A 55,700-nucleotide genomic window follows, 5' to 3' on the forward strand; every position below is an offset into this window, starting at 1 on the left:
TCCTTTTCTACTTTATTTTTCCAAATTCAAGTATAAAGGTTTCAGGTGTTTTTTTCTTGCTTCAGGTGGCTAACTTAATTTTACAATTTGCCAAATTTTAAAAGTTAAGAAAAATCCTTTTTGGAATGCAAATATTATGCTGAATATTTCAATGGGATTTAAAGGCGTATTGAATAGCTTGGTATTTATACTTTTTGCCTACTTGCTCTTTAATAATGAAAGTGTTATTGGAAATCTAACTTCTTTACAAGCCACTTTGAGTGTGATTAGTTCCTTTGTTTTTGCTAAATTATTTTTAACTAAATATACTCGAAAGCTATACTTTCTGACAAGTTTCTTTAGCTTTATAGTTTATTTGTTTTTGGCTATTTTTGCCAGTCCTATAATGTTGATTATTGCTTTTGTCATTTTTGGTATCACTCAGAGTTGGGGGAGTGCTATTGCAAATTCTATGAATTATCAATTTTCAGAATTTGGTGCTAGGGGATTCACTCGAGACGAATATATTGTTGCTTCAGAGTTTCCTATGGCATTTGGACGTATAGGAGGGCTACTGATCGTATTCTTATTGGAACAAGTTCTGTCATCAATTGAGTTGACATATAGAGTAGTTTTCATTCTTATTGGTAGTATGTGGTTAGTAGAATTCTTTATGATTGATCATGGGGTGGGCTGGAAGAGTGAAGAATTTGTTCGGACAAAAATAGAAATCAAGAGTTAGATAATATTTAAATTAATTTATTAAGGTATCATAAAGATTAAGAGGTAAAGCCTGAGGGTTATAACTTTTTGCCTTGTTTTTGTTATAATAGGGCTAATGATTAGTCAAAATATTGCAATATTAGGCCCGGGTAGTTGGGGAACAGCACTTTCTCAAGTTTTAACTGACAACGGGCACCATGTCATTCTGTATGGTGACAGTCCGGCCCAGATTGCTGAAATTAATGAACAACACACAAATAAAAGATTCTTTAAGGATATTGTCCTTGATGAACGTATACATGCTTCTACAGACTTGAAAGAAGTTCTAAAGAATGCGGATACGATTCTTTTTGTTGTTCCAACTAAAGCTACTCGTTTGGTTGCAAAGCAAGTTGCAAGAGTTCTAGATCATAAAGTTCATATTTTACACGCCTCTAAGGGTCTTGAACAAGGAAGTCATGAAAGAATATCGACAATTCTTGAAGAAGAGATTCCTGCAGAGTTGCGAGGTGAAATCACTGTGGTATCTGGACCTTCACATGCAGAGGAAACCATAGTTCGTGATATTACTCTGATCTCTGCTGCATCCAAAAACCAAAAAGATGCAAAATATGCTCAAGAACTTTTGAGCAATGATTACATGCGTCTTTATACGAATACAGATGTTGTGGGAGTTGAGACCGCTGGTGCATTAAAGAATATTATTGCTGTTGGTGCGGGTGCACTTCATGGCCTAGGTTTCGGGGATAATGCAAAAGCAGCTATTATAACACGTGGTCTTGCAGAAATTACTCGACTTGGAGTAGCAATGGGAGCACAGCCTTTAACTTATATTGGTTTGTCAGGAGTGGGGGACCTTATTGTTACGGGTACTTCAAAACATTCTCGAAACTGGCGGGCTGGTGATGCACTTGGACGTGGTGAAAAATTAGCTGATATTGAAGCTAATATGGGAATGGTTATTGAGGGAGTATCAACTTGCAAAGCCGCCTATGAATTATCTCAGGCATTGGATATTGAAATGCCAATTACTGAAACAATTTACAAAGTTCTCTATGAAGGCCTAGAGCCAAGAAAAGGAATTCTTGGGATGATGCGTCGGGAAGCTAAGCAAGAAAATGAATTTGATTAAGCTGGTTAATTAGTCTAGAAAGAAGAAGACAATGCCTAAAAAAGAAGAACATAAAAAAGTAAGAAAAGCAATTATCCCCGCTGCAGGACTTGGAACACGTTTTCTCCCCGCTACGAAGGCAATTGCTAAGGAGATGCTTCCAATAGTTGATAAACCAACAATTCAGTTTATTGTTGAAGAAGCTCTGAATTCAGGTATTGAGGATATCTTGATTGTGACTGGCAAGGCCAAACGTCCAATTGAAGATCATTTCGATTCAAACATTGAATTGGAACAGAACCTTAAAGAAAAAGGGAAAACTGAACTTTTAAAATTGGTTGAAGAAACAACGGATATAAATCTCCATTTTATTCGTCAATCTCATCCGCTTGGACTGGGACACGCTGTTCTTCAAGCAAAAGCTTTTATCGGTGATGAACCTTTTATAGTGATGCTTGGTGATGATTTGATGAACATCAATGGTGAGGGATTACCTCTGACGAAACAACTTATTGATGATTATGAGATGACGCATGCTTCAACAATTGCCGTTATGGAAGTGCCTCATAATGAAGTCAATAAATACGGAGTAATTGCTCCTGAAGGAGAAGTCTCAAAAGGTCTTTACAATGTGGCTAAATTTGTTGAAAAACCAGCGATTGAAGATGCTCCGTCTGATCTTGCTATTATTGGGCGTTACCTTTTAACACCAGAAATTTTTGAAATCCTTGAAACTCAAAAGCCTGGTGCAGGTGGTGAAATTCAATTGACGGATGCGATTGAGACCCTTAATAAAACTCAACGTGTTTTTGCCCGCCAGTTTACTGGCACACGATATGATGTTGGTGATAAATTTGGTTTCATGGAAACATCAATTGAATATGGTTTACATCATCCGCAAATCAAAGATCAGTTGAAGGACTACATTATTAAAAAGGCGAAAGAATTATCGAAGCAAAATAAGGAATAACTAATAAGATGTCACAAAGAAATTTGGGGCATTTTTGTGTCAGGTGTGAATGATTTCACGCAGAATATGATATGATTAAATAATGAAAATTCTGAAGGATGTTAAGTTAAAACCACTGGACATTATAATTCTTGCAGTCCTTGTTATGGTTTCATTTTTTCCCCTAACACTTTTCGCGAATTCAAATACTGTTCCTAATCAAGTCATTGTCCGTGCCCACGGTAAAGTTGTAAAAACCCTTGAATTGTCTGTTAACCAAGTATGGACTTATAAAGACAATGGTGATTATAATAGAATTCAAGTTAAAGACAATAAAGTGCGTGTTCAAGAGGCAAATTGTCGTGATTTGATAGACGTTAAGGCAGGTTGGATTTCTAAGAATGGTCAAACTCTTGTTTGCCTTCCTCACAGCCTTGTTGTCGCATTAACTGGAAACGGACCAGTTAAACAAGACGGAAAGGTTGTAGATTATCAATGATGAATTTAAGAGAAATGCTCTATGTGTCGTTGTTGACTGCTACTGCCACAATTATTGGGCTTTTTGAAAGTTCGCTTCCGCCTTTCTTTGCTTTTGCACCAGGCGCTAAAATTGGTCTTCCAAATCTTGTTATGATAATTGCAATGTTTACTTTGAGTGGGAAAAAAGTCTGGTCTATGCTAATGTTGCGCTTGATCATTACAGCGCTGTTCACAGGTTTTTCTGTTTTTCTATATTCAGCCGCTGGTGGAGTCCTAAGCCTGGCAGCAATGTACTTGATTAAAGCCTTTGGCCCAAAATTAGTTTCGATTATCGGTATTTCCATAGCCGGGGGTTTTTTCCATAATGCAGGGCAGCTCTTAGTCGCCTCAATTATTGCCCAAACTCCATCAGTAATGCTCTATTTGCCTTGGTTAGCATTTTTTGGCCTCTTGGCAGGTTTTGCAATTGGAATCGGTGGAAACTTACTTATCAGGCGGGTTCAGCCCATTAACCAATTATTTTTACAGAGAAATCAAATATGGTCGTAAATTATTTTAGTAAAGAGTATCCGAAACTCGCTTCAGATTTGAACAAGGTTAAGCGATTGATGAAAAAATCGGTGATAATAAAAAATCAAGATGTTAAAGATGCTATCTTGAATATTTTCAATGCTGGTGGCAAGTTGCTTCGTCCAGCTTATCTTTTACTCTTCTCTGAATTTAGTCTATTGGAGGATAAGCAAAAAGTTGCTCTTGCAGCGGCTATAGAGATGCTGCATAATGCGACACTGATTCATGATGACATCGTGGATGATGCAGACACAAGACGTGGTGCCACAACAATATCAAAACTTTATGGGGCGGATGTAGCTGTTTATGCAGGCGACTATCTTTTTGTTTCTGCTTTCAAAACTTTGAGTCAACAAGATTTCGAACTCTCGAATTTAACTGATCAAACAAACTCTGTCGAACGCTTATTAGGTGGGGAATTGGGACAAATGAGTAAACGTTTTGATTTGACTCAGTCTATTGATGACTATGTTAAAAATATTTCTGGGAAGACGGCAGAGCTTTTTGCTTTAGCTTGTTCAATTCCGTTAATGATTGATGGGCATAAGAAGCTAGCCCAACGTGCATTTAAAATTGGACGAGAAATCGGTTTGGCTTTTCAAATAATGGATGACTATCTAGATTATTCCAGTGATAGTGTAACTTTAGGAAAACCGGTCCTAGAGGATGTTAAGCAAGGGGTTTATTCTGCTCCAGTCTTATTTGCATTCCAGGCTGATCCTGAAAAAGTGACTGCTGATCTGAAAGATAAAAATTTTGAAACCTTTTATGATTTTATTTTGAGTTCAGGATCTCTTGAGAAGACAAAGAAATTAGCTAAACTCCATACAGACGCTGCACTTACAATGATAGCTAAATTGCCTAGGGGTGAGACTAGAGAAAAAATTGCCGATATCACCTCGGAATTGTTAGAAAGAAAGATCTGATGAAGCCTGAAGAATTTGCGAATAAATTTGAATTAAGCGAAAAGCAAATACAACAATTTGAGACTTATTTTGCTCTATTAATTGATTGGAATGAAAAAATTAACTTAACAACGATTACGGATAAAGAAGAAGTTTATCTCAAACACTTTGATGATTCAGTTGCACCAATCAAGTTTGGTCTAATCAAAAACGAAAAAGTTAAGTTGCTAGATATCGGTGCAGGAGCTGGTTTTCCGAGCTTGCCGATGAAGATTCTTTACCCAGAGATTGAAGTTACAATTATTGATTCTTTGAATAAGCGAATTAATTTTCTTAAGCTACTGACTGAAAAATTGAATTTAGAGAATATAACGCTACTTCATGGCAGAGCTGAAGACTTTGGGAAAGATAAAGACTATCGGGGGCATTATGATTTCGTGACCGCCCGTGCTGTTGCTCGACTCAATATTTTGACTGAATTGACACTCCCATTTTTAAAAAAACAAGGCCAATTACTTTCATTTAAAGCCACCAAATTTGATGAAGAATTAGCGGATGCTAGAACAGCCATTACTACATTGGGGGGAAAATTTGAAAAGTCAATTGATTATGAACTCATTGATGGGTCAAAACGTCACATCGCAATAATAAAAAAATGTCTTGATACCCCAAATAAATACCCTAGAAAGTCTGGGACGCCGAACAAAAATCCGTTATAAAATATAAAAATCAGACGAAAGTCGGATTTTTTTTATTTGAGAGAGATGCTATAATTTGATCATAGAGATGGAGGTCTACTACCTTGAATAATAATATGATGAATAATAATAATTTTAATTACATGATGGGTGGTCATTCTAGTTTTTTTGGCCTTATTATCACAATTGTCGTGTTTGTAATTATCATAAAACTAATTGTGAGTTTTTCAGTTATGCATCAACAAAAAAAAGATGAAAATCCTGAAATTAAACTTAAAAAAAGAATAAGGAATTATAAGGACTCGGGCCTTTCAGACAATGATGTCAAGCTTTTTCGTGAAACGATGGGTGAAGCAAAGAAACATATCTTGGGCTGGGATAAAGCCGTCCAAAAATTGACAGATCTTTCAGTCATTGAAGATGTGACAGGTGGTGTTCAAGCAGCCAAGAAGACTTTTCAATTTATCGCGAAAAATCCGACTGAATTGACCAAACAGAATGATTTTCTTTACAAAGATCTGCCAAACATGACAAAGCTTATTGCAAGTTATGAAATGTTAATGGCAGAATCAGTCAAGAATGATACAGATTTGAGTGAAACTCTTTTCTTAATCAAGACCTTATCAGCCAAAGTGGCTGATAATTATCATAAAATCTTGATGAGAGATGTTAAAATAATCAGTGAGGAGGTGACGAATGACCACGCCTAATAATATTGAAAATTTAAATATCCAGGACATTCCTGAAGAAGCTAAAATAGTTTCTGAAAATTCAGCCTTAGCAACTTTAAATGAAGATGAAAAAAATCAAGCCTTGGGCTTTGCTGCATCATTGAACGAAAATGAACCTCAGAGTGTGGTTGATTACGGCGCATCAGCCCAAAAGAATATTGCTGATTTTTCACAAACGGTTTTAAATAAAGTTCAAGCTAAAGATTTAGGTGAAGTCGGTGGTAGTCTGACTGATTTAATGTTCAATCTTCAGCAAGCTAATCCTAACGATCTAGTCGGTGGAGATAATGGCTTTTTTGCAAAGATGTTTGGTAAGGTAAAAAAATCGATTTTTGAAGTAACACAGAAGTATCAAAAGATTTCAGCAGGAATTGATAAAATTTCTGCAAAACTTAATGTTGAACAAAACGGTCTCCTCGAAGACAATAAAACTTTGAATGGTCTTTATGATGAAAACCTCAACTATTTCAAATCATTAAACGTTTATATCGCAGGTGCGGAATTGAAGCTTCAACAATTAGACAATGAAGTACTACCAGCCGCGCGGTTAGAGATATCATCAGATACAGAGAATTCTTTAGCGGTTCAAAAGGTTGCTGATCTTGAAGCTTTTAAAAATCGTTTGGATAAACGTGCTCACGACCTTCGTCTGGCACGTCAAATGACAATTCAACAAGCGCCACAGATTCGTCTGATTCAAAACACCAATCAAGAATTAGTTGATAAGATTCAAACTTCAATTAACACAGCCATTCCTTTGTGGAAGAACCAAGTGGCAATAGCTTTGACCTTGCTCAAACAAAAAGATGCACTTGCGAGTCAACGTATTGTTTCACAAACAACCAACGATCTTTTAAGAAAGAACTCTGAGATGCTGAAGACCTCTGCTATTGAGACCGCTAAAGAAAATGAGCGAGGGATTATTGATATTGAGACCTTGAAAACAACCCAGCAAAATTTGATTGATACCATTCAGGAGACTCTGGAAATTCAGGCTGATGGCCGACAAAAACGTCAACAATCTGAACATGAACTACTTCGTATGGAAGGAGAAATCAAAGCTAGATTACTTGAATTCTCAGTGTCAGATAGTCCATCGAATCAATAATTGAAAATTGATATATTTTGATGTGTAGCCTGATATTATTCCCAATATTAGACTTATTATGAAACGTCTCATAAAACTGGACAACTGCTCAAGTATCACTACTGCTTGGGTTTTTTTCTAGTACGCCATTTTTAATCAATATTCTTTTAGAGGTAGGCAATTTCATTTTTTTAGTTGGTTTCTAAGTAAAAAGATTATCAAATAGCTCTGAAAGCGCCTAATTGCAAACGTTTCCGAAAAATACTTTGAATGTTCTGTGCTATAATTAATACATAAAATATTAAATATTGAGAGGACGATTTCATAATGAAACGTATCGCTGTGTTAACTTCTGGTGGAGACTCTCCGGGTATGAATGCTGCTATTCGCGCAGTAGTTCGCCAGGGAATTGCTGAAGGCATGGAAGTTTATGGTATTAAATACGGTTACAAGGGACTGGTTGAAGGTGACATTGAATTACTTGATACTGCTTCAGTTCGTGACCAAGTAGCTCGTGGAGGTACTTTTCTTTACTCAGCACGTTATCCTGAATTTGTTCAATTAGAGTATCAACTTAAAGGAATTGAGCAATTAAAAGCGCGCGGGATTGAAGGGGTTGTCGTAATTGGTGGGGATGGTTCATATCATGGAGCAATGCGCTTGACTGAGCATGGTTTCCCAGCAATTGGCCTTCCAGGTACTATTGATAACGATATTGTCGGTACTGAATACACAATTGGGTTTGATACTGCAGTAACAACTGCAGTAGATGCGCTTGATAAAATTCGTGATACTTCAAGTTCGCATAACCGTACGTTTATCGTTGAAGTAATGGGACGCGATGCAGGTGATATTGCACTTTGGGCTGGTATTGCTGCAGGGGCAGATGATATCTGTATTCCTGAGCGAGAGTTCAAGGTTGAAAATATCGTAAAACGTATGAATGAAGCACATAAACAAGGGAAAAATCATTACTTAATAGTCCTTGCAGAAGGTGTAATGCATGGTGAAGAGCTTGCAGAAGCTTTGAAGCGCCAAGGTGATTTATCTGACCTCCGTGTCTCAGTTCTCGGCCACATCCAACGTGGTGGTTCACCAACAGTTCGTGATCGCGTTCTTGCTTCAAGAATGGGTGCTCACGCTGTTAAACTTCTTAAAGAAGGTAAAGGCGGACTCGCAGTAGGTATTCGTCATGAGAAATTGGTTGAAAACCCAATTCTTGGTTCAGTTGAAGAGGGTGCTCTGATGTCTATCAACCCTGATGGATCAATTAAAGTCAATTTCCCACATGAGGCTCCAATTGAACTCTATCGTCTGAATAAAGCATTAAATAATTATTCTAAGTAATATGACGCTCAGCGCCATAGGTGCTGAAGACTAATATAATGTTAAAGAGATGACGAAAAGTCAAGAGTGAAAATTGATTTCAGCTATCTCCAATCCAATAAATAAGGAGAAAAATCATAATGAATAAACGTGTAAAAATCGTTGCAACCCTAGGTCCTGCTGTTGAAACTCGTGGTGGCAAGAAATTTGGTGAATCTGGCTACTGGTCAGGTCCACTTGATGTTGAAGTTTCAGCTAACAAAATAGCAGAATTGATCAACAATGGTGCCAATGCTTTTCGTTTCAACTTCTCACACGGTGACTATGAGGAACATGCAGCACGCATGGTAACGGTTCACCGCGCTGAAGAAATTGCTGGTAAAAAGGTTGGTTTGTTGCTTGATACTAAGGGTCCAGAAATTCGTACTGAAGTATTTGAAGGTGGTGAAGACTACATCGAATACAAGACAGGACAACAATTTCGTGTTGCAACTAAGCAAGGTTTGACATCAACCAAAGATGTTATTGCTTTAAATGTTGCTGGTGGCCTTGACATTTTTGATGATGTTGCAGTTGGTAAAACGATCCTTATTGATGATGGTAAGCTTGGCTTATCAGTTATTGATAAAGATACTGATACACGTGAATTCGTCGTTGTAGCTCAAAATGATGAAAAGATTGGTAAACAAAAGGGTGTAAATATCCCTAACACTACGATTCCTTTCAAAGCGTTGGCTGCACGTGATGCTGAAGATATTCGTTTCGGGTTATCACAACCAAATGGCGGTATTAACTTTATCGCGGTTTCATTCGTTCGTACTGCTAAAGATGTTAACGAAGTTCGCGCCATTTGTGAAGAGACTGGCAACAGTCACGTTAAACTTTTTGCCAAAATTGAAAATCAAGAGGGGATTGACAATCTTGATGAAATTATTGAAGCATCTGATGGTATCATGGTTGCCCGCGGTGATATGGGTATTGAAGTACCATTTGAAATGGTACCAGTTTACCAAAAATTGATTATCTCTAAGGTTAACCGTGCTGGCAAGATGGTTATTACTGCAACAAACATGCTTGAGACAATGACTGACAAACCTCGTGCCACTCGTTCAGAAATATCAGATGTTTTCAATGCTGTTATTGATGGTACAGATGCAACTATGCTCTCCGGTGAATCAGCTAATGGTAAGTATCCTGCTGAATCAGTTAAGACAATGTCAACTGTTGACATGAACGCTCAACAATTGCTCAAAGAATATGGTCGTTTCCAATTCCACGAATATGATAAGTCTAACGTGACTGAGGTTGTAGCTTCAGCTGTTCGTGATGCAACTAAGTCATTGGAGGTTAAACTGATCGTTGCTTTGACTGAGTCTGGGTCAACTGCTCGTTTGATCTCTAAATACCGTCCTGATGCTGATATCCTAGCTGTTACATTTGACGAGAAGATTGAACGTAGTTTGATGATCAACTGGGGGGTTATCCCAATGTTGACTGAGAAGCCAAGATCAACTGATGATATGTTCGAAATTGCTGAAAAAGCAGCACTTGAATCCGGGCTTGTTGAGGCAGGTGATAACATTATTATCGTTGCTGGTGTACCTGTAGGTAGTGGTCGTACTAATACAATGCGTATTCGTACAATTAAATAAGACACATTTAAAAAACTCTGCTTGGCAGGGTTCTTTTTTATATCTGGACACTCTCATTAATCAAAATTAGAAACCATTTCCGGTGGCTTGTACATCACGTATTGATCCTTTAAAAAATTAATTTTTCATGTGGTAACTTATCAGAGGAATTTAAATTTACAATATTTCCTTCTTTTATAGTTGTTTATTATTGAATTTGTAAACATTATATGCTATCTTTATGAGTATATATGTTTGATGGTTTGTTATTGTGTTTTATAAATATAAAATAGGTGATGGAGTTCACCATAACTGCTATATGCTAATGACTCCTACAAAAAACCTATAAAAGGTTTCTTGTAGGAGTCTTTTATTTTTAATGAATTAAGTTATTATTTAATTGAAAAATAGGCATTATACATTGAGAAAGTGATAGATCATGAGAAAATATACTTTTATAGCTATAGGCGGAATGCTCGGGGCAATATTGAGATATACAATAAAGAATATACATATTTTTTCTTATAAAGAGGTGATACCAATAAATACATTAATTATTAATGTTTCTGGTACTTTGCTTTTAGCTCTTGTATTAACCATCTCTTTTGAGATTTTTGAGCTTGATGCTGATATAAGATTAGGTATAGCTACTGGATTTTTAGGCGCATACACAACTTTTTCGACCTTGTGTAAGGAAACTGTAAATCTTATGAATCAAGGTGACTACTATTCTGCTATATCTTATATTGGATTTACAGTAATGCTTGGCCTTGCTGCTGCTTATTTTGGAGTGGTGCTTGCAAGAGATGTAGTTGCAAAGTTTATAGATAAAGATAATGGTGCTGATGATATGGACACGGAAGATACTTAGGAGGTTAATTAAATGACATATATGTTACTTGCGATTGGTGGAGCATTCGGTAGTTTGGTGCGGTATAGCCTTGGTAAATTTATAAGTGAAAAATCAAAACATGCTTTTCCAATAGGAACTTTTATAATTAATATTACAGGTGCTACCTTGTTAGGGATTGTTAGTACAATTGGCCTTAGTAGTAATATGATGTTGCTACTGGGAGATGGTTTTCTAGGCGCATACACAACATTTTCAACATTTATGTATGAGGGGTTTAATTTATTTCAGGAAAAAGAAAAAATCAATGCTTTTATATATATTTTATGTTCAGTAGTATTAGGTTTAATAGGATATGCTTTAGGATCTAAAATAGGTAAATTATAAAGAGGAGGGTGATAATAATGAAACTAGGCGATAATTGCAAAATTTTAAAAATTTATATTAGTGAAGATTCCCGATTTGAGGGACATAACTTATACCATGCATTGGTTATAAGGCTAAAAGAAATTGGCATGGCAGGAGTAACAGTTACTAGAGGGCTTGAAAGTTATGGTAAGTCAAAAGCAATCCATGATATGAAAATACTTGATTTAAGTTCGAGTCTCCCTATAATAATTGAGGTAATTGATGAAGTTGAAATGATTGAGAAAGCACTTCCAATAGTGGATGAAATGGTAAAAGAAGGATTAGTCATAACTACTGATGTTAATGTTATAAAATATGGTAGGGATTAATAAAATATTTGCTTAATCTGCGGAATTGGGAAAATCGTTATACGATTCAGTTATATTCAAAAGATAAATTACAAATAATAAGATATTGAGTTATATCAAAGAGGTTTAATATATTTTATAGGTGGCAAATTGCAAATTTAATTTAGCCACCCCTAAAAACCTGAAGTGGTACCTGATACTAAAGCATTTTTCTTGGATAACAATTTGTCCGAGTCTCAATTTTGGCAACAGCTGAAGCTGTTGTTTTCTTTTTTCCTTTCGATAAGAAATGTCGGATCATATGCTTATGATTCTCATTGCTTCCACCTTCAAAGCTCGCATAATTAGGAATAGAAATAGACAAATATATTAAACTAATATTGGATGAAAAGTATTCAGAGTAGAAAAGGTGAAAATAAGTCTATTAGTAGAGTCCAGGCATATCGAATACTTGATAGTGCAGCAGAGCATGTTGAACTTTAATCGGGCGGAACTCACACGCTCAAAAGACATTTGGAACTTGGGAAAATATTCCTTGTTGTGATGTAGTTTAGTTTTGACGGTTGTGCATTTACTGTTTTATTGAGTACCATAAAGGCTAAGATTTCAGGCCTGATCACAAATCCTTGATTGTTATGTGGGTTTGGTTGGTTACTAACCTTACAACAGATAGATTTAGTGGTGCTCCTATTAGTAGTTATGTTTGGCTTTTGAAGTTACTCTTTACTATGCTGAGTTTTACAACGGCTATGAACCCATATTTTGCTCCTATACTTATTATGATTGAAGTGTTTGGATTTAACTTCAATCCCATATATATTGCCAATTATAACCATTCCTATCTTTTAAATGGAAATATTTCAATCTACGCTCAAGAAAAGCTTGACGAAAATCTTTGACTTTTTAAAATTTAACTTTAGAACAAGGAAGAGAAAAATTAAGAATCTTACATTTAATTCTTGACAAGGAAATAATCATTTAGTATAATCTAATAGTTGCGTTAATGAAGTAACAAGAGTGTATGCGCCCATGGCTCAACTGGATAGAGTACTTGACTACGAATCAAGCGGTTGCAGGTTCGAATCCTGCTGGGCGCATTCTATTCTATGAACATAGAATGATAACTTCCTTGAAGAATAATAGGGAAGTATTTAGAACAAAGATTTACAGAGTAAATCTTCCAACTAATATCTATGGTCCATCCAAGAAGTATTAGTAAGGTTCCATAGTATATCGGTTAGTACGCCGCCCTGTCACGGCGGAGAGACGGGTTCGATTCCCGTTGGAACCGTTTATTTTCATTGATATAATCAGTGAATTTAAATTATCTAAAATAACTAGACTCCTTAGCTCAGCCGGTAGAGCATTTGACTTTTAATCAAAGGGTCGCGCGTTCGAGCCGCGCAGGGGTCATCAATTTATTATTTAATTCCAACTAGCCGACTTAGCTCAGTTGGTAGAGCATCTGATTTGTAATCAGAGGGTCGCGTGTTCGAATCATGTAGTCGGCAGAAATTTCTATTAAGTAATAGAAATTGGATATTCATTGCGAACGTAGCTCAGTGGTAGAGCTCTACCTTGCCATGGTAGAGGTCGCGGGTTCGAATCCCGTCGTTCGCTTAAGATTCGTCTTTAATGCCCGGATGGCGAAATCGGCAGACGCACAGGACTTAAAATCCTGGGGAGGAAACTCCGTGCGGGTTCAAGTCCCGCTCTGGGCATAAACTTTATTTTGAAGTTTAAGTGTTTTAATTACGGGAAGTAGCTCAGCTTGGTAGAGTACTTGGTTTGGGACCAAGGTGTCGCAGGTTCGAATCCTGTCTTCCCGATAAAGTCGGTTAGTGGCTTTAAACAAGGTTGATTAGACTTTGTCTTATAATGGCGGTGTAGCTCAGCTGGCTAGAGCGTTCGGTTCATACCCGAGAGGTCGGGGGTTCGATCCCCTTCGCCGCTATATTACGGATAAACCGTTTTCAACTGGATCCTTAGCTCAGTTGGTTAGAGCTATCGGCTCATAACCGATCGGTCGCTGGTTCGAGTCCAGCAGGATCCAAATAAATCAAGTCGTTTCACGATTTGATTTTTGTTAGGGAGTTTAGCTCAGTTGGTTAGAGCACTGTGTTGATAACGCAGGGGTCCCAGGTTCGAGTCCTGGAATTCCCATTGAAAATTTATCTTTTCAATGCTATAATTTAATACAATGGAGACGTACTCAAGTGGCTGAAGAGGACGGTTTGCTAAATCGTTAGATCGCGAAAGCGGTGCGTGGGTTCGAATCCCATCGTCTCCTTGTTACAGCAGTATATAAAAGTGCCTAGTAGTTCCTAGAAGTGCTTTAATACTGCTTTTTTGGTACCTATAATTCATTTGTAAGCATCTAAAAGTTCCTAGAAGTTAATGACTTCTCGCCCCTTTTTTTCCCCTTGAGAATTATAAAACAATTTTTTCAAGGTCTTTAATTACATTTTCTTTTGGCAAATTGCAATTATAAGTTAGCCAGTTTTAACATAGATGTAAACTTTTATAATTGAACATTTTTCTTGGATAAGAATTAATTTATTTTTCAATAAAGGTCACAAAAAGTTACAATTTTTTTGTCGTTATTCATGTTCCCTTAGGCAAAATCGTCAAATTATCCGGTTATGATTCTTATTGCTTCCACGCTCAAAACTTGCGTGAGCATGACAATAGTAAATAGGGCAGTTCACCACTTCATGAAGGCTTGCAAATTAACGGTCATTATCCGAAGTAAGGGATTTGAACGGAAGTGTTTGCTGAATGACTTGGAGTGTCGTGTTGCCGGATTGAGCTGACTTATCTGGAATTAATCGGATCAACTCTAAACGTGTCTTTCTTTCTGTATGTGTCAGGAGATACCCCCGTCGCTTTTGTCAGAGGGGGTTATCAATCTCGTAATGTCCAAATTTTTCACGCTGGTTAATCATCTCACGACATTGTTTGATGGACAAACCATAAGGTCGCTTAGGCTGAGTGGAAGGAAGTTTCTTCATCATTTTATGGTGGGAGTAAGTAAATCAAGATAATTCATATCCAGACTACCCGCTTGAGTTCATGATGAATCGTTTGTGGGGCTTTCCCTAAAAGTTGTGCAATCTGATTTCCACTTCGGTGTTCTCTATTGTACCAATGTTCACAATTTTCCGTTATTCAATCAGCGTTAAATATTTGCCTTTTATGTTAGGACGATCTTGCATCTGAATTCCCCCTCTACTTACTTCTCCAAATTCAAGTATAAAGGTTTCAGGTGTTTTTCTTTCTTCAGTTGGCTAACTTAATTTTACATTATTTCCAATAATAACTTGTTAATAAGTAAAGATTAACTTTCCATTTTGTATATTTTGCACTTACTTCTTAAAGATAAATAATAGATTTACCTTAAGATAGGACCATATAAAAACAAATATGATCTTTTGGTCAAAACTTATGAACTTGATATATAATGGATGCTGAGTAGGATTAATAAGATTTTGGAGAAAAGCTTAAAATTTTACTGCCAGATTGAAGCCTCTTGAAAAGCGAATGTATGAGATTTCCTGAATTTAGAAAAAAACGTAGAAATAAATTTCAATAATATAAAAATATGCTATAATTTAAAACATAGAAGAATCAAATATTTTTAAATTATTATTTTTAGGTTTTCCTTTTTTGGTTCAATTAACAAAAATAGGGAAACAAATCACCAATATTAAAGGGAACGAGGGCTTGGGTTCTAATCTCATCGGTTCCTAAGTCTAAGAACGCCAGTTTTAGGGCGTTTTTTCAGCTTTTTAAAATTGGAAGGAGGAAAAATGGCAATTCCAAAAGAAGAAATCACTGAAATTCGAAATTCCGTTAATATTGCTGACTTTATAGGTCAGTTTGTAGCCTTAAAAAAGTCTGGTCAAGGTTTTCAAGGCCTTTGCCCTTTTCATAATGAAAAGTCTCCTTCTTTCAATGTGACTCCCTCTAAGGGAATCTTTAAATGCTTTGGTTGTGGTAAAGGAGGTTCTATCTTTGACTTTGTGATGGAATATAAAAAAATTGGCTTCCAAGCTGCCGTTAAAGAAGTAGCAGATTTTGCGGGGATCCATGTCCAGATTGATCAGGCAGACTCCTTTAAAGCAAATCCGAATGCCAATCTTTATGAGATCAATAATCAAGCATCCTATATTTTTGAAAATTATTTACTTATTACTGAGCAAGGTAATAATGCTAGAGATTACCTTAAAAAACGTGGGGTTAATGAGAAAATTGCTAAGCAGTTCAACCTGGGATTATCAGCTGACTCGCCCAATTTTCTATATCAAGGTTTATCTAAAAAATTTGAAGAAGATGTTTTAGCCAAGTCTGGCCTTTTTAACTTTAGTAACAAACAGGCTTATGACGTTTATCAAAATCGTCTCATGTTTACCATTCATGATCAAAACGGTCAGGTTATTGGATTTTCAGGGCGCATCTGGCAGGAAAATGACGAACGTCAAGGAAAATATGTCAATACAACGACGACTCCAATCTTTGAAAAGTCAGATGTTCTTTACAATTTACATCGGGCGAAAGATACCATAAAGAAGACGAAGGAAGTTTATCTGATGGAAGGCTTTATGGATGTCATAGCGGCCTATAAGTCTGGTATTAATAATGCAGTGGCGATTATGGGGACGGCACTGACAGAAAAGCACATAAAGACTCTAGCACGATTAGCAAGTAAGATTGTACTTGTAACGGACGGGGACAAGGCGGGACAAGCTGCCATTGAAAAATCTTTGAAAGTCATCTCTAATATAGATGTACAGATTGTCAAGATACCTGATGCACAAGATCCTGATGAGTACGCTCGTGATCATGGGGCACTTGCTTTAGAAAATCTCTTGATCAATTTCAGAATGTCGAAATCTGAGTTCTTAATGGACTACCTAAGGCCTACCAATCTGAACAATGTGGTAAATCAGCTTGAGTTTCTCCAAAAAATGGCAGAAGTTATTGCGGGTGAAAAAAACACAGAGCTTCAGACAGTCTATATGCGTCGATTAGTTGAGATATTGCCTGATTTCGAGTATAATCAGGTAGAACAGGCTGTCAAAAATGTGATCAAAAGTAAGAGGCCAAATCAGAAGAGTTTTCCTATAAATTCTTCTGGCCAGTCGCACTATTCCAATCAGGATTCTAACAGTTTTTCCTCTAGTTCTTTTAGTAACAGGTATGAAGAATCTGATTTTGCAAGTTATGATGCTCAAGAATTTAGTCAATCTTTGCCTACAAGAAAAATTACCAAGTCAGAAAAGCTAGAATGGCAACTTTTACACCGTATGCTTTTGCAGCCTGACTTTCTTGAAAAAATTAGCCAAGATGTTTCAGTCAAATTTATACATCGTGAGACCGCCTCTCTCTATGATGCGATGATTCTTGAACAGTTAACTCAGGGTATGATTGATGATATCTATTTTCCGGAGTCTCTTGATCCAGAACTTAGAAACCTCTATTATGATATTCTTGCTCAAAACCTACCAGAAGTAATCTCTGAAAATGAACTGGATGAAATTTTAAGTGCACTACGTAGGGAGACAATCTTAAGTAAGGTTGAAAAACTTAAATTGGAAGGTTTAAAGGCTCAAAATGAAGGAAATCAAAAAAGAGAACTTGAGCTGGCCAATGAAATCTTTCAGCTAAGAAAATCGTTACAAGACAATTGAAATTATTGGGTTGGAGATCTCGGTCTTCAATCAGAAAACAGAAATATGGAGTTTTTACATTGACGACTAAAAAACGTGTTTATGAAATTGCAAAAATTGCTGGTTATACGAGTGCTGAACTCGTAGCTGAGGCAAAAAAACTTGGTCTTCCTGTAGAATCCCATTCGTCATCATTAGATGAAAAACAGGCAGCTCAATTATTGAAAGCATTACCGGTTAAAGCAGCTAAGATTGAAGCAGTAAAGAAGACTGCTAAGGAAGAAAAGACTAGGAAAGCTGTAGCCAAAAATAAAGTAATCTCTGATGTAAAGGCAAGTAAAAAGGCGGGTAGTCCAACTGGTAAGGTTACCAAAGCAGAACAGAAGAAACAAATTAAAAGTTTCATTATAGATCACAAACTAACAATGACTGTGCTTGAGACAGAAATCACTGAAGATCTTGCTATCAAACTTGGACTTGAGGCGAATCAAATTGAAGATGCCATTCAGAAAATTCAAGATGCAGGTATTCAAATCCTGGATGAAGAAGGTAACCCGTCAGCTTTAGCTGTGGCTGCGAATGAAAAGATTGAGCGTGAAGCAGCAATTGAGAATCTTGACAATATTGTCTCTAAATCTCGTATTGATGATCCCGTTCGTATGTACCTTAAAGAAATTGGTCAATATAGTTTGATTCCAATTGAAGAAGAAACAAAACTGGCTGAAGCTATCATTCGTGGCGGTGATGAGGGGGAATTGGCTAAGCAGATGCTTGCCGAAGCTAATCTTAGACTTGTTGTCTCTATTGCAAAGCGTTATTCTGGCCGTGGCATGCAGTTCCTGGACTTGATTCAAGAAGGTAATATGGGCTTGATGAAAGCTGTTGATAAGTTTGACTACACCAAGGGATTTAAGTTTTCAACTTATGCGACTTGGTGGATTCGTCAAGCCATCACTCGTGCAATTGCTGATCAAGCGCGCACTATTCGTATTCCTGTCCACATGGTTGAGACAATTAATAAGTTGATCCGTGTACAGCGCACCTTGATGCAAACTAATGGTCAAGAGCCAACCCCTGAAGAGATTGGTAAGGAAATGGGGTTGGAAGCACAACGTGTCCGTGAAATTTTAAAGATTGCTCAAGATCCAGTTTCACTTGAAACGCCGATTGGTGAAGAAGATGATTCTCACCTTGGTGATTTTATTGAAGATAATATTATTGAGGACCCTGCGACTTACACAAACCGTGCAATGCTTCATGAACAACTTGATGAGGTTATGGATACATTAACTGACCGTGAAGAAAACGTGCTTCGTATGCGTTTTGGTTTGGACGACGGACGTATGCATACTTTGGAAGATGTTGGAAAACAATTTAAGGTAACACGTGAGCGTATTCGTCAAATTGAAGCTAAGGCTTTGAAAAAACTTCGTCACCCTCGTCGTTCAAAGAAGTTAAAAGACTTCATGAATTAAGATTCAAAATATTTTAAACACCTGACTAATATTGGTCAGGTGTTTTTAACGAAACTGAGTTGACCAATTTAAAAAATGATCTTATACATCGCACTGAATTAAGCTAATGTTCACATAATAAAAATTTAATTTATTTTTTAAAAAAATTAGCACTTTAGTTAAAAGACTGCTAAAATTAAAAATCAAAAAACTGTAAACTCAACAGTATCAAGGGATTAGAGCTGAATCAATTCCTTGACAAGTTTTGTATCTAAGAGTATAATCTATTTAACAAAGGTCAAAAAAGGTCAAAGAATTTTAAAAACTTTGTCTCTGAATACACTTTTTGTAATATAATATATTTAAATAGGGAGGGCTACTATGCTTTGTCAAAATTGTAAGCTAAATGAAGCCACAATTCACCTTTATACTAATGTAAATGGGCAAAAGCGGCAGATGGATCTCTGCCAGAATTGTTATCAAATTATGAAGGCGGGCGGACAGGAAGCATTCTTTCAAAACACCACAACTTCTCCAGTTGATAGCGGTACTAATAACAATAACAATCAAGAATTTAATCCCTTTGGTGATATCTTTTCGGCTTTGAATGGGCAGCAACAGAGCTTTAACACACCTCCAACTCAATCAGGGCGTGGGCCTGGTGGTCCGCGTGGTCCTAAGAAGGAGAAGGGCTTGCTAGGCGAATTTGGTATTAACATTACTGAATTTGCGAGACGTGGTGAGATTGATCCGGTTATCGGTCGTGATGAGGAAATCACTCGTGTGATTGAAATCCTTAATCGCCGTACCAAGAATAATCCAGTTCTCATTGGTGAACCAGGTGTTGGTAAGACTGCTGTCGTAGAGGGTTTAGCTCAAAAGATTGTGGATGGAGACGTTCCACAAAAATTGACGAACAAGGAAGTTATCCGACTTGATGTTGTATCTTTAGTTCAAGGGACAGGAATTCGTGGTCAATTCGAAGAACGTATGAAGAAACTTATGGATGAAGTGAAGAAGCGTGAAGACGTAATTCTCTTCATAGATGAAATCCATGAGATTGTTGGTGCAGGGTCTGCTGGGGACGGGAATATGGATGCGGGTAACATTTTGAAGCCTGCCTTGGCTCGTGGTGAACTCCAATTGGTTGGCGCAACAACTCTGAATGAATACCGTACCATTGAAAAAGACGCCGCTCTAGAACGTCGTATGCAGCCTGTTAAAGTGGATGAGCCAACTGTTGAAGAGACTCTAACAATTCTTAAGGGAATTCAACCTCGTTATGAAGATTATCACCATGTTAAGTACACCGATGAGGCGATTCAAGCTGCTGCTCACTTATCAAATCGCTATATCCAAGATCGTTTCTTGCCGGATAAAGCAATTGATCTTCTAGACGAGTCTGGTTCAAAGAAAAATCTGACTTTGAAATTTGTTGATCCAGAAGACCTTCAAAGGCGTATTGATGAAGCTGAAAAGTCAAAGAATGAAGCGATGCGTTCAGAAGATTTTGAAAAAGCTGCCTATTTCCGAGACCAAATCACGAAGCTCAAAGAATTGTCAAATAATAAGGTAGCTGATGAAGAAACACCAGTGATAACTGAAAAGGACATTGAACAAATCGTTGAAGCCAAAACAGGTATTCCTGTGGGTGCTTTGAAGGAAAAAGAGCAAACTCAATTGATCAATTTGGCTTCAGATCTGCGCTCTCATGTTATTGGTCAAGAAGAAGCGATTGAGAAAGTAGCAAAGGCAGTGCGTCGCAGCCGTGTCGGCTTGGGTAAACCCAACCGCCCAATCGGTAGTTTTCTCTTTGTTGGTCCGACAGGTGTTGGTAAAACAGAATTGGCAAAACAATTAGCACTTGAACTCTTTGGTTCAGCTGATAGCATGATTCGTTTCGATATGTCTGAGTACATGGAGAAACACTCAGTGGCCAAACTCATTGGTGCACCTCCCGGCTACGTAGGTTATGAAGAAGCAGGTCAATTGACTGAAAAGGTTCGTCGTAATCCTTACTCGTTAATCCTTTTGGATGAGGTAGAAAAAGCTCACCCAGATGTCATGCATATGTTTTTGCAAATTCTTGACGACGGCCGTTTGACTGATGCTCAAGGGCGTACTGTTTCCTTCAAGGATACAATTATCATCATGACTTCTAATGCAGGATCTGGAAAGATTGAAGCTTCTGTTGGGTTTGGTGCTGCGCGTGAAGGACGTACCAATTCTATTCTCAACCAATTGGGTGATTTCTTCAGTCCTGAGTTCTTGAACCGATTTGATGCAATCATTGAATTTGACGTTCTTTCAAAGAAAGATCTAATAAAGATTGTTGACTTGATGTTAGCAGAAGTAAATGATCAAATAGGTAAGAATGAGATTTATCTAGAAGTTTCACAACCAGTCAAGGAAAAGCTTGTTGACTTGGGTTATGATCCCAAAATGGGTGCCCGTCCACTTCGTCGTACTATTCAAGAGAATATTGAAGACCCAATTGCGGACTTTTATATTGAACACCCTGAGAATAAACAACTCCTTGCTGATTTGATTGATGATAAGATTGTTATTTCAAACAGAGTTGAAGAGGGTTCAACTGAAGAGATGCAAGAAAAAACTGCTGATACTCCAGTCTAAAAAAGCTTCCCAAAAGAAAAGACCTCACATGTTTCAATGCGAGGTCTTTATTTTGTTCTATGTGATTGATTAGCATAAGAGATTAATCAATTATTTGCATGCCTTCACGCATTTTCCAAGGATTTTCAGGATCAATGTGGTCATAGAACATGATACCATCGGTATGGTCAATTTCATGCTGTGGCACCATAGAATGAAATCCTTTCAAGCGAATTTTCTTTTTTTCTGAATTCTTATCATAGTATTCAATGGTTACGCGTGCATGACGAACCACATACCCAGGTACTTCACGGTCAACAGACAAGCAACCTTCACCTGTAGCAATGGCGGCCTCTTCAACAGAATGACTGATAATACGCGCATTATACATAACAGTATTTAGGGCATAATCTTCCTTAGATGGAATCTCGTTGCCCTCCTCGTCAAATTTTGGTTCGCTAGGTACTAAAAGTGCAATGATACGTTTTGAAATATCAAGTTGCGGAGCTGCCAGGCCAACGCCAGCACGTAGTTCCAATTTTTCTGCCATTACTGGGTCTTGGGAATTTCGGAGGAATTGAATCATTTTTTCACCTAAAAGTATATCTACGTTTGAGAGTGGAAGAGCTACACGCTCTGCCACTCCACGCAAAGTTGGGTTACCTTCACGTATAATATCATCCATAGTGATGTAATGTGAAGGGCGAATTAATTTATTTTGTCTTTCGTCTTGTGTAGTCATATATTTATTATACCACAAGCCTTCCTATCCTGGCCTGGCATGATTGACGGATATTATTATTTTAAAACATTGATTACAATACTTCTAAAAAGTTTATGCTGGAATTATTAATCATCTTTTTATTATTTTTATAAGCTTAGATATAAAACACTTAGCAAAATTTTTTATGTTGCTTTTAAAATTAGAACAGTTTTCATGATTTTTGAATTTACTCAAACATAAGAAATAAGCTTTGGAACACCATATTATGTTCTTTAGTAATAAATTCAAGAAAGTTAATATTACAATTGAAATCAGGAGAGGATTTTCTACTTTTAGGCTTTAATGTATTATAAAAAGTACAGTAAGTATCAAGTGAATAAAAAAGGTTCGCAAAAAATTATCTGATAGAATGGATATCCACCCATTTTTCTAAATGAAATTATTTTATGTATAATACTCAGTTCATGCTATTTATTTGTTGAAACATGATTTCTTTCAAAAGTATCAAGCTAAAGGAAAATAAAGATATTTATTATTTGAATTCTGATCTAAAATCTAATGAAGGGGGCTAATGTACGTGAAATAGCGCCTAATCAAAGAAAAAGGCCTGTTTTTTTGCTATAATAGAATTAACTAAAAGTTTAGAAATGGGTAAATTTTGACTGAAGTAATGAGTTCTGAAAATATTGAAAATATTGAAAATACTGAAATTGAAGAAAAGGGCCACGTTGATCAAGAGGCTTCTGATTATGATGCATCACAAATTCAGGTCCTTGAAGGCCTTGAAGCAGTGCGTATGCGCCCAGGAATGTACATTGGTTCAACATCAAAAGAAGGATTGCACCATCTCGTTTGGGAAATTGTTGACAACTCAATCGATGAGGCACTTGCTGGATTTGCAACGCATATTGAGGTTATCATTGAAGCAGATAACTCAATCACAGTAATTGATGATGGCCGTGGAATCCCAGTTGGTATTCAAGAAAAGACTGGTCGTTCAGCTGTAGAAACTGTCTTTACTGTACTCCATGCTGGAGGTAAGTTTGGCGGCGGCGGCTACAAAGTATCAGGAGGGCTCCATGGTGTGGGCTCCTCAGTAGTGAATGCTTTATCAATGACACTTGATGTTACTGTTGAACAAGATGGTAAGAGATATTTTCAACGATATCGTCGAGGACTTGTCGGTGAACCTCTCAAGATTATTGGTGAGACAGAGCGTCGTGGAACGACGGTTCACTTTGTGCCAGATCCAGAAATTTTTACTGAAACAACTGCATTTGATTATGAAAAACTTCTAAGTCGTATTCGTGAGTTAGCTTTTTTGAATCGAGGTTTACGTATCTCGCTCATGGATAGACGTGAAGGTGGAGAGGAAAATAATAATAGTTTTTACTACCAGGGTGGAATTAAGTCATATGTCAGCTATTTGGATGAAAATAAGACAGTCATTTTTGATACACCAATCTATACTGAAGGTGAGATGGACGATATTATTGTTGAAGTTGCAATTCAATATACAGATACTTATCATGAGACAATCCTAAGTTTTGCGAATAATATCAACACTCATGAAGGTGGTACTCATGAACAAGGCTTCCGCACTGCCTTGACTCGTGTGATTAATGCTTATGCGAAATCACAAAAGATCTTAAAAGATAATGAAGATAATCTTACTGGTGAAGATGTTCGTGAGGGTTTGACGGCAGTTATTTCTGTGAAACATCCGAATCCTCAGTTTGAAGGTCAAACTAAAACGAAGTTAGGAAACTCAGAAGTTGCTGGTATTGTCAACAAACTCTTTGCTGAAGCCCTTCAAACTTTTATGATGGAAAATCCCCAGGTTGCTAGGAAGATCATTGAAAAGGGACTCCTTGCTTCCAAAGCTCGTATTGCAGCTAAGCGTGCTCGTGAAGTTACGCGTAAGAAATCGGGACTTGAAATTTCTAGTCTACCAGGTAAATTAGCAGATTGCTCTTCCAATGATCCAAAACAAACTGAACTTTTTATCGTAGAGGGAGATTCTGCGGGGGGGTCAGCGAAGTCCGGACGTAATCGTGAGTTTCAAGCTATTTTGCCAATTCGTGGCAAGATTTTAAATGTTGAAAAAGCCACCATGGATAAGATTTTGGCTAATGAAGAGATCCGTTCACTGTTTACTGCCATGGGAACCGGCTTTGGGTCTGATTATAATCTTGATAAAGCCCGTTACCATAAACTTGTTATTATGACCGATGCAGATGTTGATGGGGCTCATATTCGGACCTTGCTTCTCACTCTTTTCTACCGCTATATGCGTCCAGTAGTTGAAGCTGGCTATGTTTATATTGCTCAACCACCAATTTACGGGATTAAAGTTGGTTCTGAAACTAAGGAATACATTCAACCAGGTGATTACCAAGAAAAGGAACTCCAAGAAGCTCTGGCACGTTGGTCACAAGGACGTGCAAAGCCCAATATCCAACGTTATAAAGGCTTAGGTGAAATGGATGATCATCAGCTATGGGATACAACCATGGATCCTGAACACCGCTTGATGGCGCGTGTCACGCTAGAAGATGCTGCTGAGGCAGATAAAGTTTTTGATATGCTGATGGGTGATCGTGTAGAGCCACGCCGTGAATTTATTGAACAAAATGCCAAGTATTCCACTATCGATGCGTAAATAAAAATTATATTCATTGAAAATACTTTTTTATACAATTCTACCTAAGGGTAGATTTTTTTTACAAAAGATGACATAAATATTGGAATACGTTTGGTTTTTGAATTTTTGAAGGAAAGTTTATAAGCCTGAGAATTTCTTAGATCAAGTTTTATCCCAAATTACTATAGATTAATACTGAAAAAAATGAAACTGTAAAGATCATAATGTTGTGTTGGAAGTACTATAGAATTTTTTTACATGTTAAAATCATCAGAAAGTTTGAAAATGAAATGAGAAGTGAATGGCACAAAACAGTCTGATCTTCTCGATAAGTTTTTCAACGAAAATCTTTTGAAAAATTGGAGATTGGTTTAAACATATTAAATCTTTATGGATTATCTGAAATATGATGTTTTTCTAGGACACCGGATGTAATGCTTAAATTATTAATTTAGGAAAAGTATTGCTACTTGCTTAAATGGTTTTAGTACTAGCTATTTTTTTAACCAAAAAAAGATTAGATTCCATTATTGTTTGTTCTCAATCAAATTTTTTGACTAATAAATGAACTGATTATTTAATGATTTCCAAACGAGTCTACCTAAAAGTAAGTAATACTGAGCTACCAGAAATAACATGATTCTCTCCCAGAATTATAGCCACATTTTGTATTTACTCAAAGTCATTTAATGAATTAATAAGTGCTGAACTTGAACATCCGTAATTGACTAGAAAAAATTTTACCATTTATTTGTTTTTTGAAAATCCAAATGAGATTATTTACTTGACAAAAATATTTTTACTAGATATAATTAACACTATTAATTAATAGTGTTGTTAAAAATTAATAGAGGGAGAATAATTTGAGTAGTCGAGAAAATGCCGAAGAGCTTATTCATATTATCAAGGATATGAGTAAAAACAAGGCCGTCAATATTATGAATAGTTACTCAAGAGGCGAAATGCCTGTTCTGGGTTATCTAATGCATCATTTGGAAGAAGGAGTTGTGCCATCTGAGATAGGTCATGTTTGCCAAATTTCAACAGCTCGAGTCGCTAATATATTAAATGCATTGGAAGAAAAAAATTTAGTTACCAGAGAAATAGATAAGAACGATCGACGAAAAATTCTTGTAAGAATAACTGAAACTGGAAAAGCGAAAGCTATGATTGCAAAAGACGAAATAATTACAAATCTTGAAAAAGTACTTGAAGAGATAGGCGAAAATGATAGTAGAGAATTATTACGCCTACTAAGATCTTTTATTGAGATTGCTTATCGTATCAATTTTATGAAAGACGTTAAATCTAAGCTCATGAATGAAGAAGGATTAAAAGGAGAAAATAATGCCTGAAATAGTTGAAAAAGATTATAACATTGATATTCACGGTCATAAGTTTAACCGTTGGGCAATGCTGCTCTTAATTCTCGTCGGAACTTTCGGCTCAATGCTGATGCAGACGTCCCTTGGAACAGCCATTCCCACCCTCATGAAAGATTTTAAAATCACTATGTCAACCGCCCAACAAGCGACTACATGGTTTTTGTTGGCTAATGGGATAATGGTTCCAATCTCGGCATATCTTGCCAACAAATTCCGTACGCGTTGGCTATATGTTGGTGCATATGTAATTCTTTTTGTAGGTATGCTCATGGCTTATTCAGCGCCAACCAATAACTGGACAATTTTCCTCGCTGGCCGTATTCTGCAGGCCATTGCTGCAGGTATCACCATGCCTCTGATGCAAATATGTTTGGTTAATATGTTCTCTCCTAAGCAAATGGGTGCAGTTATGGGGATTGGTGGTATTGTTATCGGCCTAGCCCCTGCTATTGGACCTACCTTTGCGGGTTGGTTGATGTCTTCACGTCATATTTTCCTTGGAATCGTCTTACCAGCTTCATGGCGCACTATGTTCATGGTGCCAATGGTCATTGTCTTATTTGTGACAATCTTGGCTGTCTTCTTCATGCGGGACGTTGTACCAAATCGTCCAGTTAAGCTTGACATCATTTCACTAGTCTTATCTTTTGCAGGTTTTGGCGTTTTCCTCTGGGGATTTACCAACGTTGCATCAGATGGCTGGTTAAAACTTGACACAGTTGTTGCACCTATCATTGGAGGAATTATTCTGATTTTTCTTTTTGGTTGGCGCCAACTCCGCATGGATGATCCGTTCTTGAATATCCGTGTCTTCAAAAATAGGCAATTTGCTTTGACAACTGTTGTAATGGCCCTTTCAACCATGGCCATGATGGGTGTGGAAATGATGTTGCCACTTTACTTGCAAGAGGTTCGTGGACTTTCTGCTTTCAACTCAGGCCTAGTCTTACTTCCTGGTGCTTTAATGATGGGACTCGTCTCACCACTTGCAGGTGCTGCATATGACAAAGTTGGTGCTAAACCATTGGCTATTCTTGGATTCTCGATCCTTGCTCTTGGTACTTTACCTTTCCTCTTTTTTGGGATTCAAACCCCTGAACATTGGGTGACTACACTTTACGGATTGCGCATGTTTGGTGTCGCTATGGTTATGATGCCAATGACAGCATCAGCTATGAATGCATTGCCTGTTGATGAAGTTGCTGATGGTACTGCTTCTAACTCGACAGCGCGTTCGATAGCATCAGCCATTGTCGTGGCCCTGCTCTCATCAGTAGCTCAAAACATTATATTAAACAATTCACCAGCAACAAGCCTTGCAAAGATAGACCTAATCGGATTTTCGGATAAAATGCTTAAGGCCATGCTAGATGGCTACCATGCCTCATTTGCGATTGGGTTCGCCTTTGCTTTGATGGGTTTGGTCCTTGGCATATTCTTGAGAGCTGGCAAGCATGGACGTGCATCAAAAATAGAATTGCCTATTGACGAAAAAGTTAAGGTAGAAGCTGAACTTTCAGAAAGAGGTACTCTTTAATGATCATTATACTTATTGCGCTTTTCACTTTGCTTACTTTCTTTAGTTGGATGTATATTAAAAACAAAAGCACTAAAATCATTCTTGGTATTATTACTTTTCTTGCCCTAGCACTCTCTGTTTTTGGATTATCAATTCATATCACAAATCATTGGGGGATGAAGGAAGTGACTGCAACTTCATCAAAGACAATCTATTCAGCAGGTGATCCTAAAATGTCATTTGGCATGTTGATTACAAAAAAAATGGGGAATAAATCAATCCTTGTTTACAAGACATCTGCCAATACAAAAGACACGACATTGTCAATCAATTTGAATACAAAGTCTACAAGTGCAACTTTCTTAAGTGATAATGCAGAGCTTATCAATACAACTTCATCAGTCAAGTTTGTAGATTCTGATAAGGCTAACATGGTCACTAAGATAACAAAGCTTGAATTCACCAATGGATTTACCAAAGCACTCTTTGGTTTTGGTGGAGAAACTGGAACAGTGATGAAAACAGTAAAAATTGCTGAGCTTCCAAAAGATTCATGGATGGTATTGACAGCAGATCAAGCAGCCACCTTACAAAAGAAATCTGCAGGACTAGCCGCTCAACAAAAAGCTGTAGCTGCCCAATTACAAGTAGCTATCGCAACAGCACCAAATCCAGAAGCCAAGGCTGCAATTGAAGCCAAAGCCCAGGAAGCAATGAGTCCTCAAGCCGAAATTGCTCAAATCAAAAGCATATTAGGAATTAATTAAGAACAGGAAAATCTAAGGCTATAGTTATATTAAATTAACTTTTCCTAATTAACTTTTTTAGTTTTTTTATCAATATCAGCCAATGGGTAAATCTTATTCAATGGAATGAAAAAATGTAGAGTTTCAACATATAAGGCTTTTGTTAGTTGTCAAATGTGCGAAATCATATAAATGATTAACTCTGTTGGTTCCATAAGACTATAGCGGAACTCATGAAGACATTTGTCATTTTCATCAAATTGGTAATTCAAAAACAATGAAAATGAGAGTACTTGAGAAAACTTTCACTAGCCATTTTCATTAAAAAATGCTAAAATGTGCATGTAATAAACAAATTTAAGGAGACAAAAATGTCAATTATTACTGATGTTTACGCTCGCGAAGTCCTTGACTCACGCGGTAACCCAACTCTTGAAGTAGAACTTTATACAGAAGACGGCGGATTCGGTCGTGGTATGGTACCTTCAGGTGCATCAACTGGTGAGCACGAAGCAGTAGAACTACGTGACGGCGACAAATCACGTTACCTTGGAAAAGGTGTTGAAAAAGCTGTTGATAATGTAAATAACATCATTGCTGAAGCAATTATCGGATACGACGTAACTGATCAACAAGCTATTGACCGTGCAATGATCGCTCTAGACGGCACTCCTACAAAAGCAAAACTTGGTGCAAACGCAATTCTTGGTGTTTCTATCGCGGCTGCACGTGCAGCCGCTGACGAGCTTGGTATTCCACTTTACAACTACCTTGGTGGATTTAATGCTAAGGTATTGCCAACTCCAATGATGAATATTATCAATGGTGGTTCACACGCTTCTAACTCAATTGACTTTCAAGAATTTATGATCATGCCTGTTGGAGCTCCTACATTTAAAGAAGCTCTCCGTATGGGGTCTGAAGTCTTCCATGCATTGGCTTCTGTACTGAAATCTAAAGGTTACTCAACAGCTGTTGGTGATGAGGGTGGATACGCTCCAGACCTTAAGTCTAACGACGAAGGTTTCGATGTTTTGATGGAAGCTATCGAAAAAGCTGGCTATGTAGCTGGTAAAGATCTTGTCTTTGCGATGGATGCTGCTTCATCAGAATTCTACAACAAAGAGACTGGTAAATATGAGTTCGGTAAATTGGCAAACAAGCCAGAGTCCGAATGGGAACTTCGCACTGAAGACGAAATGATTGCTTATTATGAAGCACTTGTTGAAAAATATCCAATCATCTCTATCGAAGATGGATTAGACGAAAATGACTGGTCTGGTTGGGTTAAATTTACTGAAAAACTTGGTAAAAAAGTTCAACTCGTTGGTGATGATTTCTTCGTTACTAACACTGACTACCTTGCTCGTGGTATCAAAGAAGGTGCCTCAAATGCAATCTTGATCAAAGTTAACCAAATTGGTACGTTGACCGAAACTTTTGAAGCTATTGAAATGGCTAAAGAAGCAGGATTTACTGCAATTGTTTCTCACCGTTCTGGGGAAACTGAAGATTCAACTATTGCTGATATCGCTGTTGCTACAAACGCTGGCCAAATCAAAACGGGATCACTTTCACGTACTGACCGTATTGCTAAGTATAACCAATTACTCCGTATTGAAGATCAATTGGCTGAAGTTGCAAAATACAAAGGTATTGACTCATTCTACAATATCCCAGGCAACAAGTTTGCTAAATAATTTTTTGAATAAATTATGGAAAGCTCTCACCGTGAGGGCTTTTTTTAAAGCTGAAAACTAAGAAGGTAATATATGATATAATTAATTTGTCAAAAACATTTTACAAGGGCAACGGTTTGTTGCTGTAAATTTTTATGGAGGTTTTATGCAAAACATTATTCGTGAAACCAGAAAGAGACTTAGTCTATCTCAGGATGATTTAGCAAGAATCTGTCATGTCTCTCGTCAGACTATCAATGCTATTGAAAATGATAAGTATGATGCGGAATTGTCTCTCGCTTTTAGATTGGCTAATGCATTAGAAAGTAAGGTTGATGAAATTTTTACCTATGAAAATCGTATGAGAGATAATGATCCACTCTGGTGCGAAAAATACAAATGCATCCTATGGCAAAGTGCGGGATTTCAAAATCGTGAGATTAATCAGGTATGAGGAGACTAAGTCAAGCAAAATTGGGTTTGACCTATTTTTTGGTATCAACAGCCGAAGAGGTAAAGTTAAAAGAGCTAGGGTTTGTCAAAGGAAAGAAAGTTGAACTAGTAAATTTGACAGACCAAAATGCGATTGTTGTAGTTGCAGGATCCAGGATTGCTATGGGGAGAGAGACGATTGACAATATTTTTGTTAATGAAGTTCTTGATGATAAAAAAATTGTTGACTTATCAAGTCTAAAAGCTGGTGAAACTGGTGTTGTGCAAAAAATAGAGTCAGATATTGCCACAAAACATCGCTTAATGGATATGGGAATTACTCGCGGTGTAGCTATCTACGTTCGGAAATTATCCCCCTTAGGTGATCCAATGGAATTACATTTACGGGGCTATTCTTTAAGCCTTAGAAAGCAAGATGCAAGGTTGATCAAAGTTCTGGTGAAAGAAGTATAACTCATCAGTTAGAGTATTGAATGTAGAAAAACTTTTTAGAGGAAATTGAATGACAACAATAGCCCTCGTTGGTAACCCTAATTGCGGGAAATCCAGCGTTTTTAATATACTAACCAGAAGTAATCAGACTGTTGGCAATTGGCCAGGGGTAACAGTTGAACGTAAATCTGGGACATATAAGAAAGACAAGTCTGTTTTAATTCAAGACTTACCCGGTATTTACTCACTTTCTCCATTTTCTCTTGATGAAAAAGTCTCTCGAGACTATTTGTTAAAAAGCCCACCTGATGCTATTGTAAATATCGTTGATGCCACTAATCTTGAACGAAGTCTCTATTTGACCTTGCAATTGATTGATTTTGGGATCCCTATGATCATCGGGCTTAATATGATGGACCTCATGAAGTCTGCTGGCAAAATTATCGATGTAGAAAAATTGAGTTATTCGTTAGGCCTACATGTAGTTGAAATGTCAGTACTTAAAAATCATGGCCTAAATGAGGCAATTGATTTAGCAAAGAAAGACGCAAGTAGAGCAGAAATGCATTATGATGCACGACTTGAAGCGAGTCTTTCAGAAATCTCAAACGTAATTAAGAAAGATGAAATTGAACGTTACTCTTTAATGTCAGCTTTTGAGGGAGATTTTAGTCCACTTAAAGATGAGTTGAATGAGGATCAAAAAAATGAAATTTCAGAAATTCGCTCAATTACTGAAAAAATATTTGATGATGAAGCATTGGAAATTGTTGTAAACGAGCGGTATGCTCTAATCGAACAAGTTATGCAACTGGTTGCAAAAGATTCAGGGGTCTCTGGTAGCTTGACTGATAAGATTGATCGAATTGTTACTTCTAAATGGTTAGGTATTCCTGTATTTATATTAATTATGTGGTTGGTCTATTTTGTATCCATTCAGACAGTTGGCAACATGGGAACAATTTGGTTAAATGATGTCCTTTTTGGTAAAATAATCCCGGAATTTCTAACAAATCTAATGGGAAATTTGAAAATTGTAACTTGGCTGCAAGACCTTGTTTTGAATGGCATTTTGGCGGGTGTAGGTGCAACTCTGGCTTTCATCCCACAGATTTTTGTCCTTTTTATATTATTAGGAATTTTGGAAGATTCAGGTTATATGGCAAGGGTTGCCTTTGTTATGGATCGGATTTTCCGTCATTTTGGTCTCTCAGGTAAGTCTTTCATCCCTATGCTAATTGCTTCAGGTTGTGGGGTGCCAGCGATCATGGCAACTCGAACTATTGAACAGGATCGTGACCGCAGAATTACCATCATGGTTACCACTTTTATGCCCTGTTCTGCAAAATTGCCAATTATTGCTCTAGTATCTGCAGCATTTTTCCCTGGAAATCCTTGGATTGCACCTAGCGCCTATTTTCTAGGGATGGGAATGATTATAATTTCTGGTATTATTTTGAAGAAATTGCGCATGTTTTCAGGGAATCGCTCGGCGTTCATTATGGAATTACCTAATTATCATTTGCCTCAGGCCTGGACCGTGATAAAGTATGGTTTAGATAAGGCATTTAGCTTTATAAAGCGAGCAGCTACAATAATCTTTGTCGTTTCGGTTGGAACTTGGCTCTTGTCAAACTATAACTTTTTGTTACACAAGGTCAATTCCGCACAATCGATGCTTGCTGATCTAGGAAGATTGATTGCATGGGTTTTTGCCCCTCTTGGGTTTGGCGAATGGCAGGCAGCCTTGGCGACGATTACAGGATTAGCTGCCAAGGAAACAATTGTTGGAACTTTAGGAGTTCTTTATGGCAATGGTAATAAATTGACGTCTGCCTTTTCGGCTCATTATTCAGCCGCCGCTGGTTATTCTTTTCTTGCATTTAATTTGCTCTGTGCTCCTTGTATTGCCTCTATTAGTACAATTTTTAAAGAAATGGGGTCAGTGAAATGGGGATTAAGGGCCCTTAGTTTTCAGACTGCAATCGCCTATATGATGAGTTTTGTGATATATCAATTCGCTAAAATTTTTAGCAACGGTTTTGATTTTCTTTCGTTTTTTGCAATAATTGTAGTAATAGTTGGTCTCTATTTCATTTTCAGGCCCAGCCCAAAGGAGATTTTAGCATGAATATTTCTTCAATCATTCTATTAGTGTTGATTATGGTTGCACTTTGTATTGCAATATATAAAATTAAAGCCTCAAAAGGTGCCTGTGATGATTGTGATGTTTCAAATTGCCCTATTCATCTGTCAGAGAATACTGAAATTTCTGAAAATATTAGCTTTCATAAAAAAAATTGAGAAATATGAGATTAGCTCTCGTGTTTCTCAACTTTTCTTTTATAATCTTTTATTTGCTCACTTTCTAAATTTTTAAATAAAGAGTTAAATTCTGAAATTTCAGCATTGGGGTATTTCTGCAAAATTGCTGTCTTTATTAATCGGTAAGCTAAACGAGGATTTCTTGAAAGAATTGGGCCATGAAAATAAGTGCCATAAGTATTTTTATAATGTAGACCTTCTGAATGATCATCTGGGTTATTTCCCCCCCCATAGATAACCAGACCAAGTGGCTTTTCTTCTCCGGCCAAATAAGTGATACCAGAATGATTTTCAAACCCATAGTAGGTTTCATTGAATTCCTCATTATGAGTTTCAATATCACCTATGAATCGGTTGTTGCCGAGGTTTTTTGTGTAGTGTGGAAGAACTCCCGTCCCTAAAATCTTTTTTCCAGAAGCGTTAATGTAATACTCACCTAACATTTGATAGCCACCGCAGATGGATAAAAGTGGCTTTTCTGCTTCAATATAAGCTTTTAACTCACTACTTATACGATAAAGATCCTCAGCGATAACTTCCTGTTCAAAGTCTTGCCCTCCTCCCCAAAAGACAAGATCATAATCATTTTTTTTAAAATTATCTCCCAAAGAGACGATTTTAAAAGTAGTGGCAGCACCTAGCTTTTCGGCAATATACTTTAAAAGCAAGATATTACCATTGTCGCCATAAGTATTCATTAAGTCCCCATAAAGATGGGCAACCCGAATTTGGTATGTATATTTTTCAGAATTTAAAGTTTGAATAGAAGTGTAAGTCATAATGGGTTTTCCTTAAGTAGTCAGAATAGGTACTTGACCTCATCCTTATAATAATCTTTGTAGACAACATGAAAATCTTTCATAAAGTCATTAGCAAAATATTTTGCAAGGTTTAATTGTCATTGATAAATTTTACTGATGGAATCATCAACTTCAATGTTGTCAAAACCAGAAAGTACAATTTGAAAGTTTTGAAGTTAAATTGTCAAGACATCCGTCTCTTTCAACTACGATTTTTTAGATAGCTTCATACTTCACTTTTGGAATAGCCTCTAACAGCTGTGTCAAAAAGTTTATTATTAATTTCTTTGGTTGTTAGATAAGGATCAGAGATGTGATCAATAAAGTAATCAACTTCCTCCTGGCTATGAACCATGCCTTGTAAATGCAATTTTGTTTTTTCCATTTCCGTGTTTTCCCTTATTTCAACTCTCCAGTAATGTACCCAGCTTTGGCTAGGACTTCACGGATTTCGAGCATTGCTGTGTAAGTTGCTAAAACATAGACCTGGTCTGACTTTGAATTTTTTATTGATTCTAGAATCTCTTCGTGAGATTTTTTTTCTTGGGGATCAAGGCCAGCGACTCTAAGGCGTCTTGCCATTTCAGAACTACGAATGCCACCAGTAGTGACTTCATTAATTGCTAGACTAGTTAGGATTTCGAAATTAGCATCCCAGATCCAGCTGGTGTCAATTCCATCTGCATAGTTGGCGTTAAGGAGAGCTATAAGTGATAGATCACCTTTAACTAATTTGAGCAACTCTATGGCTTGATTAGTTCCAACAGGGTTCTTAATTAAGATGATTGTTACTTGTTTATTACCAACTTTAAAAGTTTCTTGGCGACCAAATACAGCTCGAGATTTCTCAAACCCAGATTTGATCAGATCAGGCGAGATATCAAAATGCTCAGCTACCGCAACGGCAGCCAATGCATTATAAATGTTATAAAGGCCACCAACATTGATTTTATAAGAATTCTCATCAATCACAAATTGAGATGAAGAACTTGAGATATCTACGAGTTCAGATAATCGATAATCTAGTTTGGGACGATGGAAGCCACAATTCAAGCAAATGTAATTGCCTAGATTTGCATAAGTATTCATCTTGAAATCAAGAATATGATGACAATTGGGGCAAAGGACACCAGCTGTGTTGTAGTGAGCTCTATGTGGTGTATTGCTTTCATGATCAAAGCCATAATATTTTACAGGATTCACCAATTGTCTAGAATTAAATATGGGAGAATCTGCATTTAATAAAACTGTCCCTTTAGGTGAATTAGCTGCTCCCTTAACGATAAAGTCGTAAGTTGTGTAGATTTCACCGTAACGATCCATTTGATCACGAAAAATGTTGGTAAAGACAAAGAGGTTGGGCTTAATATATTTAGTAACTTTTGGTAATGAAGCCTCGTCGATTTCAAGTATAGCGAATTTTTTTGATCTATGCCTGGTGCGAGGAGCTTTGAGAAAAGTTGAGACAATACCAGTTACCATATTTGCGCCAGAAGTGTTCGTGACAATTGATCCAAAGGCATTTTCAAAAATCCCAACTGTTAAGGCAGTTGTAAGTGTTTTCCCGTTGGTGCCGGTAATCACTATGATTTCATAATCTTTGGTCAAGTTTTTAAGGATATCTGGATCCAGCTTTAGTGCAATTACACCTGGCAGTGTAGATCCACGATGTAAAAAAGTACGCAGTCCCCAGCCAGCTGTTTTTCCAATTGTTTTTGCAAATTGTGAACGTAAGGTCATGTTGATATTTTATCATGATTTACTATTTGAGAATAGATTTTATCTTATTTTTTGTTCACTTTAGTAAAAAAAAACATTTTTATATGAATGAAATCAATATTCTTAACAAAATGGCTAAAATAATTATAAAAATATAGCTAAAATAAATAAATAATATTAGTCGAAATAATTGACAAAAAAAGATTAATATAATAGAATATAGAATATGATAGTTTCTGCGACAGAGATTAAAAACAATTTTGGAAAATATTTGGCCCTTTCGCAAAAGTCAGATATTTCTATCAAAAAAAATGGAAAAATTATTGCCATTTTAAAAAGTTTTGACAATGAAAAATTTAACCAACTTGATAAATTGACCGGAATTATTGATTTGAGCCTACTTAACCACGAGCAATTATAATAGATATCATTTAGAAAGAGGATGTTGAGTGGAGATAAAGATCTTAATGAATACGGATGTTGCCCTAGACTTCCTAACTAAAAATGGGGAAAAAACAAAAGAAGCCCAAATGATGATCCGTGACAGTTTGAGAGGACGTTATGAACTGTTGATCACGAGTGAAACCGTTTCAGAGATAAACCGGCTAATGCTTGAGTCAGGCATGACAGTTGGTCAAGCTAAAGAATGCTTGAGTACTTTACTTAACTTGATTAACGTAATTGATACTACAGAAGATGATTGTCAACAAGCCCTCAATTATGAAGATGATGTTGAGTTTGATAACGCAATGATCGTTGAAAGTGCTCGCCGAAACCAATGTGCCGCAATTGTTACACGTTCAGAATTTAGCCTGAAATCAATTGATTTAGATTTATTTAGTCCGAAAGAATTCTTAGCACTAGGTATTTAATAACTAAGAGATGATAAATGGGAACTCTGCGAGGTTAAGCGGAGTTTTTATTTTTAAGGACCAATTATTGACTCTGGAAAAAAATTGACAATAAGTAGATACCCATTATGTAGGCATAGACTTGACATTTGTCGTTTACTATTGTAAACTTAATTTGAAAAATTATATGCTCTCTACAAAAAAGGGTTTACTCAAATCAGGAAGGAGGATAATAAGATGAAAGAGCAAGAATTAAATATATCTAATGCTGAGATGGTAATTATGCGCGTTATCTGGTCATTAAATGGAGCCAAAGTGGAAGAGGTAATGCGTCAAATTTCAAAACGCCAAAATTGGTCGCTAGCTACAGTGAAGACTTTAATGGGACGTTTGGTTAAAAAGGAGGTCCTCACGACTGAAAAGGAAGGACGAGCCTTTGTTTATCGTGCTGCAATGAGTGAATGTGACGCCATTCGCCAAATGACTGGTGAACTCTTGGAAAAAATTTGTGCAACGAAGGAATCTGAATTTTTATCAGACGCGATTGACCTGGCAAAATTGAAGCAATCTGATATTGATAACTTAATTAAGCAACTTCAGGAAAAAGTAGCTACAGAAACGGTGAGCTGTGACTGTCTTGATGATAACAATTGTAGTTGTGTTCACAATCAAATAATAAGTAAGTAAATAAGTAATTTGGCTAGTCTCACACTGGATAGAAAAATGTACTATATTTGAACCTATAAGCAGTAATTATTTAAGAAATTCAAGGCATAATTTAAAACTGTTGTGTGGGCCTGTAACATTAGTTATAGATATATGGGAGATATGTGAAAATTCCTTTGAAGAAAAATGAAACCCTTGTCAAGGCAAGGGAGAATGCAAGTGTTGAGAGTTTTATGGTTGAAGTCATTGAAATTGGCTATCATCTTCTAGGTTAAAGATGCGCAAGCAAAATTTTATTATCATAGGTATGAATAATGCCAAGGGTGCAAATATAATTTTGAGGGCATTGAATTCTTCTGATCAAGTTGAAAAAGCAATTGTCAATATTGCAACTGGAAAGGTCAAAATCAGAGTAAAAGACAGCTTTTCAGATGGTGAGATCATCAAACTGGTTGAAGATGTTGGCTTTGATGCTATTGTATATGATAAAGTTCGCAAAATGAAGGATTGGAAAGTTCAATTTAAAAAAAACCGAAATTTGAAAATATCTTTTTGGTTATCGTTAATCTTTACCACTCCGGTTGTTATGGCTACAATTGGTGATGTTTTTGGTTGGGGGCTTTTTAGAAACTTTCATATTATTTGGATTCAGCTGGCACTTGCAACTCCTGTACAATTTATTGTTGGTTGGCGTTTTTATCGTGGGGCCTACTATGCTCTGAAGAATAAATCTGTAAATATGGATGTTCTCGTAGCTATTGGAACGACTAGTGCTTATTTTTCAAGTTTAATTTTTGCAGTCTTTCTCGGTAAGATGGATGCGTTAAATTTTGAGTCGTGTATGGGAATCATTACTCTGATTGTTATGGGGAGACTCCTTGAACAGAATTCCAAGGAAAAAATTTCAAATGTGATTGCAACACTTATGTCTGGTCGCGAGAAATATGTTCACACAGCCAAAGGCGATATGAAAATTGAAACTGTTCAAGCTTCTGATCATATTCGAATATTTGCTGGTGAAAAAGTACCTTTGGATGTGGAGATTATTTCTGGTAGGGCTTCCTTTGATGAAAGTTGCATCTCAGATGAATCGCTTCCTGTAATAAAATCTGAAGGGGATATGCTAAATGAAGGAGCCCTCACCCTGGACGGAGAAATTCAAGCGATGGTAATTCATGAAATTGAAGATTCGACAACTGCAAAAACAGTTAGCCTCATGTTAGAAGATAAATGCTCAAAATCCAATGTAAGAAAATACGCAGAAAAAATTTATGCTATATTTGTACCGGTTGTACTTTTGATTGCTATTTTGACTCTTATACTGACCCTTGTTTTCTCACATGATTTATTAACTTCGATGATGCACGCAGTGGCTGTGTTAATTATTTCATGCCCGTGTGCGCTGGGTTTGGCAATGCCTACAGCGCTAATTTCAGGAAAGGTGTTATCTAGTAATCATGGTATTTTGATCAAAGATACCAATGCATTGGAGTTAGCTGGACAAATTAAAACTGTTTTCTTTGACAAGATAAGTACGATTACTACAGGTGAATTCGAAATGAATGATTTTACAGGTGATGAATTTGAATATAAAGTACTCGCTTCGCTTGAAGCACAGTCAAAACATCCACTCGCTAGGGCAGTTGAATTAAAAGAAGTTTTTGATGTAAGTGATTTTAAAGAAATTATGGGGCTTGGCCTGACAGGTGTCATCAATGGGATTTCATATTATGCTGGTAATGATAAGTTGATGCGTCAGAATAACGTTAATATTGAGGAGAAGAATAGCAAAGCCATATATCTGGCTGTGGCAGGTAAGTTAATTGCTACTGCAACTTTTAAATCTTCCATTAAAGCAGATAGCATTCGGGTTATAAAGTACCTCAAAAAGCATAGAGTGAAAACTGTTTTGTTGACTAGTGGCAATGAAATAGAAGCCAGAAGAATTCAGTATGAAGTTCAGTTGGATGAAGTAAAAGCTGGTCTCTCGTCAAATGAAAAGCTTGAGTTAGTTGCACAAACACCAGATGCAATGCTAGTAGGAGACGGATTCAATGATTCAATAGCATTAGCAGCCGCAAGCGTCGGTGTGGCAATGGCAACAGGATCTAATCTTTCAATGGAAGCAGGGGTTGTCACCGTGATTAGTGAGAAGCTTTGGAAAATACCAGAACTCATAAGAATATCACACAAAACTATTCAAAAAGTTAAGCAAAATTATTTTTTGGCTTTTGTTTATAATATAATTGCTATACCACTTGCAGCTTTTGGTTTACTAAATCCAATGATTGTGCTGGTAGTTATGAGCTTATCGAGTATATCAGTCATCGTGAATTCTATTCTTTTGACTCAAGAAAAAATTAAAGTAATAGATTGAAAGGTTTGATTCATTTGAGTCAAACCTTTTTTGAATAGTAAATTTTACTCACTTTCAGAAGCAACTACACTTTCGAGTAGATCTGCTTTTTGAAATCTATCCTTAAGAAGATTCAAACCATTTCCAACTGAAAGAAAGCGGTAATACTTTCCTGCATAATTAAACTGAAAAGTATATTTTCCAGTGTGAACCCCACTTACATACCTCAAGTCAACTTCAACGAGCTTTGCACTGAAAAGTTTCGTAAAATAGAAACTATTTTCGATAAACATGAAACGTCGTGGCCAAATTAGGTAGAACAGGAAAGCTATAAATATCCAAAAGAGAAGGTTCAAAAAAAGATTATTTTTTTGCCCAGACTCGAGAACCAGAATTTGCTGAAAAGCCAAAATAATTACTAACCAGATCCAAGAAGTCCGATATATATTGGTGAAATGTACGAAATATCCAGATTGCATTAATTAACTCCTTATTTTGATGGCTTATATTTTGGTTTATCAGCTCCGTTGATCAACTCAGGGGCATTAGTGATAAAATTATTCCAGCTTGTCTTATTTCCGTTCTGTGACCAGAGTGAGGTTGAACCTGCACCAAGGCTTTTTTGTTGATTAGCTAAACGTTTCAAAGTAGTTTTAAATGAGTAGTCATAATTTGTTGTATTCACGGGTTTGAAGTCATCAGGTGTGTAGAACCGTAATAGGTTTTGATTATTTAAATTGTCTGACATTTGAAGTAGTTGGGCTACTTTCATTTTAGTATCGGCTACATACTTGACTTGGTCAGGAGTCGGTGCTGTTATTGGAAGACCTGTTTGGGTATCGTAAAACACTTTTGAACTTATGGATGGCAAAGTGATGGTTGGTGTGACAAAACCGCCATTACGGAGCGCGACATAGTCAGCTCTTCCTGAAGCAAACATATCTTGCCCAAACTGAACATATTTACTGGTATCAACGCCAAGAAGATGCTCAATAGTCGGCATTACATCAAGTTCTCCCACATAGGTATTGATGATATGCCCACTAGTGTTGCCAGGAATATTAATCATAAATGGGGTCTTTTGGAGTTGAGTCCAGTCGAAATCATTGTAATCCGTCTGGTTGAAATGAGGAGCGTCAGTAGCAGTTTTGAGAATGGTTGACAAGTCAGCGCTGTTGGAATCGGGAATACCAAAGTGATCTCCATAAAGAACGATCATTGATTTATCATAAAGCCCCGTTACTTTCAAGTAATCATAAAATTCTTTGATAGCTTGATCAAGGTAATGAGCAGTCACAAAGTATTTATCAATCAGTTTGTTACCACTATCTGTCGTCTTGAAATTTGGATCCCAATCATCTTGAGAAATATCATAATTCAGGTGATTGGATACTGTTAAATATTTAACATAGAAAGGTTGCTGAAGCTGTTCAAGGTAGGGCACTGAATCATGGAAAAGTAATTTGTCTTTTACACCATAGCTTGTTAGAGTTGCATTATTGGCATCAAAGTAGGACTGATCAAAGAAGTTTTGGTAACCCATTGACTTGTAGCTATTGATACGATTATAGAAAGAACCAGCATTACCATGGAATACAGCAGTGGAATAACCTTGAGTCTGGCTCAGAATTGAAGGCATCGCCTGGAAAGTTTGAGTCGCCCCATCTTTTGACAAGAAAGAACCTGCGGGCAAACCAAAAGTTGAAGTTTCGAGTAATGTCTCAGCATCAGAAGTTTTTCCCTGACCGATTTGGCTATAGAAGTTATTGAAACCATAAGTCTCGGTTGAATGGTAGATTGAGTTTAAAAAGGGTGTTACAACATGTTGTTGATTGTCAGTTCCTGTAATACTTAAGTCAACCAAGAATTGTTGAAAACTTTCCAAATGAATCAAAATTACGTTTTTCTTTTGAACACCTTGTGATTGTTCGAAGGTGATGTTTGGAGCTAGATAACGGTTGTCTTTAATGTACTTTTGAATATTTTGAAGGGTACTAAGTTTTGCATTGGCACGTTGTGAATTTGCTAGGTGAGTATAGTATGAATCAGTCAACATCCATGGACCTAAACCGAGATAACGTACTACGTAAGTCTTGTCAGACTGAGCTCTGGCCATAATTAATTGTGGCTTGATTACATCAGCTGCCCAAAAGTTTAAACCAAAGAGCATTAGAGCAAAGGAAAACCAGGTAAATGCTCTTTTTGTTTCAATAGGACGCTTATCAATTTTAATTCGTTTCACAATAAACAAAACAATAATTATTATAAAATCTATCCAATAAATAAAATCCCACATATTTGTTGGAATTGAGTCTACCCCCAGAGCTCCAGTCCCAAACATACGTGATCCACTAATGATTGTATCAATGGTCAAAAAGTCTGTGAACTCTCGATAATAATTGATATTACCAAATAGAATAAGAGTGGCTAAGGCTGATAGACATCCGATTGCTGTGTAAAATATCGGAGTTCGCTTGATAAAAAGTGTTAGGCTAAAGGCTGCAATGGTGAAAGAAAAGGGGTTTATAAAAATCATCAAATTATCTACCACACCAACACCGCGGAGGTTAAAAACGGATATATATGCAATAAGTGTCTTAATCCATAAAAAAATAGCTAGATACCATACCAAGCCAATACGAGTATTAAAAGCGGAAAGTAGTCGTTTTACAAAATTTAACATGTTGTAATTTTACCATTTTTTTAAGAAAGTTAACTGAGATTAAAATTTTGCTGTATCTAAAATTTTAGGAAATTATTAAAGAAAATAGCTTTCCGATTGTAAATAATTAAATTTAATTTTTGGATAAATTATAATTTAAATTTAGCGGCAAATTGTAAAATTAGTTTGGTCACCTGAAGCAAGAAAAAACATCTGGATCTCTTATACTTGAATTTGAAAGAACAAAAAGTAGAAGAGAATTCAGATGCAAACTCATTCTAACATAAAAGGTAAATGTTTAGCACTGATTGAGCGACGGGTAAGTGTCAAATAATTGGCTGTAAATCTTCAAAACTGAATTTTTGTTTATATTTTAAAGCCCATCCTGAGCTTATGAGATCCAAGATGTACTTGGTAAAGTGAAGTGTAATCCCATTTCATCACCTTCTTGAACTCTGAGGTTGGCTTCTGATAAGTCCTAAATAAACTTTGCCAGTCGTAAGCAGGCACTTCAATTTCAGGAAGGAAGTCATAATCCGTGTAGGTGTTAAAGTTTTGATTCCGACGTGCACTAAGCAATTTAACCATCACCTGAGCGCCGGCTTCACGCCAACGTCGTCCTTGTTTCTTCATCCGATAAGTATAGAGACGGTGGTGACTCTCACAAGTGCCAATGACTGCCTCAAAATCTTTGAGAAGGGGACGTTGTTTGAAAGGCTTGAGTGAGCGCCAATTGCGATTAATGTAAGCTTGAAGTAAGTGCAGGTTCTCAAGTTCTTCTGGTGTTTCACACAAGCTCTCAATCGTCTCATAAAGCGGAACCAAGCTGTCAGAAGCGTAAGCGTACAGCGCCTGTTGAAAATCCTTCACCAATTCCGGCACAAACTTCAGGCGTTCCTTGATCTTCTTGTTCACGTGATAACGGTCCACAAAGTGCTCGTGGCACAATGCTTCGCCACACAAGCTGTCAAAGTCTCTCTTTTGGTAGCCTGAACCTTCGTCGGAGTTACTCACAATCACCGTCTCACGTAAGTCATAGGTCTGACCCAAATAGTTTTCGAGCGCTTCAAAAGCTTTCTCTCGGTCCAAATCAATGAATTCTTGGGAGTGGCGAAGTTCCATACGCTGTTTCCCCACTTTTTGACGGCCTTCACAGACTTGAAGACGGTGAAGATAAAAGTTCCCTCCGCCTTGTTTTCCTACAGAGAATGCATCCCCTTCTAGATACAAAACTTTGACTTTTCGTGTCCCTGACGTTGGCGCATTCGCCAAGGCATTACTTTGATTGCGGTCAATCTCTTGACCTATTTGCTTCGCCAATTGTTGGAGCTGTTGGTGACTGATCGTGAGGGGAGAAACCAAATTAATGAGCTCTGACACTTTCCTAAATACACCCAGTGTGCTCGCTTGTGCGAAAACATTCTGAACGTACTTAGACGGACGTTGTTTTGACGCTAAGCCGAGCAAGTGATCCACGGGATAAAATACTTCTCCAGCTTTAACATACGCCCGACGGCGAAAGGTGACCGTCCCAAAGAAGAAACTCACTGATCGACTGCGACGCTTGGCGATTTGATACCCTTTCTCCCTCATGGAAGCGACCATCTGAGTATCCAACATTTCCAGGGCTTGACCTACCAAATCACTCACCAAGTGTTCTAAAAAATGATTCAAGCTACTTTCGCGTTCTAAAATACCCGCTTTATTTGTCAAAATCTCCGTTATCTGTGTTAAAATCGAGTCCATAAGAACCTTTCTAAGTTGTTTTCGCAAACTCAATTTTAAAGGTTCTTTTTCTTTTTGTCCTTTTTCTGAAATCAAAAAGCGATCACTCTTTCGAGCTACCGCCAATTATTTTACACTTATGAGCGACGGCGGAGGTGAATTATGTTTCTTATGAGGCACGTCGAAGGATGACCCTAAAAGTTTACAAAGGTTTTAAATACTTTGATTTCAAGGGGTATCCAAGAGAAACCATTGTTTGAAGTGCACCCTCATAAGCTTTCTCGCCCTGTCTGTTTACGAATGCTCTATCACTTTAAATTTCTTACTTTGGATAATGGTCGTGAATTTGCATGCCACCATGAAGCAATGGCTTATTCTGTTTACTATCATGCTCATGGCGAACTTTGAGCGTGGAATTAAAAAAATCATAATCGGATGATCGACGTTTTTTGCGTAAGGGAACACAAACACCTACAAAAAAATTGTGACGGCTATTGATGATTGAATTAATTTATATCCAAGAAAATGCTCAATTATAAAAGTTCAAATCAAATTTAAAATTGGCTAACTTATAATTGCAATTTTCCATTTAAACTCAAAATAATATTTCATCATAAGAAAAGACCATCCTAACTTTGGAAAGTCCATATTCCTGAGATCATATTACATTATACAAAAGAAAATTTTAAAATTATTGCTTATTAATAAAATCTTGGATAATATATCTTGGTCGTTGCTTAACTTCATTGAAAATTTTACCAACATATTCACCAATGATACCTAGTGCGAGAAGCTGCAATCCACCAAATCCAACAATGGCAACCATGGTTGACGACCAGCCAATAGCTGTATCTTTCGTAATACGACTGAGGAATACATAGATACCTCCAAGTATAGCCAAAACAAAGGCCAATAAACCTACCCAAAAGATAATTCGCATTGGAGTTGCTGACATTGAGGTTATACCATCAATTGCAAATGAAATCATTTTCTTGAGAGGATATTTTGATTCGCCAGCAAAACGCTCACCGCGCTTGTAATAAATGATGTCTGATTTAAAACCTACTAGTGGAACCATGCCACGCAAAAAGAGATTTACTTCACCAAATTGTGCAAGTCCATTGAGAGCACGATGGCTCATCAAACGAAAATCAGCCGAGTTTGGTACATTTTCTGATCCTAATAACTTCATCAAACTATAATACATACCAGCAGTTCCACGTTTAAAACTTGTATCAGTATCACGGTTATCACGAACACCATAAACTACATCAATACCTTCATTGACAAATTTTTCAATCATTTCATCTATTACATTGATATCATCTTGTAAGTCTGCATCCATAGAAATTACGCAATCAGAAAGATCTTTAACTGTCATTAAACCAGCAAGGAGGGCATTTTGATGTCCACGATTACGTGAAAGGTTGATCCCAGAAAACAAATCTGGTTTTTTTGTATGAAGATTTGAAATCATTTTCCAAGTGGAATCTTTTGAACCATCATTTACGAAACAAATTCGTGATTTTTCAGATATTTTTTGATTTTCAATCAGCTCATGATATTTTTTCTCAAGTCTTGAAGAAGTTTCATCAAGCACAAGTTCTTCATTATAACAAGGGAGTACCATGTATAAAATTGGTTGTTTCATTTTTCTCATTTCTTCTCAATGAATAACATTAAAATAATAAACTTTCAAGCTTAATTTAAAATTAAATGCTCTTTTTTCGCTCCATTATAACATAATGACTAGCTAACTCAATTGTGAAAATAATTGCCAAGATACCTAAAAACATTGTCATGGCTTCTGCGAGTAATAATTTAGAATTGATAATAAGTGACAAATTTTCATTCAAGTTAACATACCAAAGGATTAGAGGAAGAGAACTTCCTAACATTCCAAAGAAAAGCGTATTTATCGCAGTTCCCATAATTTGCTTTGAAATTAGTAAACGTTCTGCAGCCAAGCTAGACGAAGAAATATAAGGATTTTTCTCAATAAGTTCTATTAAGTTAGCTGTAATTGCCATCGCTGCTTCAGCTACTGCTCCAAGCATTGAAATTGTCATGATGGAAACAGCTAAATCAGAAAAATTCAAGCCAACTGAAAGAGAGAGAGTTTCTAATTCATCTGCCTGCTCTACTGAAAAACCTTGTATTTGTGAAAGATATTGAATGATAAAAGCCAGCAATATCAGTGGCAAAACAACAAGAAGACTTGATTTATAAGCAATTGTAGTTACATGATTATCTTCTGAACTCATAAATATGGCAAGTGTCAGTATTATTATACTTGTCGCGAGTGTCAGTAGAAGAAGATTGATCTGCCAGTTTGCCAGTATAATAAAGACAAGGATAACAATAAGATTAAGAAATAAGCCAAAAATATTTCTTAATCCCGTCTTTCCTGAGATGAGAACCATCAAAAGGAGCAAGACTATTGACATAACCAAAATTGTATTCATTAGACTTTCTCCCTTTGTCTAGATAAGAAGAAGGCAGTCAGCCAAGCAGTAATTGGAACAGATAAGATAATTCCAATTGCTGAAATCAGAGTTTGGAGAAGTCCCAAATTTAAAGCAACTGAGAAAATATAAGACCAGCTATTTCCGTTTCTTAGAAGTAAAAATGTCATCGGGAGGGTCCCAGCAATAAAAATCATGAAAAGCACATTTGTGAGGGTCCCTGTAATTTCTTGACCAATGTTAATTCCAGAATGAAAATAGCTTTTCTGATTCGTTTTTGGGTTTTGACGGAATAAAGCAAAGAGTCCAGCCACAATATCACCGCAACAGTCCATTATGGCTCCCAATACGCTTATTGATGCTCCCATAAAGAAAAGGGTTTGCGGATTCTTTGTGACAAATTCCATATATTCAAAGTTAATCCCAATTGAATGAGTCATGCTCAAAAGTATTATGACAAGTAAAAAGGTAAATGTCGTAGATATGATTGTTGTCAAGAAAGTAAAAATCATTTGGCGGTTCAGGCCGAGAACAAAACTTAGTGCACTAAATGAAAAGATAAGGGCTAGTGTTCCATATATCAATAAGCTTGAAATATCAGTGAACTCAAGGTTGAAGCGAATAGCAATTATAAAATAAATAATTGATAGAATGATACTTAAAATTAAGTAGAAGGAGGCTCGCCATCTCATAAAAGTGATCAAAAAGGAGACAATCAAGACAATAATTGCTGCAAGTACGGCATCACGTTTTAGACTTCCAATTTGAAAATGATGCTTGTTTTGATTGAGGATAACTTGTTGACCAATTTGATAGACTTGGCTATCTGTCTGTGATAAGGTTGCAGTATTTTCAATTTGAATAGTTTTTTGAGATTTGTTTAATAACTTTATATTTAATATTTGTGTGATGCTTTTATCATAGTTATTAAATTCATCTTTTACTGTAGATATAGAAGTAGTCTTGATCGCTGTGATTAGTCCAACAGGCTCGGAATACAAAAACTGGTCATTTGAAAAAATGGCAAAGGCAAGTGTTGCCAAAATTATTGGAATCATAAAAATTTTAAAAATAAATTTTACCATTTATGTATGAAGATATTGATGACTAAAAAAAGAATTGCAAAGAAGAAAATCATGACGAATGGGTATTTAGAGACTTCTTTGGATTGAGAAATTACAAAACCGAGTGATGCAGTTTGTCCATTAGGTAATTTTATCAAATAAGGATAGTCTAATGCAATAGGATTCAACATTGCCCGGATACCTACCGTAACGCTGTTTGGATTATAAATTGCAAGTCGATATTGTCCTGCGCTCATATTTGAATTAAAGATCTGATTTACCTGATCAGCAGTTGTATTTTCAGTTTTTATGGTATGACTATCAAAATCAGACCAATTTTTAGAACTGTTCTTCTGAACTTTAAGAGTTAATGGTCCAGTTGTCCCAGTCTGCCACTCAATTTGATTAGCATTTGTTGATAACTCGAATTCCTGATAAATGGTCTCCTTGGGGGAAATCTTGAGTACATCTTTTGAATAACCATAATTATCAGCAGGATGCTGCTGAGCAGTTACCACTATTTTTTGCTTGGGTTGGAGTTGCATAATCGTTGACATAGAAAAAAGAGATAAAACGGAGGCAACTGGCACAAATATTTTAATGAATTTTTTCCAATTGAAATCTTGCTTGAAGATTGATATCTTTTCATAACCAAAAATTGAATCCAAGCTCAAAAGTCCAACAACCAAAAGGAGGCCAATGGTCATAAATTGATAACGCGGTTTAACTTCCCAGATAAAGGTGTGAAATAAAGAAACTCCCATAATAATTAATAGCATAAAACCATAAGAAGATGTCAGATCCTTCTTTTTCTTTAATAAGCTATATGCAATGGAAAAAAGTAGGAGAGCCATTAAAGCTTTTAAAACTATTTCCCAAAAGATATTAATACTTCCGATATTTTCGGTGATAAATGCTGGAGCGTGTGTCCAATTGTAGCGATAATTAAACATGGTATAGTCACTTCCAACTTCAAAAGTTCCCTCTGACCATAAAGTTACAAATTTTATAAAAAATAAAGGAATCAGAAGAAGGTTATAAATCTTTAGTCGGTTGATAATTCCAGCTATGTCAGCGGCTTTGCTGGAAGAATAACCAATATGAAATAGGGTGTAATCTCGATCTGTCGGGCCCCATTCGCCTCCTGATTTCAAGTTCAAGGACTCGTAGATCCAATTCCAAATTGGGAAAACATGCGGATTATTTAGATTATATCCAATTGATTTTGCGATAAGATGATTTGCAAGAATGGCAAAGATTATGCCAAGTATAAATGCAATTGCCATGTAAAGGCATATTTTCCATACATTTAAATATTTCTCTTTTTTCCAATAGGCTAAAATTCCAATAATTAAAATTGCAACTAAAGAAACAATGACATTTGGCCGAGCTAAATAAGCAACCGCAAAGATTATTAAACTAGCAAGGAATTCTAAAAATGTAAAACGTCCTTTTTGGGTTGCTTTATCAAAGATTGAGACAATGATTAAGAGAGAAAGAATAGCTAGTCCATCCGAGTAGCCAACTTGAACAAGAAAGCCTGATAGGACAGGACTACAAAAAATGATCAGCAATGAAAAAACTGAAAGAAAAGGCTTCTTCTGCCAGAGCAACCTAGCAATTAAGATCCAGATTAAAGAGCTAATTATGATGTTGTAGGTATAGAAAACACTATAGAAACTTATGTGTAGAAAACTTGCAGTTTTCATGAAAGCGAGTTCAAGTCCAACTAAAGGGACAAGGTTAGGGTATTGAAGAATCCAAATATCCCAGCTCGTTTGACCTTTAAAGAGTCTTTCTGCCTGAACTTGAGTGTGCCAAGGATCACCAAATAATTCTGCATGTCCGTTCATTGCCCAAAGGATCTCTGTTAAAACTATGAATATGATTAAGACAAAGGCAAAAATTTTTAATTTTTTTTGATTCAATGTTGATAGTTTTTGATAGATCCAGCGCAAAACAAAGAAAAAGCTAATAGCAAGAATAATAACACTAATCGGTTCAACAAAACCTGAGTTCGTAAAGGGTTGCAAAAGCATGGCTAGAAATGCCAAAGAAAATAAGACAAATAAGACTTTAGATAATGATTTATTTAGGAAGTTCATTTTTGGGTACCTTCCGCTCTAAAAGATCAAACAGTCCTTTAACTGCCATAATAATTATGATTGGGGAAAAATTATAAAGGTAACGAGAATTAGCTTCCCAGATCAATAGGAATCCTGACAGTCCAGCTATTGAAAGTCCGAGTATAAACCACTCTGTTTTATAATTTTTAAAGATTGACAAAGCAATTTCATACCACATTAAGGGAACCATAAAAATCCAAAGTAAAGTTTGAGCGGTCTTGATCAGGATCCATCCAGTCACGTTTCCTTCATTTGGTTTAGTCCAGTCAAAATATTTTGCAATGAATGGATTTTGATGATGATAGGTATAGAAGAAGTCACTTAAATCTCCATTAAACCAAGTGTACAAAATCTTTCTACATAATTGTAAAATCACGCCTGGAATACCTTGCTTTTTTAAATTGCTTATAAACAGCTTAATATCTCCGGCTTGTTTGGCAGACTTATTAGTGAATGATTCTGAATAAGCTAAGATATTAGAATCAAAACCACCCCAATGATTTTTAGGAGCAAAAGACATCGTAATCCAATGCATCAAAGGCATATTGTAACGATTATTGTTTTTTTGAGAGAAGGCTGGTTCAGTTGCGATAGTCAGATTTACAACTTCATGCATGCCAAGAAAAAGAATAAATGAAAGTGGTAGCATTATGAGGAGCTTTTTCCATTTCTTATTAAGAAAAAGAAAGAGCACAGCAGCAACAAGAGGAATTGCTACAGTAGGCTTAATATAGTAACCAAAGAAGATTACAACTCCAGCAACGCTCCACCATAGCACTTGTTTCCTAGTGCTGTCAGACTTGATAGCATAGACAATGAAGAGTACCCCTAAGATGGCAAAGGGTAGTGAAGCAGTATCTGTGTATAGCTCAGCTCCATAGAGATAAAACGGTAGAAAACCAAAGGCCACAAGATTATACATCAAAGCCATTTTAACATTTGATATTTTCTTAATAATCAGAGAACCAGCCATAACTGAAATCGTTGTGAAAATTGCGGAAATAAAGGTTGTAAGCCATATTTTTGCTGTAATATTAAAGGGTGCAAAAATATAATTATAGAGCAAACCGAAAAACTGATTATTTGCATACCTAAGAAAATAAAGTCTCTCATTTTCCGTCATAGGCAAATTTTGAAAACTAGTTCCGTGTAATTGACTGGTTAAATTAAAGACTTCAAAAAAATCCCAATTATGTGCAGAATCTGGTACATGGATTATTAGAATAAAAGGAAATACTAAAAGCGAAAAAACCAAAACAATGAATGATACCCTGTAAAATTTTATATGTTTTTCATTTGAGAGACTTGGTAGAAATTTTGCAATTTGGTAAAGAAAATAAATGAAGGCTGCAGAGACAAATATGCAAATATTTCCAAGAATAAAAGCTGTAATATATTTTTCAGACCATTTAGGGGTTTGACTTACAGTATAAGTATTTATCCCAATGACTGTCAAAACAAAGGCAGTCCACCAAAAAATACTAATCCTTTTTGGATGAGTTAAATCTTTTATCAATGTATTCAACTTGATTCTCCTTCAAAGCATTCATTAACAAGTGGTGAGAGCTGCCAAACGCAACAAATTGACAATATCTACCATCATATATAAATTTGATTCTGTTTGAATAAAGCTTGACTGATGAAAGTCGACTTGTTTCAAATTCTTGCATACGTAAACGGAAGTCGCTTGTAAAATAGAGGTGATGGTTCGAAACAAAGAAACGTCTCTGCCGAACTAAGAAATATAAGTAGGCGAGGACAAAAATAATAAGGCTAATCTGCCATGATGTAAAAATCTTCATATTATCTTCATAAAACAGGGTTTCTTGAACAGAGAGTAAAATCACCCACCAAATCCAAGCTAACTTATAATGATTGTTGAGAGGTTGAAAATATCCAGCTTCCATTATTTAGCCCCCTTACTACTTGAAGATTCCGATGTAAAAGTTGACGAGTTACTATTTTCTGGAGTTTTTAATTGATCTGCAGGATTTGGAAAAATATCCTGTGATGAAATTCCGTGATTTTCACTCAGCAAGGCAGTTGATTTAGCTTTAAGCTTATCAATAGATTTTGTTAGACGAGAATTTGTGGCTGAAACAGTGTAAGAAGTAGTCTTTGAAGTAATTGGAATAAAATTAATTGGTGTGTAAAAGCGCAATAAGTCTTCACTGTTTAATGCGTCAGACATATCAAGAAGTTGGTTGACTTCTGCTTGTATCTTGTCGGCCTCAATTTGTTGGCTAGCGTTCAGATTGAGGGGCTGACCCGTATTAGTATCATAATACGTGTTGCTTGTTCCGCTGGCTTTGGTGAGGTCAGCGGTGACCCAACCACGATTTCTTAAAGCAACAAAGTTGGATCGACCAGAAGCAAATAGATCTTGGCCAAATTGAATGTAACCACTAGTGTCTATTCCTAACAGATGTTCTAACGTTGGCATGACATCAATTTCACCTGCATACTCATTTGAGATATGCCCACTCTTACTACCTGGAATATCAATCATGAATGGGACTCTTTGCATCATTGTGTCATTGTAATCTGTCCACTGAGCAGAAGCACTCGTTGTTTTAGGAGTAGAAGAAGGTGATGCACTGGATGAACTAGAAGTTTTAGAAATTGCGGGGTCAACATATGGTGCAAAATATTTTGAGTCAGAACCAGAGATACCATAGTGATCTCCATAAATTACAATGATAGATTTATTATAAAGACCTGTGGCTTTGAGATAATCATAAAACTCTTTGACTGATTGATCAAGGTAATGCGCAGTTAAGAAGTAGTTATCAACAATACTATCTCCCGAGTTAGTCGTTTTAAAAGTAGGATCAAGTTCAGAATTTAATAACCCTGTATAAGGTGTATGGTTTGTAACAGTAAGATACTTCACATAGAAAGGTTGTTGTAATTTTTCTAAATAAGGAATTGAATTATAAAAGAGATATTTATCTTTAACCCCCCAAGCAGTCGAATTTTCGGAGTTTTCAGACCAGAATGATTGATCCATAAAATTTTGATAACCCATTGATCTATAAGTATTTACACGATTATAGAAAGTACCAACATTACCATGAAAAACTGCAGAAGAATAACCATCTTGCTGATTCAATATTGCAGGCATGGCTTGAAAAGTTTGGGTAGATCCTAGATTTTGGAAGAGAGAACCAGTCGGAAGGCCAAAGGTAGAAGTTTCAAGCATGTTTTCTGCATCAGAAGTTTTCCCTTGGCCTACTTGATTAAAGAAGTTGCTAAATGAATAGACTGAGTTTCCTGTATTCGTATTATTATAAAGAGAGTTCAAAAAAGGAGTCACTTCTTGTCCATTAATTTTAAGGTTAATTAAATCTTGTTGAAAGCTCTCTAAATGGATTTCAATCAAATTACGGTTTTTGCCAATTGATTGCATTGAAGTGTTAGATGTCAAATAACGATTTTGCTCGATATATTGTTGAACTTTTGTAAAATCGGATTTATTAGCAATTGAACGAGCCTGATTGGCAATATGAACATACCACCCATTCGTTACTAGCCAAGGACCAAGCCCTAAATAACGAACAACATATGTATCATCATATTGAGCCTGGCGACTGACCAGACGATGTTCGGTCATGTCAGCCATCCAGAAGTTCAAGCCAAAAAGCATCAAGCAGAGTGAGAAAATTTTGAAGGAAAATTGTTTTCCATAGAAATTTTCATCGGTCTTGATCTTTTTTAAAACAAAAAGTACGAGAATAACAATAAAGTCAAGCCAAAAGACAATATCATACCAATAAACTGGAATTGAGGCAAAGTCGAATCCATGACCCATCATACCAGCTCCACCGCTAATTGTATTTACAGATAAAAAGTCTGAAAATTCACGGTAATACAAAACATTCCCAAAAACAAGCAGTGAACCAAGAAAGTCAAGAGTAAAAGTTGCCAGGTAAAAAAGTTGTTTCCTTCGAATAAAAAGGGTAAGCGAAAAAATGACGGATGTAAATCCAATTGGATTTACAATCATCAATAAATAATCTGCTAAATCAGCTGAGTGCAAATTCTTCATCACGAGGAAGTATGCCAGCATGGTCTTAAGCCAAATAAAAAATACGAACCAAAATAATAATCCAAGTCTTGAATTAAAAGTGTTAAATAATCTTTTCAAAATTTTACCTCAGAAGAATAGAAACTCACTAATATGGAATATTCTATCACAAAAATATAACACACTCCCAGTTTTTAATAAATCCCCTTCAATTTTTACAGAAATTTGCAGGAAATTAAGTTACGGTTAAGATAAATTTCTTACATAATTTTTTTTATTATAGAATGGCATTAGGGGGTATTTGCATGTTATAACTTGTGTTCAAGCCATTCAATGTTGATAATCCCATTTATAACTATGAAGTTTTTTACTTGGGTAGCAACTGCTATGTCGTCAAAGAGATTTCTACTGGCACAACTGGAAGAGTAAATGATTTCGCATCAAGCACAAAAAGATGAAGAATAAATACAAAGCAATATAGATAGGATTCTTATTACGAGTGAATCAAATAATACTTAAATTAATGGCAAAGTGTAATTTTGAATTGTTTTACCATTATATCATAGGTAAATTAGTGGGTCTCAGTGACTATCAACGCCGATAACAGCAATATTTTTAGCACCTTTTATCTTTGATGAAAATATACAGCACTTGGTTAAAGATTGTACTACTTTTAAAGCTGTGTTTCTTGCAAGAGGCGAACAGCTTCATCTTCCTTCTATGAAGCAAACAGATATGACTAAAAACTTGAAAAAATCGGAGATATTTTTATAAAAATATTATGAAGTATTTTGGATTCGCCCTCTTTGCAAATGTTGCAAAGAGAACAAAATTTATAAAACGAAATCATAAAATAAGATCAGAATGGCAGCCTAAATTACCTTTCTGATTTGACTATTTTGTACAATTTAATTTTCTTTCATTGGATTTTCCTTTTTGGCGAGCATGGAATTTAATTTTTAAAGACATAACTCGCTAATTCATCTCCGATCTCATTGGACTTAAGGAGTAAGTCATCTTGTAAAAGTTTTTTCTGGATCCTAGTCTCTATTCTGAGATAATTTTAAAACTTTTAATAATCAAATTGAAAATGAGATTGGTTAAATCAGTTGTATGGTTTGTTTAGGATTAAACAATTGAAATAATTCACCTTGTTTTTTTGCTTTCTAGGTAATATTGTAGTAAAGCTTAATTTCTTTCAAAACGTGAATATATTCCAAAAACAAATGTCCAAATAAAAGCTTCTACGGCAGGATACAAAGTCTGCCGACTAAAGAAAAGAGTGAGATGAAGACATGGCAAAGATTAGAGCTAAAAAGGAACAGTCAGTGTAGTTTTTGGAGTTAAGAAGCCGTCATGATCAAAATCAGATGATTGACGATATTTTCATAAACTATTATATAGTGCAAGAAAATACACAATTAAAAAGAGGTTAGTGGTGCAAGAAGTAGCAGAGTCAAAAACATTTTTAATCTGTGGAATAAAAATCAGAAGAGGTGAGAAAAGTATCATGACGACAGCAAATAGAGAGAATAGAAAACTAAGTAGAACCCAATATTTAGAAATCTTGGTAAAAGTAATTTTAATTTTCCTCTGTCGTGTTGCTGTGCCAAGACATAGATATTACGAGTTTCTGAAAAGGGTGTGCTGTTTAGTGCAGATGCTGCTTATCAAAATGATTTTATTTTGCAAACTTTATAGTCAAATTTGGATGAAAAAAATTGAGTATTTGGTTTTTAAAAATTTTGGAAAATTGCAATTATAAGTTAGCCAGTTTTAGCATCTGTTTTGAATTTTTATAATTGAACATTTTTCTTGGGTAAGAATTAATCCAACCTTC

Annotated in this window: 47 protein-coding genes, 11 tRNA genes, 2 pseudogenes and 1 riboswitch; of the genes and pseudogenes, 44 read left to right on the forward strand and 16 right to left on the reverse strand. The window is 36.3% G+C overall.

Annotation, left to right across the window (positions count from 1 at the left end; translation table 11 throughout):
- Positions 1 to 136: 136 nt before the first annotated feature.
- From HNQ37_RS03515 to HNQ37_RS03580, 14 genes are all read left to right on the forward strand, one after another.
- Positions 137 to 721 carry a hypothetical protein gene (locus tag HNQ37_RS03515; RefSeq protein ID WP_183539375.1) on the forward strand — a complete coding sequence of 195 codons (585 nt, stop codon included), beginning with the start codon at positions 137 to 139 and terminating at the stop codon, positions 719 to 721.
- A 96-nt stretch (positions 722 to 817) separates the two neighbouring features.
- Positions 818 to 1,834: an NAD(P)H-dependent glycerol-3-phosphate dehydrogenase gene (locus tag HNQ37_RS03520; protein ID WP_183539377.1), complete on the forward strand. Its 1,017-nt coding sequence runs from the start codon at positions 818 to 820 to the stop codon at positions 1,832 to 1,834.
- Between the two features lie 31 nt (positions 1,835 to 1,865).
- Positions 1,866 to 2,783: a UTP--glucose-1-phosphate uridylyltransferase GalU gene (galU, locus tag HNQ37_RS03525; protein WP_183539379.1), complete on the forward strand. Its 918-nt coding sequence runs from the start codon at positions 1,866 to 1,868 to the stop codon at positions 2,781 to 2,783.
- A gap of 82 nt (positions 2,784 to 2,865) precedes the next feature.
- A complete protein-coding gene (locus tag HNQ37_RS03530; RefSeq protein WP_183539381.1) occupies positions 2,866 to 3,261 on the forward strand; it encodes a NusG domain II-containing protein in 396 nt (131 codons plus the stop codon).
- Entirely contained in the window at positions 3,261 to 3,791 is a 531-nt protein-coding gene (locus tag HNQ37_RS03535) for a Gx transporter family protein (protein ID WP_183539463.1), read from the forward strand. Before HNQ37_RS03530 ends, HNQ37_RS03535 begins: the two co-directional genes overlap by 1 nt.
- Positions 3,782 to 4,738: a polyprenyl synthetase family protein gene (locus tag HNQ37_RS03540; protein ID WP_183539383.1), complete on the forward strand. Its 957-nt coding sequence runs from the start codon at positions 3,782 to 3,784 to the stop codon at positions 4,736 to 4,738. Before HNQ37_RS03535 ends, HNQ37_RS03540 begins: the two co-directional genes overlap by 10 nt.
- A complete protein-coding gene (gene rsmG, locus HNQ37_RS03545) occupies positions 4,738 to 5,436 on the forward strand; it encodes a 16S rRNA (guanine(527)-N(7))-methyltransferase RsmG (protein WP_183539385.1) in 699 nt (232 codons plus the stop codon). The genes HNQ37_RS03540 and rsmG overlap by 1 nt, the downstream gene beginning before the upstream one ends.
- Before the next feature lie 98 nt (positions 5,437 to 5,534).
- Positions 5,535 to 6,125, forward strand: a complete 591-nt coding sequence (locus HNQ37_RS03550; RefSeq protein ID WP_183539388.1) for a 5-bromo-4-chloroindolyl phosphate hydrolysis family protein — start codon at positions 5,535 to 5,537, stop codon at positions 6,123 to 6,125.
- Positions 6,112 to 7,254: a toxic anion resistance protein gene (locus HNQ37_RS03555; protein WP_183539390.1), complete on the forward strand. Its 1,143-nt coding sequence runs from the start codon at positions 6,112 to 6,114 to the stop codon at positions 7,252 to 7,254. The genes HNQ37_RS03550 and HNQ37_RS03555 overlap by 14 nt, the downstream gene beginning before the upstream one ends.
- Before the next feature lie 306 nt (positions 7,255 to 7,560).
- Positions 7,561 to 8,580, forward strand: coding sequence for a 6-phosphofructokinase (pfkA, locus tag HNQ37_RS03560; protein ID WP_183539392.1), 1,020 nt, complete (start codon positions 7,561 to 7,563; stop codon positions 8,578 to 8,580).
- Between the two features lie 119 nt (positions 8,581 to 8,699).
- Positions 8,700 to 10,211, forward strand: coding sequence for a pyruvate kinase (pyk, locus tag HNQ37_RS03565; protein ID WP_183539394.1), 1,512 nt, complete (start codon positions 8,700 to 8,702; stop codon positions 10,209 to 10,211).
- Positions 10,212 to 10,473: 262 nt separating this feature from the next.
- Positions 10,474 to 10,532: riboswitch (Fluoride riboswitch) on the forward strand.
- Between the two features lie 97 nt (positions 10,533 to 10,629).
- Entirely contained in the window at positions 10,630 to 11,061 is a 432-nt protein-coding gene (gene crcB / locus HNQ37_RS03570; RefSeq protein WP_183539396.1) for a fluoride efflux transporter CrcB, read from the forward strand.
- A 12-nt stretch (positions 11,062 to 11,073) separates the two neighbouring features.
- The gene (crcB, locus tag HNQ37_RS03575; protein WP_183539398.1) at positions 11,074 to 11,427 is read left to right on the forward strand and encodes a fluoride efflux transporter CrcB; all 354 of its coding nucleotides are present in this window, start codon (positions 11,074 to 11,076) and stop codon (positions 11,425 to 11,427) included.
- A 17-nt stretch (positions 11,428 to 11,444) separates the two neighbouring features.
- The gene (locus HNQ37_RS03580; protein WP_183539400.1) at positions 11,445 to 11,777 is read left to right on the forward strand and encodes a DUF190 domain-containing protein; all 333 of its coding nucleotides are present in this window, start codon (positions 11,445 to 11,447) and stop codon (positions 11,775 to 11,777) included.
- 178 nt (positions 11,778 to 11,955) lie between these two features.
- On the opposite strand, the pseudogene HNQ37_RS03585 reads toward HNQ37_RS03580, so the two are convergent.
- Positions 11,956 to 12,099: pseudogene (locus tag HNQ37_RS03585) on the reverse strand (IS30 family transposase); the annotation flags it as partial.
- Between the two features lie 304 nt (positions 12,100 to 12,403).
- On the opposite strand from HNQ37_RS03585, the gene HNQ37_RS03590 reads away from it, so the two are divergent.
- From HNQ37_RS03590 to HNQ37_RS03645, 12 genes are all read left to right on the forward strand, one after another.
- Positions 12,404 to 12,655 carry a hypothetical protein gene (locus tag HNQ37_RS03590; protein WP_183539404.1) on the forward strand — a complete coding sequence of 84 codons (252 nt, stop codon included), beginning with the start codon at positions 12,404 to 12,406 and terminating at the stop codon, positions 12,653 to 12,655.
- Between the two features lie 124 nt (positions 12,656 to 12,779).
- A tRNA-Arg gene (locus HNQ37_RS03595) sits at positions 12,780 to 12,853 on the forward strand.
- A gap of 122 nt (positions 12,854 to 12,975) precedes the next feature.
- A tRNA-Asp gene (locus HNQ37_RS03600) sits at positions 12,976 to 13,047 on the forward strand.
- A gap of 49 nt (positions 13,048 to 13,096) precedes the next feature.
- Positions 13,097 to 13,169: transfer RNA gene (locus HNQ37_RS03605), tRNA-Lys, on the forward strand.
- Between the two features lie 25 nt (positions 13,170 to 13,194).
- Positions 13,195 to 13,267, forward strand: a tRNA-Thr gene (locus HNQ37_RS03610).
- A gap of 37 nt (positions 13,268 to 13,304) precedes the next feature.
- A tRNA-Gly gene (locus tag HNQ37_RS03615) sits at positions 13,305 to 13,376 on the forward strand.
- A gap of 17 nt (positions 13,377 to 13,393) precedes the next feature.
- Positions 13,394 to 13,477, forward strand: a tRNA-Leu gene (locus HNQ37_RS03620).
- 34 nt (positions 13,478 to 13,511) lie between these two features.
- Positions 13,512 to 13,585: transfer RNA gene (locus HNQ37_RS03625), tRNA-Pro, on the forward strand.
- 51 nt (positions 13,586 to 13,636) lie between these two features.
- Positions 13,637 to 13,710 (forward strand) — tRNA-Met (locus HNQ37_RS03630).
- Between the two features lie 25 nt (positions 13,711 to 13,735).
- Positions 13,736 to 13,809, forward strand: a tRNA-Ile gene (locus HNQ37_RS03635).
- Between the two features lie 36 nt (positions 13,810 to 13,845).
- Positions 13,846 to 13,919: transfer RNA gene (locus HNQ37_RS03640), tRNA-Ile, on the forward strand.
- 39 nt (positions 13,920 to 13,958) lie between these two features.
- A tRNA-Ser gene (locus HNQ37_RS03645) sits at positions 13,959 to 14,046 on the forward strand.
- Positions 14,047 to 14,241: 195 nt separating this feature from the next.
- Here HNQ37_RS03645 and HNQ37_RS03650 read toward each other — a convergent pair.
- Positions 14,242 to 14,971 (reverse strand): annotated as a pseudogene (locus HNQ37_RS03650) (IS30 family transposase).
- A 594-nt stretch (positions 14,972 to 15,565) separates the two neighbouring features.
- On the opposite strand from HNQ37_RS03650, the gene dnaG reads away from it, so the two are divergent.
- The 3 genes from dnaG to HNQ37_RS03665 all read left to right on the forward strand — a co-directional run bounded on the left by dnaG (position 15,566) and on the right by HNQ37_RS03665 (position 21,513).
- Complete coding sequence (dnaG, locus tag HNQ37_RS03655) at positions 15,566 to 17,446, forward strand: DNA primase (protein ID WP_183539406.1); 1,881 nt, start codon at positions 15,566 to 15,568, stop codon at positions 17,444 to 17,446.
- A 59-nt stretch (positions 17,447 to 17,505) separates the two neighbouring features.
- Complete coding sequence (gene rpoD, locus HNQ37_RS03660) at positions 17,506 to 18,900, forward strand: RNA polymerase sigma factor RpoD (RefSeq protein ID WP_183539408.1); 1,395 nt, start codon at positions 17,506 to 17,508, stop codon at positions 18,898 to 18,900.
- A gap of 360 nt (positions 18,901 to 19,260) precedes the next feature.
- Complete coding sequence (locus tag HNQ37_RS03665) at positions 19,261 to 21,513, forward strand: ATP-dependent Clp protease ATP-binding subunit (RefSeq protein ID WP_183539410.1); 2,253 nt, start codon at positions 19,261 to 19,263, stop codon at positions 21,511 to 21,513.
- A gap of 82 nt (positions 21,514 to 21,595) precedes the next feature.
- Here the strand turns inward: HNQ37_RS03665 and def are convergent, their stop codons facing one another.
- Positions 21,596 to 22,234: a peptide deformylase gene (gene def, locus HNQ37_RS03670; protein WP_183539412.1), complete on the reverse strand. Its 639-nt coding sequence runs from the start codon at positions 22,232 to 22,234 to the stop codon at positions 21,596 to 21,598.
- Positions 22,235 to 22,886: 652 nt separating this feature from the next.
- Between def and gyrB the strand changes: the two genes are divergently transcribed.
- From gyrB to HNQ37_RS03715, 9 genes are all read left to right on the forward strand, one after another.
- The gene (gene gyrB / locus HNQ37_RS03675) at positions 22,887 to 24,878 is read left to right on the forward strand and encodes a DNA topoisomerase (ATP-hydrolyzing) subunit B (RefSeq protein ID WP_183539414.1); all 1,992 of its coding nucleotides are present in this window, start codon (positions 22,887 to 22,889) and stop codon (positions 24,876 to 24,878) included.
- Between the two features lie 845 nt (positions 24,879 to 25,723).
- On the forward strand, positions 25,724 to 26,215 hold the full coding sequence (locus HNQ37_RS03680; RefSeq protein ID WP_183539416.1) for a MarR family winged helix-turn-helix transcriptional regulator: 492 nt from the start codon (positions 25,724 to 25,726) through the stop codon (positions 26,213 to 26,215).
- Entirely contained in the window at positions 26,208 to 27,782 is a 1,575-nt protein-coding gene (locus HNQ37_RS03685) for an MDR family MFS transporter (RefSeq protein ID WP_183539418.1), read from the forward strand. The genes HNQ37_RS03680 and HNQ37_RS03685 overlap by 8 nt, the downstream gene beginning before the upstream one ends.
- Entirely contained in the window at positions 27,782 to 28,531 is a 750-nt protein-coding gene (locus tag HNQ37_RS03690) for a DUF4811 domain-containing protein (RefSeq protein WP_183539420.1), read from the forward strand. Before HNQ37_RS03685 ends, HNQ37_RS03690 begins: the two co-directional genes overlap by 1 nt.
- 350 nt (positions 28,532 to 28,881) lie before the next feature.
- Positions 28,882 to 30,210: a phosphopyruvate hydratase gene (eno, locus tag HNQ37_RS03695; RefSeq protein ID WP_183539422.1), complete on the forward strand. Its 1,329-nt coding sequence runs from the start codon at positions 28,882 to 28,884 to the stop codon at positions 30,208 to 30,210.
- A gap of 145 nt (positions 30,211 to 30,355) precedes the next feature.
- Entirely contained in the window at positions 30,356 to 30,643 is a 288-nt protein-coding gene (locus HNQ37_RS03700; protein ID WP_183539424.1) for a helix-turn-helix transcriptional regulator, read from the forward strand.
- Entirely contained in the window at positions 30,640 to 31,095 is a 456-nt protein-coding gene (locus HNQ37_RS03705; protein ID WP_183539426.1) for a ferrous iron transport protein A, read from the forward strand. Before HNQ37_RS03700 ends, HNQ37_RS03705 begins: the two co-directional genes overlap by 4 nt.
- 49 nt (positions 31,096 to 31,144) lie before the next feature.
- Positions 31,145 to 33,205, forward strand: coding sequence for a ferrous iron transport protein B (gene feoB / locus HNQ37_RS03710; protein WP_183539428.1), 2,061 nt, complete (start codon positions 31,145 to 31,147; stop codon positions 33,203 to 33,205).
- Positions 33,202 to 33,378 carry a FeoB-associated Cys-rich membrane protein gene (locus HNQ37_RS03715; RefSeq protein ID WP_183539430.1) on the forward strand — a complete coding sequence of 59 codons (177 nt, stop codon included), beginning with the start codon at positions 33,202 to 33,204 and terminating at the stop codon, positions 33,376 to 33,378. Before feoB ends, HNQ37_RS03715 begins: the two co-directional genes overlap by 4 nt.
- 11 nt (positions 33,379 to 33,389) lie before the next feature.
- Here HNQ37_RS03715 and gatD read toward each other — a convergent pair whose 3' ends face one another.
- The 3 genes from gatD to HNQ37_RS03730 all read right to left on the reverse strand — a co-directional run bounded on the left by gatD (position 33,390) and on the right by HNQ37_RS03730 (position 35,939).
- Positions 33,390 to 34,178: a lipid II isoglutaminyl synthase subunit GatD gene (gatD, locus tag HNQ37_RS03720; RefSeq protein ID WP_183539432.1), complete on the reverse strand. Its 789-nt coding sequence runs from the start codon at positions 34,176 to 34,178 to the stop codon at positions 33,390 to 33,392.
- Between the two features lie 247 nt (positions 34,179 to 34,425).
- Entirely contained in the window at positions 34,426 to 34,584 is a 159-nt protein-coding gene (locus tag HNQ37_RS03725) for a DivIVA domain-containing protein (RefSeq protein WP_183539434.1), read from the reverse strand.
- A gap of 14 nt (positions 34,585 to 34,598) precedes the next feature.
- Positions 34,599 to 35,939: a Mur ligase family protein gene (locus HNQ37_RS03730; protein WP_183539436.1), complete on the reverse strand. Its 1,341-nt coding sequence runs from the start codon at positions 35,937 to 35,939 to the stop codon at positions 34,599 to 34,601.
- Between the two features lie 205 nt (positions 35,940 to 36,144).
- Here HNQ37_RS03730 and HNQ37_RS03735 point away from each other — a divergent pair, with 205 nt between their 5' ends.
- The 4 genes from HNQ37_RS03735 to HNQ37_RS03750 all read left to right on the forward strand — a co-directional run bounded on the left by HNQ37_RS03735 (position 36,145) and on the right by HNQ37_RS03750 (position 39,812).
- Positions 36,145 to 36,339, forward strand: a complete 195-nt coding sequence (locus tag HNQ37_RS03735) for a type II toxin-antitoxin system Phd/YefM family antitoxin (protein WP_183539438.1) — start codon at positions 36,145 to 36,147, stop codon at positions 36,337 to 36,339.
- Between the two features lie 46 nt (positions 36,340 to 36,385).
- The gene (locus tag HNQ37_RS03740) at positions 36,386 to 36,790 is read left to right on the forward strand and encodes a PIN domain-containing protein (RefSeq protein ID WP_183539440.1); all 405 of its coding nucleotides are present in this window, start codon (positions 36,386 to 36,388) and stop codon (positions 36,788 to 36,790) included.
- Between the two features lie 216 nt (positions 36,791 to 37,006).
- Positions 37,007 to 37,456 (forward strand): CopY/TcrY family copper transport repressor, encoded by a 450-nt coding sequence (locus HNQ37_RS03745; protein ID WP_183539441.1) that lies wholly within the window; start codon positions 37,007 to 37,009, stop codon positions 37,454 to 37,456.
- A gap of 256 nt (positions 37,457 to 37,712) precedes the next feature.
- The gene (locus tag HNQ37_RS03750; protein WP_183539442.1) at positions 37,713 to 39,812 is read left to right on the forward strand and encodes a heavy metal translocating P-type ATPase; all 2,100 of its coding nucleotides are present in this window, start codon (positions 37,713 to 37,715) and stop codon (positions 39,810 to 39,812) included.
- A 44-nt stretch (positions 39,813 to 39,856) separates the two neighbouring features.
- Here the strand turns inward: HNQ37_RS03750 and HNQ37_RS03755 are convergent, their stop codons facing one another.
- From HNQ37_RS03755 to HNQ37_RS03765, 3 genes are all read right to left on the reverse strand, one after another.
- Positions 39,857 to 40,270, reverse strand: coding sequence for a hypothetical protein (locus HNQ37_RS03755; RefSeq protein ID WP_183539443.1), 414 nt, complete (start codon positions 40,268 to 40,270; stop codon positions 39,857 to 39,859).
- 11 nt (positions 40,271 to 40,281) lie between these two features.
- Positions 40,282 to 42,474 (reverse strand): LTA synthase family protein, encoded by a 2,193-nt coding sequence (locus tag HNQ37_RS03760; RefSeq protein ID WP_183539444.1) that lies wholly within the window; start codon positions 42,472 to 42,474, stop codon positions 40,282 to 40,284.
- A gap of 345 nt (positions 42,475 to 42,819) precedes the next feature.
- Entirely contained in the window at positions 42,820 to 44,199 is a 1,380-nt protein-coding gene (locus HNQ37_RS03765; protein ID WP_183539445.1) for an ISLre2 family transposase, read from the reverse strand.
- Positions 44,200 to 44,430: 231 nt separating this feature from the next.
- Here HNQ37_RS03765 and HNQ37_RS03770 point away from each other — a divergent pair, with 231 nt between their 5' ends.
- Positions 44,431 to 44,586: a hypothetical protein gene (locus tag HNQ37_RS03770; protein WP_183539446.1), complete on the forward strand. Its 156-nt coding sequence runs from the start codon at positions 44,431 to 44,433 to the stop codon at positions 44,584 to 44,586.
- Between the two features lie 283 nt (positions 44,587 to 44,869).
- Here the strand turns inward: HNQ37_RS03770 and HNQ37_RS03775 are convergent, their stop codons facing one another.
- From HNQ37_RS03775 to HNQ37_RS03805, 7 genes are all read right to left on the reverse strand, one after another.
- Entirely contained in the window at positions 44,870 to 45,829 is a 960-nt protein-coding gene (locus tag HNQ37_RS03775; protein WP_183539447.1) for a glycosyltransferase family 2 protein, read from the reverse strand.
- A gap of 61 nt (positions 45,830 to 45,890) precedes the next feature.
- Positions 45,891 to 46,643, reverse strand: coding sequence for a YibE/F family protein (locus HNQ37_RS03780; RefSeq protein ID WP_183539448.1), 753 nt, complete (start codon positions 46,641 to 46,643; stop codon positions 45,891 to 45,893).
- Positions 46,643 to 47,701: a YibE/F family protein gene (locus tag HNQ37_RS03785; RefSeq protein WP_246415592.1), complete on the reverse strand. Its 1,059-nt coding sequence runs from the start codon at positions 47,699 to 47,701 to the stop codon at positions 46,643 to 46,645. Before HNQ37_RS03785 ends, HNQ37_RS03780 begins: the two co-directional genes overlap by 1 nt.
- Positions 47,702 to 47,721: 20 nt before the next feature.
- Positions 47,722 to 49,812 carry a hypothetical protein gene (locus HNQ37_RS03790; RefSeq protein ID WP_183539452.1) on the reverse strand — a complete coding sequence of 697 codons (2,091 nt, stop codon included), beginning with the start codon at positions 49,810 to 49,812 and terminating at the stop codon, positions 47,722 to 47,724.
- Positions 49,796 to 51,358 (reverse strand): glycosyltransferase family 39 protein, encoded by a 1,563-nt coding sequence (locus HNQ37_RS03795; RefSeq protein ID WP_183539454.1) that lies wholly within the window; start codon positions 51,356 to 51,358, stop codon positions 49,796 to 49,798. Before HNQ37_RS03795 ends, HNQ37_RS03790 begins: the two co-directional genes overlap by 17 nt.
- The gene (locus tag HNQ37_RS03800) at positions 51,315 to 51,740 is read right to left on the reverse strand and encodes an EbsA family protein (RefSeq protein ID WP_183539456.1); all 426 of its coding nucleotides are present in this window, start codon (positions 51,738 to 51,740) and stop codon (positions 51,315 to 51,317) included. The genes HNQ37_RS03795 and HNQ37_RS03800 overlap by 44 nt, the downstream gene beginning before the upstream one ends.
- A complete protein-coding gene (locus HNQ37_RS03805; RefSeq protein WP_246415594.1) occupies positions 51,740 to 53,881 on the reverse strand; it encodes an LTA synthase family protein in 2,142 nt (713 codons plus the stop codon). The genes HNQ37_RS03800 and HNQ37_RS03805 overlap by 1 nt, the downstream gene beginning before the upstream one ends.
- Before the next feature lie 1,417 nt (positions 53,882 to 55,298).
- Here HNQ37_RS03805 and HNQ37_RS03810 point away from each other — a divergent pair.
- Entirely contained in the window at positions 55,299 to 55,625 is a 327-nt protein-coding gene (locus tag HNQ37_RS03810; RefSeq protein ID WP_183539461.1) for a hypothetical protein, read from the forward strand.
- The last annotated feature ends 75 nt before the right edge of the window (positions 55,626 to 55,700 follow it).

The organism is Lactovum miscens (assembly GCF_014202895.1).
GTDB lineage: Bacteria > Bacillota > Bacilli > Lactobacillales > Streptococcaceae > Lactovum > Lactovum miscens.

Excerpts from the sequence above, each read along its gene's own strand:
- HNQ37_RS03665 (WP_183539410.1), top strand. The coding sequence starts at position 19,261 with ATGCTTTGTCAAAATTGTAAGCTAAATGAAGCCACAATTCACCTTTAT.
- HNQ37_RS03520 (WP_183539377.1), top strand. The coding sequence starts at position 818 with ATGATTAGTCAAAATATTGCAATATTAGGCCCGGGTAGTTGGGGAACA.
- feoB (WP_183539428.1), top strand. The coding sequence starts at position 31,145 with ATGACAACAATAGCCCTCGTTGGTAACCCTAATTGCGGGAAATCCAGC.
- HNQ37_RS03780 (WP_183539448.1), bottom strand. The coding sequence starts at position 46,643 with ATGAATACAATTTTGGTTATGTCAATAGTCTTGCTCCTTTTGATGGTT.
- crcB (WP_183539396.1), top strand. The coding sequence starts at position 10,630 with ATGAGAAAATATACTTTTATAGCTATAGGCGGAATGCTCGGGGCAATA.
- HNQ37_RS03775 (WP_183539447.1), bottom strand. The coding sequence starts at position 45,829 with ATGAAACAACCAATTTTATACATGGTACTCCCTTGTTATAATGAAGAA.
- pyk (WP_183539394.1), top strand. The coding sequence starts at position 8,700 with ATGAATAAACGTGTAAAAATCGTTGCAACCCTAGGTCCTGCTGTTGAA.
- HNQ37_RS03685 (WP_183539418.1), top strand. The coding sequence starts at position 26,208 with ATGCCTGAAATAGTTGAAAAAGATTATAACATTGATATTCACGGTCAT.
- HNQ37_RS03550 (WP_183539388.1), top strand. The coding sequence starts at position 5,535 with ATGAATAATAATAATTTTAATTACATGATGGGTGGTCATTCTAGTTTT.
- HNQ37_RS03750 (WP_183539442.1), top strand. The coding sequence starts at position 37,713 with ATGCGCAAGCAAAATTTTATTATCATAGGTATGAATAATGCCAAGGGT.
- dnaG (WP_183539406.1), top strand. The coding sequence starts at position 15,566 with ATGGCAATTCCAAAAGAAGAAATCACTGAAATTCGAAATTCCGTTAAT.
- gyrB (WP_183539414.1), top strand. The coding sequence starts at position 22,887 with ATGAGTTCTGAAAATATTGAAAATATTGAAAATACTGAAATTGAAGAA.
- gatD (WP_183539432.1), bottom strand. The coding sequence starts at position 34,178 with ATGACTTACACTTCTATTCAAACTTTAAATTCTGAAAAATATACATAC.
- HNQ37_RS03580 (WP_183539400.1), top strand. The coding sequence starts at position 11,445 with ATGAAACTAGGCGATAATTGCAAAATTTTAAAAATTTATATTAGTGAA.
- HNQ37_RS03700 (WP_183539424.1), top strand. The coding sequence starts at position 30,356 with ATGCAAAACATTATTCGTGAAACCAGAAAGAGACTTAGTCTATCTCAG.
- HNQ37_RS03725 (WP_183539434.1), bottom strand. The coding sequence starts at position 34,584 with ATGGAAAAAACAAAATTGCATTTACAAGGCATGGTTCATAGCCAGGAG.
- HNQ37_RS03765 (WP_183539445.1), bottom strand. The coding sequence starts at position 44,199 with ATGGACTCGATTTTAACACAGATAACGGAGATTTTGACAAATAAAGCG.
- eno (WP_183539422.1), top strand. The coding sequence starts at position 28,882 with ATGTCAATTATTACTGATGTTTACGCTCGCGAAGTCCTTGACTCACGC.
- HNQ37_RS03805 (WP_246415594.1), bottom strand. The coding sequence starts at position 53,881 with ATGAAGAATTTGCACTCAGCTGATTTAGCAGATTATTTATTGATGATT.
- HNQ37_RS03515 (WP_183539375.1), top strand. The coding sequence starts at position 137 with ATGCTGAATATTTCAATGGGATTTAAAGGCGTATTGAATAGCTTGGTA.
- HNQ37_RS03785 (WP_246415592.1), bottom strand. The coding sequence starts at position 47,701 with ATGATTCCAATAATTTTGGCAACACTTGCCTTTGCCATTTTTTCAAAT.
- galU (WP_183539379.1), top strand. The coding sequence starts at position 1,866 with ATGCCTAAAAAAGAAGAACATAAAAAAGTAAGAAAAGCAATTATCCCC.
- HNQ37_RS03540 (WP_183539383.1), top strand. The coding sequence starts at position 3,782 with ATGGTCGTAAATTATTTTAGTAAAGAGTATCCGAAACTCGCTTCAGAT.
- HNQ37_RS03740 (WP_183539440.1), top strand. The coding sequence starts at position 36,386 with ATGAATACGGATGTTGCCCTAGACTTCCTAACTAAAAATGGGGAAAAA.
- def (WP_183539412.1), bottom strand. The coding sequence starts at position 22,234 with ATGACTACACAAGACGAAAGACAAAATAAATTAATTCGCCCTTCACAT.
- HNQ37_RS03535 (WP_183539463.1), top strand. The coding sequence starts at position 3,261 with ATGAATTTAAGAGAAATGCTCTATGTGTCGTTGTTGACTGCTACTGCC.
- HNQ37_RS03555 (WP_183539390.1), top strand. The coding sequence starts at position 6,112 with ATGACCACGCCTAATAATATTGAAAATTTAAATATCCAGGACATTCCT.
- crcB (WP_183539398.1), top strand. The coding sequence starts at position 11,074 with ATGACATATATGTTACTTGCGATTGGTGGAGCATTCGGTAGTTTGGTG.
- HNQ37_RS03715 (WP_183539430.1), top strand. The coding sequence starts at position 33,202 with ATGAATATTTCTTCAATCATTCTATTAGTGTTGATTATGGTTGCACTT.
- HNQ37_RS03745 (WP_183539441.1), top strand. The coding sequence starts at position 37,007 with ATGAAAGAGCAAGAATTAAATATATCTAATGCTGAGATGGTAATTATG.
- HNQ37_RS03760 (WP_183539444.1), bottom strand. The coding sequence starts at position 42,474 with ATGTTAAATTTTGTAAAACGACTACTTTCCGCTTTTAATACTCGTATT.
- pfkA (WP_183539392.1), top strand. The coding sequence starts at position 7,561 with ATGAAACGTATCGCTGTGTTAACTTCTGGTGGAGACTCTCCGGGTATG.
- HNQ37_RS03530 (WP_183539381.1), top strand. The coding sequence starts at position 2,866 with ATGAAAATTCTGAAGGATGTTAAGTTAAAACCACTGGACATTATAATT.
- HNQ37_RS03730 (WP_183539436.1), bottom strand. The coding sequence starts at position 35,939 with ATGACCTTACGTTCACAATTTGCAAAAACAATTGGAAAAACAGCTGGC.
- HNQ37_RS03790 (WP_183539452.1), bottom strand. The coding sequence starts at position 49,812 with ATGAACTTCCTAAATAAATCATTATCTAAAGTCTTATTTGTCTTATTT.
- HNQ37_RS03690 (WP_183539420.1), top strand. The coding sequence starts at position 27,782 with ATGATCATTATACTTATTGCGCTTTTCACTTTGCTTACTTTCTTTAGT.
- HNQ37_RS03755 (WP_183539443.1), bottom strand. The coding sequence starts at position 40,270 with ATGCAATCTGGATATTTCGTACATTTCACCAATATATATCGGACTTCT.
- HNQ37_RS03800 (WP_183539456.1), bottom strand. The coding sequence starts at position 51,740 with ATGGAAGCTGGATATTTTCAACCTCTCAACAATCATTATAAGTTAGCT.
- HNQ37_RS03735 (WP_183539438.1), top strand. The coding sequence starts at position 36,145 with ATGATAGTTTCTGCGACAGAGATTAAAAACAATTTTGGAAAATATTTG.
- rsmG (WP_183539385.1), top strand. The coding sequence starts at position 4,738 with ATGAAGCCTGAAGAATTTGCGAATAAATTTGAATTAAGCGAAAAGCAA.
- HNQ37_RS03705 (WP_183539426.1), top strand. The coding sequence starts at position 30,640 with ATGAGGAGACTAAGTCAAGCAAAATTGGGTTTGACCTATTTTTTGGTA.